The organism is Streptomyces sp. NPDC051183 (assembly GCF_040682455.1).
In the GTDB taxonomy this organism is placed as follows: domain Bacteria; phylum Actinomycetota; class Actinomycetes; order Streptomycetales; family Streptomycetaceae; genus Streptomyces.
Window position 1 is genome coordinate 1 of the sequence record NZ_JBFBBA010000046.1, and the last position, 55,559, is coordinate 55,559.

Consider the following 55,559-nt stretch of genomic DNA (forward strand, 5'->3'; position numbering starts at 1 on the left):
ACCCGGCTAGTGCTGATCTTGTAAGACCTGCCCGTCGCTGACGGTCAGGCGAAGTGAGCTAGGAATCCCCGTCCTTTAGGGCGGGGAGGAGTCAAGGTGCCAGCATGCCACTGCGGGGGCGGGCGGCGCGGGTGAATTACGGGGCGGCGACGGCCTCGTCGTAGCTGGCGCGGTGGGTGCTGACCTCGTCGAAGTGGTTCTCGGCCCACACCTTCACGGCGGAGAGCAGGCAGCCGAGGCTGCCGCCGAGTTCGGTGAGCCGGTAGTCGACGCGCACGGGCACGGTGGGGGTGACGGTGCGCGTGACGAGGCCGTCGCGTTCCAGGGAGCGCAGGGTCTGGGTGAGCATCTTCTGGCTGACTCCGGGGATCTTGCGGCCGAGGTCGCTGTAGCGCATGGAGCCGCCGTCGGCCTGGCCGAGGGCGCTGACGACGAGGCCGACCCACTTGTCGCTGATGCGGGCCAGGAGCTGGCTGGTGGGGCACTCCTTGAGGAAGGCGTCGTACGCGGCGCGGGCCTCTTCGCGGCGGGCGGCGGCGGTGCGGGTGGCCATGGGGAGCCCACTTCCGGGTCGGGTACGCACCTCGAAGTGCGTACTTTCGAAACGACAGTACCTCTCTCTAGGTTAGTGCTCACGAAGAACGAGCGAACGGGGAGAAGGAAAATGAGCAACGACATGCGTGCGGCGGTCGTGAACGGCTTCGGCGGTCCCGAGCGGGTGGAGATCGTACGGGTGCCGGTCCCGCGCCCCGGCGCCGGACAGGTCCTGGTCCGGGTCCGGGCGGCCGGGATCAACCCGGTGGACGGCGCGGTGCGAGCCGGGGTCTTCGGCGGGGAGGGGCAGCGGATCGGCTTCGGCTGGGACGTGGCCGGCGAGGTCGACGAGCTCGGCGCGGACGTCACCGGCTGGGCGGTCGGCGACCGGGTGGTCGGGCTGCACTACGGGCCCGTGAAGCCGCTCGGCACGCACGCCGAGTACGCGGTGCTCGACGCCTCGGCGCTGGCGGCGGCCCCGGCGGGCGTGGACGACGTGACCGCGGCCGGACTCCCGCTGAGCGGGCTGACCGCCGCCCGCGCGGTGGACCAGCTCGGGCTCGCTCCCGGCTCCACGGTGCTGGTCACGGGCGCGGCGGGCATGGTGGGCGGACTCGCGGTGCAGCTCGCGGCGCGGGCCGGGCTGGTGGTGACGGCGCTGGCCGGTGCCGAGGACGAGGCGTTCGTACGGGGGCTGGGCGCGGCCGGCTTCGTCCCGCGAGGTTCGGCTCCCGCCGGGCCGGTGGACGGGGTGCTCGACGCGGCGGTGCTGGGGGAGCCCGCGCTGGGCTTCGTCCGCGACGGCGGGGTCTACGTCGGGCTGCGCCCGCACGCGGCGCCGGCCGCGGAGCGGGGGATCCGGGTGGTGGAGCAGGAGGTCGCCGCGGACGGCGCCCGCCTGGCGCGGCTGGCGTCCCTGGTCGACGCGGGGGCACTGACGCTCCGCGTCGCGGAGACCTACCCCCTGGCGGAAGCGGCCGGCGCCCACGCCCACCTCACCAAGTCCGGCACCCGCGGCCGCATCGTCCTGACCCTGCCCTGACCGCCGGGGGGCGGTGGCCGGCGGGCGCAGGCCGGCGGGGCGGTGGGCCCGCGGGCGGTGGGAAAACCCCTTGCTCCGTGGTCCGCCTGCCTGGTGGGACGCAGGGCTTCGACGGTTTGAGGGGACGACTTGGCGGTGTTCGGGTGTGCGGGCTGCGGTGCGGTCCTGACGGCAGCGGTGTCGCAGGTGGCGTTGCCGATCCACCTGGCCGACACCCACTGGGAGACGCTGCACCGGCCTCCTCGCGCCTGGCGACATGCGTGGCATGGCGGTCCTCGAACGGGCCGGGGGCTACTGCATGGGGATGGACGGGCCGAACCTTGCCTGCCCGGGCTGTGATCTGCCGGTCGGTACGAGGATGGACGGCTGCGGGTGCTGGCAGGTCGTCCGGCTCGACCCGCGGGCGGTGGTGCGGCTGCCGGGCTCGCCGCCGGAGCGGCCGGTCATGGACGGGGCGGAGCTGCTGGCCACCGGCGCGCTGTCGCATCGGCTCCTCGCGAGTCATCTCGGGCGGATCAATGCGCCAAGATTCTCCCTTGCCGGCTCTCCGAGCGATATGGCCGCGGCCTTCACAGACGACGGCACCGAGGTGCGAGGCGCAGCCGGGGCACATTCCTCAGCCGTGTGCCCTCAATGTGCCCTGGCGGCCTGACGGCCGACCTCTGAGCGAGGCCGGGCAGCCCTCGTAGAGGGCCGCCGGCGATGGGAGAAAGGCCGGGTCACGGCCAGACCAGGCAGTACGGCTGGTGGCCGGCCTCGTGGAGGCGGTGGGAGAAGTCCTGCCACTCGTGGAGCAGCTGGTAGACGTTGAAGGCGTCGCGGGGGCCGCCGCGGTCGGGGACCGTGGACCAGATGAAGGCCGCCGCGCCGACGGACTCCTCGCCGATGCCGCGCAGCGGGTCGACCACCGTCATCGGGAGTTTGACCACCGCGTAGTCGGGGTGCAGGACGACCAGTTCCAGCGGGGGCACCTTGTGCAGAGGTATGCCCTCGATGCCGGTCAGGACCATCGCGGCGACCGTCTCCGGCTTGATCTTGGTGAACAGGCCGCCCATGCCGAGCTCGTCGCCGCCCAGCTCCTCGGGCCGCATCGTCACCGGGACGCGGGCGGCGGTCGCGCCGTCGGGGGCGCCGAAGTACTTGTACGTCACGCCCATGCCGCGCCCCTTGGGGAGGCCGTCGGGGTCCTGCGCGGGTCCCGGGACGTGCTCGGCCGCGTCCGTGGCCCGGCGGCGGTGCTTGCCGCGGCGACGGGATTCACGGGCGCGCTGCGGGTCCAGGCCGTCCGTGCCCTCGCCCGGTCCACCACCGCGTTGCATATCTCCACCCGACTGGTCTTGCCTGCCCCGGCCCCGCAGCGTCCCCCGCCACGCAGCCTGATCATCATGGCAGTGACCTCCCCCGGGGCGGCGCGGTGAAACGCCCGTCCGCAAGTCAGTCGCGGCCTCTGAGACCATGGCTGGTGTGAGCTACCCGTACCCGTATGAAGCCAAAGTCTCGCAGACTCTCTTTGACCGCGCGTCCCTCGTGACGCCTGGCGGCGTGAACTCTCCCGTGCGCGCGTTCCGCGCCGTGGGCGGAACGCCCAGGTTCATGGTGTCCGGTACCGGTCCGTACCTGACCGATGCCGACGGGCGCGAGTACGTCGACCTGGTCTGCTCGTGGGGGCCGATGATCCTCGGCCACGCCCACCCGGCCGTGGTGGAGGCCATCCAGGCCGCCGTCGCCCGCGGCACCTCCTTCGGCACTCCCGGCGAGGGCGAGGTGGCGCTCGCCGAGGAGATCGTGGCGCGCATCGAGCCCGTCGAGCAGGTCCGCCTGGTGTCCTCCGGCACCGAGGCGACCATGTCGGCGATCCGGCTGGCCCGCGGGTTCACCGGCCGCGCCAAGGTCGTGAAGTTCGCCGGCTGCTACCACGGCCACGTGGACGCGCTGCTGGCCGCCGCCGGGTCCGGGCTCGCGACCTTCGCGCTGCCGGACACCCCCGGTGTGACCGGCGCCCAGGCCGGGGACACGATCGTGCTCCCCTACAACGACCTCGACGCGGTACGGGCGGCGTTCGCCGCGCACCCCGGCGAGATCGCCTGTGTGATCACCGAGGCCGCGCCCGGCAACATGGGCGTCGTCACGCCGGCCGAGGGCTTCAACCAGGGGCTCGCCGACCTGTGCCGCGCCGACGGCGCGCTCTACATCTCCGACGAGGTGATGACGGGCTTCCGTACCTCCCGCGCCGGCTGGTACGGGGTCGACGGGGTCAAGCCCGACCTGATGACCTTCGGCAAGGTCATGGGCGGCGGCTTCCCGGCCGCGGCGTTCGGCGGCCGCGCCGACGTCATGGGCCACCTCGCCCCCGTCGGGCCGGTGTACCAGGCCGGCACCCTGTCCGGTAACCCGATCGCGACCGCCGCCGGTCTCGCGCAGCTGCGGCTGCTGGACGGGGCGGCGTACGAGAAGGTCGACGCGGTCTCGAAGGAGATCCAGGGCCTGGTCACCGCGGCGCTGAGCAAGGAGGGCGTCGCGCACCGGCTGCAGACCGCGTCCAACATGTTCTCCGTCTTCTTCACCGAGGACGAGGTGCGCAACTACGACGACGCCAAGAAGCAGGAGGCCTTCCGCTTCAACGGCTTCTTCCACTCGATGCTGTCGCAGGGCGTGTACCTTCCGCCGTCGGCCTTCGAGTCCTGGTTCGTGTCCACCGCCCACGACGAGCGGGCGATCGAGCGCATCGCGGCCGCCCTGCCCGCCGCCGCCCGAGCCGCCGCGGAGGCGACCGCATGAGCGACATCACCGTCGTGCACCTGGTGCGCCACGGCGAGGTGCACAACCCGGAGGGCGTCCTCTACGGCCGCCGTTCCGGCTACCACCTCTCCGAGCTGGGCCGGCAGATGGCCGACCGGGTCGCCGAGCACCTCCAGGGCCGGGACATCACTTACGTCGTGTCCTCCCCGCTGGAGCGCGCGCAGGAGACCGCGGCGCCGGTCGCCAAGGTGCACGGCCTGGAGCTGGCGACCGACGCTCGCCTGATCGAGGCGGGCAACGTGTTCGAGGGCAAGACCTTCGGCGTCGGCGACGGCGCGCTGCGCCGGCCGGAGAACTGGAAGCACCTGACGAACCCGTTCAAGCCGTCCTGGGGCGAGCCGTACGTCGAGCAGGTCGTGCGGATGATGAGCGCGCTGGACACGGCGCGCGACGCGGCCCGCGGGCACGAGGCGGTGGCGGTCAGCCACCAGCTGCCGATCTGGATCGTGCGCAGCTTCGCGGAGAAGCGGCGGCTGTGGCACGACCCGCGGCGCCGGCAGTGCACGCTGGCCTCGCTGACGTCGTTCACGTACCAGGGGGACAAGCTGGTGTCGGTGGGCTACAGCGAGCCGGCGCGCGATCTCGTCCCGGCGCACCTGCTGGCGGGTGCCAAGCCGGTGAAGGGCAAGTCGAAGGCCTTCGGGGCCTGACTCTGTTACGAACCGTTACAGCTTTACCTAAATAAATATAAGTTGCGCCGGGAATCACCGTCTCAGTGCCGCAAGTCGCGCCGAATTGTCCGTTTATATGGACTGCGACGCGGCCTTGCGAGTGACGATGGGGACGGTGACATGCGCGACTTCAGCAGAAGGGGTGTGCTGGGGCTCGGACTTGGGGCGGCCGCCGCGATGGGCATCGCGGGCTGCGGCTCCCCGGACAGGTCCGAGCCCGGCAACCCCGGGCCGATCAAGAACCCCAAGCCCGGCGAGAAGCCGGCGGTCAGGCCGATCGGTGACGGCTCCACCGCGGACACCGGCCCGCAGCCCCGCCAGCCGGCCCCTCCCGTGCCGCTCCAGCCGGGCGAGACCCCGCCCCAGTTCGTGGTCTTCAGCTGGGACGGCGCGGGCGAGATCGGCAACGGCCTCTTCCCGCGCTTCCTCAAGCTGGCCAGGGACCACGGCGCGGCCATGACCTTCTTCCTCTCCGGCATCTACCTGCTGCCCGAGTCGAAGAGGGGCCTCTACCGCCCGCCGAACAACCCCGTCGGCGCCTCCGACATCGGGTACCTGAAGGACGAGAACGTCCGCAACACCCTCAAGTGCGTGCGCGAGGCATGGCTGGACGGGCACGAGATAGGAACCCACTTCAACGGTCACTTCTGCGACGGCTCCGGCTCGGTGGGCAGGTGGACCCCGCAGGACTGGCAGGACGAGATCGACCAGGCCGTGTCCTTCGTCACCAACTGGCGGACCAACACCGGCTTCACCGACCTCGAACCGCTGCCCTTCGACTACCGCAAGGAACTGGTCGGCGCCCGCACGCCCTGCCTGCTCGGCCAGGACAACCTGCTGCCGACCGCGCAGAAGCTCGGCTGGCGCTACGACGCCTCCTCGCCCGGCGGCCTCCAGCAGTGGCCGTCGCGCAAGTCCGGGATCTGGGACCTGCCGCTCCAGTCGCTGCCCTTCCCCGGGCACTCCTTCGAGGTGCTGTCGATGGACTACAACATCCTCGCCAACCAGTCGAAGAAGACCACCCGGGGCGTCCCCTCCAACTACCCGGCCTGGCGCACCCAGGCCACGGCCGCCTACCTCGGCGGCTTCAAGCGGGCGTACGAGACCAACCGCGCACCGCTCTTCATCGGCAACCACTTCGAGGAATGGAACGGCGGCATCTACATGGACGCCGTCGAGGAAGCCGTCAAGGGCATGTCGGACAAAAAGGATGTACGACTCGTATCCTTCCGGCAGTTCGCCGACTGGCTCGACGTCCAGGACGGCAGGATCCTGACCAAGCTGCGCGCGCTCGGGCCCGGCCGGTCGCCGACCGGTGGCTGGCACACGTATCTCGTGTAGCGCTCGCGGCACCTGACCAGGGGCTTAACACACCGTCGGGGGGCGCGGAAGATCCGCAAATCGCTCATGCGAAACTTTTCACATGAGCCTTAGCCCCAGCGGCCGCGCCACCCTGCTGACCGCGGTGACCCTCGTGAGCGCCCTGACCCTCACGGCGTGCAGCGACTCGAACGGCGGCAGCAAGTCCTCCGGCTCCGCCGGCGGCAACTACGTGACGGGCCCCGGCGGCATCTCCACCGTCGCCAAGGGCAGCCGCGACCAGGCGCCCAAGCTCGACGGCGAGACCGTCGACGGCAAGACCCTCGACACCACCACCCTCAAGGGCAAGGTCGTCGTCCTCAACGTCTGGGGCTCCTGGTGCCCGCCGTGCCGCGCCGAGGCCCCGTACTTCGCGAAGGTGTCGAAGGACCTCGCCGACGCGGGCAAGGACGTGGCCTTCGTCGGCCTCAACACCCGCGACAACAGCAAGCAGAACGCGGCGTCCTTCGAAGAGAACTTCGGGATCACCTACCCGAGCCTCTACGACCCCGACGGCAAGCTGATGCTCCGCTTCCCCAAGGGCACGCTCAACGCGCAGTCCATCCCCTCCACGATCGTCCTCGACAAGGAGGGCAAGATCGCCGCCCGCACCCTTGCCGCGCTCAACGAGGAGCAGCTGCGCAAGATGATCGACCCGCTCCTCGCGGAGCAGTGACCTCGTGGTCGGGTACGTCCTCGCCGCCGAGGCGACCGGTGTGAACGAGACCGTCCTCAATGGGGCACTGCTCATCTCGCTGCCGATCGCGCTGCTCGCCGGGCTGGTCTCGTTCTTCTCCCCGTGCGTGCTGCCGCTGGTCCCGGGATACATCTCGTACGTGACCGGCGTCGGCGGGGCCGACCTCGCCGAGGCGAAGCGCGGCCGGATGCTGGCCGGCGCGAGCCTGTTCGTCGCGGGATTCACGGCCGTCTTCGTCTCGACCGGGGCGCTGTTCGGGCAGTTCGGGAACACCCTCGCCGTGCACAAGGAGATCATCTCCCAGGTCATGGGCGGGCTGGTGATCCTGCTCGGCCTGTTCTTCATGGGCGCGATCCCCGGGCTGACGATGCGCGAGTTCCGCTTCCACCGGAAGCCGACGGCGGGCCTGATCGGCGCGCCGCTGCTCGGCGTGCTCTTCGGCGTCGGCTGGACCCCCTGCATGGGCCCGACCCTCGCCGCCGTCAACACGCTCTCCCTGGACCAGGCCAGCGCCGGCCGGGGCGCCCTGCTGATGCTCGTCTACTGCGCCGGGCTGGGCCTGCCCTTCATCCTCACCGCGATCGCCTTCCGCAAGGCGCTCGGCGCGTTCGGCTGGGTGAAGAGGCACTATGCGTGGGTCATGCGCATCGGTGGAGGCATGCTGATCCTGACCGGTCTGCTGCTCGTCACAGGTTGGTGGGGGACCCTCATCAGCGAGACGCAGAGCTGGACCCAGGACTTCACGGTGGGGATCTGAGGAATTGACGCAATGAGTACGACCGACAAGGCGTCCCCCGAGGCGCCGCACGACTCCGTCCAGGCGGACCCCGCCGACGCCTCGGCCGCCGCCGCTTCGGCCGGCGATGCCGCCGACGCCGCGGCCGGCGCGCAGCTGTCCACCGCCCCGCTGGACGACGGCCCCGCCGCGCCGGCCGTCGGGATCGGCGTGATCGGCTGGGCCCGCTGGTTCTGGCGCCAGCTCACCTCCATGCGGGTGGCGCTGATCCTGCTCTTCCTGCTGTCCCTGGCGTCCATCCCGGGTTCGCTGATCCCGCAGACCCAGGTCGACGCGATGAAGGTCGCCGTCTGGAAGAAGGACAACCCCTCCTGGGTGTCCCTCGCCGAGAAGCTCCAGCTCTTCGACGTCTACAGCTCGGTGTGGTTCTCCGCGATCTACCTGCTGCTGTTCATCTCCCTGATCGGCTGCATCCTGCCGCGCTCCTGGCAGTTCGTCGGCCAGCTCCGCGGCCGCCCGCCGGCCGCCCCCCGGCGCCTGGACCGGCTGCCCGCGTACACGACGTGGCGTACGGAGAAGTCCCCGGACGAGGTCCTCTCGTACGCGGGGACCCTGCTCGCCGGACGCCGCTTCCGCACCGCGGCGGGCGGCGGGAGCACGAACTCCGTCGCCGCCGAGAAGGGCTACCTGCGCGAGGCCGGGAACCTGGTCTTCCACGTGGCGCTGATCGTGATGCTGGTGGCCTTCGCCTGGGGCCAGTACTTCAAGTCCGAGGGCGGCAAGCTCGTCCTGCGCGGCAAGGGCTTCTCGAACACGCTCACCCAGTACGACGACTTCAAGTCCGGCGCCCTCTTCGACGCCGACGACCTGCCGCCCTTCTCCTTCACCCTGGACAAGTTCGACGCGTCGTACGAGACGAGCGGCCCGCAGAAGGGCACCCCGCGCGACTTCAAGGCGTACGTCACCTTCAGCAACGGCGCGCACGGCGAGCCGCAGAAGCGCGAGATCCAGGTCAACAAGCCCCTGGAAGTCGACGGCTCCAAGGTCTACCTGCTCGGCCACGGCTACGCGCCGGTCGTCTCGGTGACCGACTCCACCGGCAAGGTGATCTTCAAGGACGCCGTGCCGATGCTCCCGCAGGACGCCAACCTCACCTCCAGCGGGGCCGTCAAGGTCACCGACGGCTACAAGGACAAGGACGGCAAGAAGGAGCAGCTCGGCTTCAACGCCATGTTCGTGCCGACGTACGCCGGCGAGGGCAAGGGCATGATGTTCTCGCAGTTCCCCGAGCTGAACTATCCGGCGCTGATGCTCAGCGCCTACCACGGCAGCCTCGGCGTGGACGCGGGCCTGCCGCAGAACGTGTACCAGCTGAACACCTCCAAGATGGAGTCGTTCAAGGACGAGTCGGGCCAGCTCTTCAAGCAGAAGATGCTGCCCGGCGAATCGATGGTCCTGCCGAACGGCGCGGGCACCGTGAAGTTCGAGGGCATCGAGCGCTGGGCCACCTTCTCGATCACCCACCAGCCGGGCAGCGGTCTCGCGCTCGCGGGCGCCGTCGCCGCCATCGCGGGGCTGGCCGGCTCCCTCTTCATCCAGCGCCGCCGGATCTGGGTCCGGGCGGTGGCCGGCAAGGACGGCGTGACCGTCGTCGAGATGGCAGGCCTCGGCCGCAGCGAGTCCGCCAGTCTCCCGCAGGAGCTGACGGTGCTCGCCACCGAGCTGCACCGGCAGGCGCCGACGGCGCCCGCAGCCCCGTCCGCCCCATCCGAACCTGTCGAATCTGTAGAACCTGAAGGGGAGCGCGGATGATGTCGCTCGCGGCAGCCGCCAATGAGAATCTGGCGCACATCAGCAACAACCTGGTCTATTCGTCGATGGCGGTCTACACGCTCGCCTTCCTCGCGCACATCGCCGAGTGGATCTTCGGCAGCCGCAGCAAGGTGGGCCGGACGGCGGCCGCGCTGACCGGCGCCACGACCGCCGACGCCCCCGCCGTGCAGGTGCGGGCGAAGGGCGGGAGCACCGCCGTACTCGACAAGCCCAAGGTCGTCACCCGCTCCGCCTCCGGCACCCGCGACGTCCCGGACGGCCCCGGCGCGGCCGGCGGCACCGTCCAGGGCGACCTGTACGGGCGGATCGCGGTCTCGCTGACCGCGCTCGCCTTCATCATCGAGGCGGGCGGCGTCGTCGCCCGCGCGATGTCGGTGGAGCGGGCCCCCTGGGGCAACATGTACGAGTTCTCGCTCACCTTCTCCACGGTGGCCGTCGGCGCGTACCTGCTCCTGCTGGCGCTGAAGAAGAACGTCCGCTGGATGGGCCTGATCCTGGTCACCACCGTCCTGCTGGACCTCGGCATCGCCACCACCTGGCTCTACACCGACAGCGACCAGCTGGTGCCGGCCCTGCACTCGTACTGGCTGTGGATCCATGTCTCCACCGCGATCATCTGCGGCGCCGTCTTCTACATCGGGGCGACCGGCACGGTCCTGTACCTGTTCCGCGACTCCTACGAGTCCAAGCTCGCCCGCGGCGAGCAGCCCGGCCGCTTCTCGACCTCGGTCATGGAGCGGCTCCCGGCCGCGGCCACGCTGGACAAGTTCTCGTACCGGATCAACGCGGCCTTCTTCCCGCTGTGGACCTTCACGATCATCGCGGGCGCGATCTGGGCCGGCGACGCGTGGGGCCGCTACTGGGGCTGGGACCCCAAGGAGGTCTGGTCCTTCGTGACGTGGGTGGCGTACGCCGCCTACCTGCACGCGCGGGCCACCGCCGGCTGGAAGGGCCGCAAGGCCGCGTACCTCGCGCTCTTCGCCTTCGCCTGCTGGATCTGGAACTACTACGGCGTGAACATCCTGCTCAACGGCAAGCACTCGTACGCGGGCGTCTGACCGGCGGGAGTGGGACGCTGGTGTCATGCCTCCTGTGAGCCATGGCACCAGCGAGAGCCGCGTCGGCAGTCGCGGCGAGAGCCGCTGGCTGCTGCGTTTCGCGCTGCACGTGCCGTACGCCTACGAGGCCCTGTGGCCCGCCCTGTCCACGGCGGACGGGCTGCGCGGCTGGCTGGCGGCGGCCGACGTACTGCAACGGCGCCTCGGCGGGGCCGTCACGCTGCGCTGGCTGAACACCGGCACCTCGGTGAGCGGGCGCATCACGGCCTGGGACATCGAGCGGGTCGTGGAGTACACGGTGGCCGAGCACGGGCGGATCCGCTTCCACCTGGAGCCGGTGGGGACGGATTCGACGGTCCTGCGGTTCGTCAACGAGCGCGGCGGGACGGAGGCGGAGCGCCTCGACTGCCTCGCCGGCTGGCACCACCACTTCGAGCTGCTGGAATCCGCGCTGGCGGGCAGTCCGGCCGACTGGTCCGCCTGGACGGACGCCCGCTGGGCCGAGCTGCGCGGCTCCTACGCGGCGACCGCGGCGGCCGCGGCCCCTTAGTCCTTGTCCTTGCCCTTGTTGTCCTTGTCGTTCTCTTCCCGCAAGTACTTCAGGAACTCCGGGTTGTCGTCGGGCGCCACCCACTGGGTGCGGCGCGGGCGCCCGCCGCCACCGGTCGCCGCCCGCTTCTTGCCCGCGAACAGCCACACCACCGGGCCGACGATCGAGAAGAGCAGGATGATGATCACCCACACCACCTTGGGAAGGTGCTTGACCTCCTCCTCCGGCGTGTTCAGGCAGTCGATGAACGCGAAGATGGTCAGCGCGATGATCAGCAGGAACGGCAGATAGCGCAGCACGGTGTGGGACCGACCCCCAGTGGAAATGCGCGGCCCTGGACGGGCCGAGGATGACTCCTCCAGGGTAGAGGGGACCGGCCGCCGGTGACGATCCATCCGGCGCAGCGGGTCGGACCCCCGCAGCGGTCCGGCCCCGGAGCGGGGATGCCACAATTGCCCGCATGGCTTACGACGATCTCCGCTCGCTGCTCCGGGCCCTCGAACGGGAGGGCGACCTCAAGCGCATCAAGGCCGAGGTGGACCCGTACCTGGAGGTCGGGGAGATCGTCGACAGAGTGAACAAGGCGGGCGGCCCCGCGCTGCTCTTCGAGAACGTCAAGGGCTCGGCGATGCCGCTGGCCATGAACGTCTTCGGCACCGACCGCCGCCTGCTGAAGGCGCTGGGTCTGAAGTCCTACGCCGAGATCAGCGAGAAGATCGGCGGCCTGCTCAAGCCGGAGCTGCCGCAGGGCTTCATCGGCGTCCGCGAGGCCTTCGGCAAGCTCGGCTCGATGGTGCACGTGCCGCCGAAGAAGGTGAAGGGCGACGCCGCGCCCGTCCAGGAGGTCGTCCTCACCGGCGACGACGTGGACCTGGACCAGCTGCCGGCCCTCTTCACCTGGCCCAAGGACGGCGGATCCTTCTTCAACCTCGGCCTCACGCACACCAAGCACCCGGAGACGGGCGTGCGCAACCTCGGCCTGTACCGCCTCCAGCGCCACGACAAGCGCACCATCGGCATGCACTGGCAGATCCACAAGGACAGCCGCAACCACTACGCGGTCGCCGCCAAGCGCGGCGAGCGGCTGCCCGTCGCCATCGCCTTCGGCTGCCCGCCGGCCGTGACGTACGCGTCCACCGCGCCGCTGCCCGGTGACATCGACGAGTACCTGTTCGCCGGTTTCGTCGCCGGCAAGCGGATCGAGATGGTCGACTGCAAGACGGTCCCGCTCCAGGTCCCGGCCAATGCCGAGGTCGTCATCGAGGGCTGGCTGGAGCCGGGGGAGACGCTCCCGGAGGGGCCCTTCGGCGACCACACCGGCTTCTACACGCCGCAGGAGCCGTTCCCGGCGCTGAAGATCGACTGCGTGACGATGCGCAAGCGTCCGCTGATCCAGTCGATCGTGGTCGGCCGGCCGCCGACCGAGGACGGCCCGCTGGGGCGTGCGACGGAACGCTTCTTCCTCCCCCTGCTCAAGATCATCGTGCCGGACATCGTGGACTACCACCTCCCCGAATCGGGCGGCTTCCACAACTGCGCGATCGTCTCGATCGACAAGAAGTACCCGAAGCACGCGCAGAAGGTCATGCACGCCATCTGGGGCGCGCACATGATGTCGCTGACCAAGCTGATCATCGTGGTGGACTCCGACTGCGACGTCCACGACCTGCACGAGGTGTCCTGGCGGGCGCTCGGCAACACGGACTACGCCCGCGACCTCACGGTCGTAGAGGGCCCGGTCGACCACCTGGACCACGCCTCGTACCAGCAGTTCTGGGGTGGCAAGGCGGGCATCGACGCGACGAAGAAGCTCCCCGAGGAGGGCTACACCCGCGACGGCGGCTGGCCCGACATGGTCGAGTCCGACCCGGCGACCGCCGCGCTCGTGGACCGCCGCTGGAAGGAGTACGGGCTGTGAGCCCGATCGCAGTGGGAGGCCCCGAGCTCGTCCTCGGCGGCGAGACCTATGTGGCCCTGATGCGCCCGGAGATCGACCCGGCGGACCCGGGCGTCCGCGCGGCCGCCGAGGAGGCCGGCGTATCGCCGGAGGAGTTCGCCGGGCCAGGCAACATCTGGGCGCTGATGCTCGACGACGCGGACGGCGACGGCGACGGCTTCGAGCTGCCCGGCGCGCGGGACATCGAGGCCGACGACTTCGCGGAGCAGCTCCAGCGGGCGCTGGCGGCGGGCGAGCCGTTCACCGCCGAGGCGGGCAACTTCCTGCGCCTGGACGCGCGGCCGGTTGCCGACACCTGGCAGCTCACCGCGCACGTCACCCCGCCGGAGGGCCACGACGGCGCCCCCCGCACCCTGGAGCTCGGCCCGCTGCCCACCGCGGAGCTCCTGGCCGACCTCGAAGAGTTCCGCGGGAGCCTGGCGTGACCGGCACCGTTGCCCCGGGCGGCCGGACGGCCCGCCCCGAAGCCCCCGGAGGGACTGCGCATGATGACCACCGCCGATGAGGTCGTGGGGCGCGGGCCCGCGCCCGAGGCCAGCAACAAGGTCAAGGCCTTCCTGCGGCTCGTGATGATCGAGCACTCGGTCTTCGCGCTGCCCTTCGCCTACATCGCCGCCCTCACCGCCATGTTCCGGCTCGACGGGACCATGCACTGGGGCACGCTGCTGCTCGTCACCATCTGCATGGTGGGGCTGCGGACCTTCGCGATGGCCGCCAACCGGATCATCGACCGCGAGATCGACTCCCGGAACCCCCGCACCGCCACGCGCGAGCTCGTGACCGGCGCGGTCTCGGTGCGGTCCGCGTGGACCGGGGCCGGGGTCGCGCTCGTGGTGTTCCTGGGGTCGGCCGCGCTGCTGAACCCGCTGTGCCTGGCGCTGGCGCCGGTCGCCGTGGTGCCGATGGTGGTGTACCCGTACGGCAAGCGCTTCACGAACTTCCCGCACGCCATCCTGGGCCTGGCCCAGGCCATGGGCCCGGTCGGGGCCTGGCTCGCCGTCACCGGCGAGTGGTCCTGGGACGCGGTGATCCTCGGCCTCGCGGTGGGCGTGTGGATCGGCGGCTTCGACCTGATCTTCGGCTGCCAGGACGTCGCCGCGGACCGCGCGGAGGGCGTCAAGTCCGTCCCGGCCCGCTTCGGCATCCCGGCCGCCCTGTGGGGCGCCCGCGGCGCGCACGTCGTGACGACCGCCCTGCTGGCCTGGTACGCCGTCGCCACCGACGCCGGACCGCTGTTCTGGGCGGGCCTGGCCATCGTCGTCGGCGCCTTCCTCTACGAGCACACCATCGTCAAGCCGAACGACCTGTCCCGCCTGAACCGGGCCTTCTTCACGGTCAACGGCTTCATCGGGATCGCCCTCTTCGTGTGCGCCCTGCTGGACCTGGTGGTGCGCGGCCTGTCCCTGTAACTCGATCGTGTGTGCTCCGCCGGATCCGGCGGTTCGCGGTCTGCCCCGGTGGCTACCGTGCGGCATACCATCGAGTGCATGGACAGGGAGGCCGACGTGACCGTCTCGGAGAGCGACCGCCTGCACTCACAGCTCAGCCGGTTCGAGGACATGTTCCCCGGTTACCGGATGGAGATTGTCGAGGGCGCCATCGTGATGAGTGCGCTGAAGCCGCACCACAACGCCACCATCTGGGCTTTGTGGACCGCGCTCAGGGCCCAGTTGCCGGACGACTGGGGATTCCTCAGCGATGTCGCGGTCCCCTTCGACGGCGACAACGAGTTCTGCCCGGACCTCGCTGTCATTCCTCAGCCCGAGGTGGCCAAGAACCTCAGCGCCTACTCGCCCGACCTGATCGAGCTGGCCGTCGAGGTCGTCTCCCCGAGCAGCGTGCGCAACGACTACGAGGTCAAGGACCGGGCCTACGCCCGGCGCGGCATTCCGCACTACCTGATCTTCGACCCGTACAAGGCGCAGTGCACGACCCTCTGGAACCCCGGGCCGGACGGCTACCGGGGCCGGGACGTGATCCCGTACGGGGAGACGGTGACCGTGGAGACCGGTCTCGGCAAGTTGACGGTCGATACCGCCGGGCTGCCCGTGGACCCCTCGGTCGTCAGCTGAGTGCCGGGGCGGGACGGCGGAAGCAGAAGGCCGCGGCCGCGCCCGCCGCCAGGCCGAAGAGGTGGGCCTGCCAGCTGATGCCGGAGTCGGTCGGCAGGATGCCGAGGAAGACCGTGCCGCCCCAGACGGCGGCGATCGCCACGCCCACCGCCACGCCCAGGACCCTGCGCTCGACGAAGCCGCGGACCACCAGGTAGCCGAACAGCCCGAAGACCAGGCCCGAGGCGCCGATCGTGATGCTGTCCGACGGGGAGAGCAGCCAGACGCCGAGCCCGTCCGCGGCGATGATCATCGCGCAGACGGCCAGGAAGCGGCGGATGCCGCCGAGCGCGGCGGCGATGAACCCGAGGACCAGCAGCGGCGTGCCGTTGGCCGCGACGTGGTCGAAGCCGAAGTGCAGGAACGGCGCCAGGGGTATCCCGGTGAGGCCGTCCGCCTCGCGCGCGGCGATCCCGTACGAGTCCAGCGCGTGGCCCGTGGCGTAGTCGACGGCCTCGATCACCCACAGCAGGGCGACCCATCCCAGCATCAGCCCGGCCGCCGCCTTGGCGCGGTCGGCCGGTGTCCAGTTCTGGTCCGTCGTGCTCATGGTGTCCCCGTGCTCCCGGCGCTGACCGTCCCACCCCCTGGAACGTCCGGTCACCTTACCGAGTGCCCGTGCCCCGTGGCCGGATAGTCTCGGAGGTATGACTGAGCGCAAGCGCACCCCGTGGGTGGTCGGGGTTTCCGGGGCGTCCGGGACGCCGTACGCGGCGGCGGTGCTCCGCGGACTGCTGGCTGCGGGCGAGAGTGTGGACCTGGTGGTGAGCCGGGCCTCGCGGCTGACCCTGCTGGACGAGACCGGGATCGCCTTCCGGGACGCGCACTGGCGGGAGGACCTCGGCGAGTGGCTGGAGCGCGGGGCCGACGGGAAGCCCGCGACCTTCGCGCGCCCGGAGCTGGGGGACGTCCGCCACTGGGGCGCCGGGGACCTGGCCGCCGGACCGAGCTCGGGCTCGTACCCCGTCAAGGGGATGCTGATCGTGCCGGCGTCCACGGCCTGCGTGGCCGGGGTGGCGCTCGGGCTGTCGAAGGACCTGCTCCAGCGCGTCGCGAGCGTGACGCTCAAGGAGCGGCGCCGACTGGTGGTCGCGGTGCGGGAGACCCCGCTGAACGGGCAGACGCTGAAGCATCTGGTGGCGCTGGACGAGGCGGGCGCGGTCGTGCTGCCCGCCTCTCCGGCGTTCTACGCGGGCGCGACGCACATCCAGGATCTGGTGGACTTCGTCGCGGGGCGGGTGCTGGACGCGGCAGGGGTGCCGCACCGGCTGTACCGCCGTTGGGAGGGGGAGCTGGGAGGCTCCCGCCCCCGTGACTAGGGCAGCGAGCGCGACTAGCGCTTCTTCGCGGTGCGCGGCTTGCGGGTCTTGTCGACGCGGTGCGCGGCGGCGGGCTGGTGGGCACGGGATCGGTTGGCCAGCTCCTGGAGCTGTCGCATGTGCGCGTAGGCCATCTCGATCGTGTACACGGTGAACCACTCCTGAAGATCGTCATTGATCTGTTGAAAGATTCACAGGGTGTTGACCCTGTGTGCCTTTGATTCTATACGTAAACTTGCGGGATCGCCGAATAATGGAAGGCTCCAGGTATATGGACGCGGTGGACAGGCAGCTCATCCAGGCACTCCGGGAAAACGGACGTGCCTCGTACGCGGAGCTGGGCCGGCTCGTGGGCCTCTCCGGCCCCAGCGTCACCGACCGGATCAACCGGCTGGAGACCGCCGGCGTGATCACCGGCTACCGCGCGACGGTGGCCGCGGCCGAGCTCGGCCTCGGCGTCACGGCGCTCATCGGCATCTCCCTCTCGGACGCTGCCGACCACGAGGACGTGGCCCGGCGGCTGCGCGACCTCGCCGAGATCGAGGACTGCTGGTTCATCGCCGGCGACGACTCCTTCATGCTGAAGGTGCGGGCCAGCGACGTGGACGGTCTGGAGAAGATCATCCGCAAGCTCTCCGGCACCAAGGGCGTCTCCCGCACGCGCACCACCATCGTGCTCTCCACGAAGTGGGAGAACCGGGTCGGGGATCTGCCCGAGGAGCGCTGAGAGTACGGTTGGTGGCGGTTGCAGGCAGGGCAGGACGGCACAGAGGAGAAGACCGCGCATGGATGCTGGGCTCAAGCGCGAGCTGGAGGAGAAGGTCCGCTCCGGCGAGCGGCTGACGCGTGAGGACGGCATCGCCCTCTACGGGTCGGACGACCTGGCCTGGCTCGGTGGCCTCGCCCACGAGGTGCGCACGCGCAAGAACGGCGACGTCGTGCACTTCAACGTCAACCGCCACCTCAACATGACGAACGTGTGCACCGCGTCGTGCGCGTACTGCTCGTTCCAGCGCAAGCCGGGCGAGAAGGACGCGTACACGATGCGCATCGAAGAGGCCGTGCGCCTGGCCCAGGCCATGGAGAACGAGAACCTCACCGAGCTGCACATCGTCAACGGTCTGCACCCGAGCCTGCCGTGGCGCTACTACCCGCGCTCGCTCTCCGCGCTCAAGGAGGTCCTGCCGAACGTCTCGCTGAAGGCGTTCACGGCGACCGAGATCCACCACTTCGAGACGATCTCCGGGCTGTCGGCCTCCGAGATCCTCGACGAGCTGATCGAGGCGGGCCTGGAGTCGCTCACCGGCGGCGGCGCGGAGATCTTCGACTGGGAGGTCCGCCAGCACATCGTCGACCACCGCACCCACTGGGAGGACTGGTCGCGCATCCACCGGCTCGCGCACGAGAAGGGTCTCAAGACCCCCTCGACGATGCTCTACGGGCACATCGAGGAGCCGCGCCACCGCGTGGACCACGTGCTGCGGCTGCGCGAGCTCCAGGACGAGACCGGCGGCTTCCAGGTCTTCATCCCGCTGCGCTACCAGCACGACTTCGTGGACATGAAGGACGGCAAGATCCGCAACAAGCTCCAGGCGCGGACGACGATGGCGACGGGCGCCGAGGCGCTGAAGACCTTCGCGGTCTCGCGCCTGCTCTTCGACAACGTGCCGCACGTCAAGGTCTTCTGGGTGATGCACGGCGTCCAGACCGCCCAGCTCGCGCTCCAGCACGGCGCGGACGACATGGACGGGTCGGTCGTCGAGTACAAGATCACGCACGACGCGGACAACTACGGCACCCCGAACAAGCTGGGCCGCGAGGACCTGCTGGAGCTGATCCGGGAGGCCGGCTTCCGCCCGGTCGAGCGCAACACGCGCTACGAGATCATCCGCGAGTACCCGGGACCGGACGCGGGGCTGCGCGAGACCCCGCAGGCGATGCGCGTCTGAGGTTTCCAGCGTTTGTCGCGGCGTTGAGCCCCGGTCCCCTAGAGGACCGGGGCTTTTCCGTTGCCCGAGGGTCTCGGTAATGACTAGGATTCGGTAATGACCCTTACTTTCACCCTCGATCCGGTCGTCGACCCCGCCCTGCGCGACGGGATCACCGAGCTCTGGGCCGAGGTGTCCAACGCCGGCGGCGCGGTCGGTTTCGTACCGCCCGTCACCGTGGACGACATCCGCCCCGAACTGGTCAAGCACCTCGCGGCGATGGCCGAGGGCCGCCACCGCCTGGTCGTCGGGCGCGACGCGGACGGGCGGGTCCTGGGCACCGCCTTCATCGCGCTCAACACGCACCGGCTCCAGACGCACTGGGTCTGGGTCTACACGGTCATGGTCAGCCCCGCCCTCCAGGGCCGCGGCGCGGGACGCGAGCTGATGGCCGCCGTCGCCGACGCCGCCCGCACGATCGACGGCATCGAGGCCGTCCGCCTCAGCTGCCGCGGCGGGCTGGGCCTGGAGCACTTCTACGCGGCCTGCGGCTACAAGGAGGTCGGCCGCGTCCCCGAAGCCATCCGCGTGGCCCCCGGCGACGACCGCGACGACATCACGATGCTCCTGCCCCTGCACTAGCTTTCGGGGGCCCACCCGGGCCGTACCCCGTCCCGGCCCCTGCGCTGTGGTCCACACTGGGGGTGAAAGCTGCTACAGCCTCAGCAACGGCGGTACGTCGAGACGCTGATCGCCCTGCCCGGGGCCACCACCCGTGTCGAGGCGCCGTTCCCGTTCGAGATCGACCCGGCCGGGCTCGCGCGGGCCGGCCGGGCGGGCTGAGGGCCGGGGGCGGGGCTCGGGCCCGCCGGTGACCCCGGGGGGCTTGCGCAGGGGCCCGGCGTGCTTCACTGGACGGGCACAAACCGACGTAGGACGACGAGAGAGAAGGGGTCACCGTGTCCCTCAAGCCGAGCGCGACGATCCGTTACACCGCGATGCGCCTGGGCATCTTCGTCGGATGCCTCGTCGCCGTCGCCGCGCTGGTGCGCGTGGGCTGGGTGCCCTCCGGACTGGGCGACGCCAACCCCGCCTGGGTCGTGCTGCTCGCCCTCGTTCTGTCCGCGCCGCTCTCCTTCGTCCTGCTGCGCAAGCAGCGCGACGAGATGTCCGTGCAGATCTCCGGACGCGTCGAGGGTGCCAAGGAGAAGCTCGCCGCGAACCGCAGCCAGGAGGACGCGGTGGACGACGCGTCGCGCGCGGCGTAGCGCGGGCCCTCGCACGCGCAGTTGGTTTCATCACACACCGAACCGCCCCAGCAACGGGATCACCGCCCGTAGCGCTGGGGCGTTCCGCGTTTTCGGGGCGCCCTCAACCCAAAGCCTCCCTTTGGGGTTCTCAAAGGTGAAGTGTTAGCGTGTTCAACATGTTGACCGCAGCCGCTGCGCCTTCCGCGCACCCGATGACCCCGAGCGTCCCGCTCGTGGCGCGCCTGCACGTCGACCTCTGCCGCCGCGTGTCCGCGGCCTGTTGCTGTCCGTCGAGCTGAATCGATACAGCAGCGGTCCCGCCCGCCCGGCTCCCTCCGGGTGCTGCCGCACCGCACCACCACCCCACCGCAGAACACCCGGAGAGTGTCCGTGTCCGCGTCACCGCAGGCCCCTGCCGCCAAGGCCAAGGCCTCGTTCAAATTCCCCTTCTGGGCCCAGATAGTCACCGGCCTCGTGCTCGGCGTCCTGCTCGGCTGGCTGTCGCGCAGCCAGGACGTCAGCTGGCTCAAGACCACGCTGGAGCAGATCGGCGACATCTTCGTCCAGCTGCTGAAGCTGGCCGTCGCCCCGCTCGTCTTCTTCGCGATCCTGGTGTCGATCACCAACCTGCGGAAGGTGAACAACGCCGCGCGCCTCGCCTCGCGCACCCTGCTCTGGTTCATGATCACGTCGCTCATCGCGGTCGGCATCGGCCTCGCGATCGGCCTGCTCACCAACCCGGGCTCCGGCACCGGCCTCACCCCGCAGGACGGCAAGCTCCCCAAGCGCACCGGGTCCTGGCTGGACTTCCTGACCGGCATCGTGCCGAAGGACATCATCACGCCCTTCACCGAGCTGAACGTCCTCCAGATCGTCTTCCTCGCCGCCGTCGCCGGCATCGCCGCCCTCCAGCTCGGCGCCAAGGCGCAGCCGGTGCTGAGCCTGGCCGAGTCCGTCCTGGAGCTGCTCCAGAAGGCCCTGTGGTGGGTCATCCGCCTGGCCCCGCTCGGCACCGTCGGCCTCATCGGCACCGCCATCGCCTCGTACGGCTGGGACCTGATCGGCAAGTACGCCACCTTCACCGCGGACGTGTACATCGGCTCCGCGCTCGTGATGTTCGGCGTCTACCCGCTGCTGCTCGCCACGGTCGCCAAGGTCAACCCGGTGCAGTTCTTCAAGGGCGCCTGGCCGGCCATCCAGCTGGCCTTCGTGTCCCGCTCCTCGGTCGGCACCATGCCGGTCACCCAGAAGGTCACCGAGCGCCTGGGCGTTCCGAAGGAGTACGCCTCCTTCGCCGTCCCGTTCGGCGCGACGACCAAGATGGACGGCTGCGCCGCGATCTACCCGGCGCTCGCCGCGATCTTCATCGCGCAGATCTTCGACGTGCAGCTCGGCCTCACAGACTACCTGTTGATCGCCTTCGTCTCCGTCGTGGGCTCCGCCGCGACGGCCGGTCTGACCGGCGCCACGGTCATGCTGACGCTGACCCTCTCCACGCTGGGCCTGCCCCTGGAGGGCGTCGGCCTGCTGATGGCGATCGACCCGATCCTGGACATGATGCGCACCGCGACGAACGTCGCGGGCCAGGCGCTGGTCCCGGTCGTGGTCGCGGCCCGAGAGGGGATCCTGGACAAGGAGGCCTACGCCGCCGCCTCGTCCTCCCCGCTGGACGAGCAGCCCGTCGCCGTCGAGGTCACGCCGGAACCGGTGAAGGTCCCGGTCGGCGTCTGACCGTTCCACGCTCGCCGCAGCCCCTGCCCCCGTCCGGGCGGGGGCTGTGACGTGTCATCCCGCCGTGCGCGCCACGAAGTCGGCCCAGGCGTGGGGGCCGACGGCCAGGTGGGGCCGCCGGATGTCCTTGGAGTCCCGGACCAGGACGGAGGTCGGCGTGTTCGCCACCTCGATGCAGTCTTCGCCATCGCTGCTGTCGCTGTAGCTGCTCTTGAACCAGGCGACCTCTACGCAGGAGTCGCCCTCGCTACCGCTGCTGTAGCTGCTCTTGAACCATGTCGGCTCGGTGTCGTGGATCATGTTTCTCCCAGCACTTGCTCGATGAAAGCCAGCGATTCCTGTGGCGTGAGGGCTTGGGCCCGGATCATGCCATAGCGCAGTTCGAGGATCTGGAGCTGCCTGGGATCGGAGACTGTGCGTCCCCCGTAGGCTCCCTCGGAGCGCCCTACTGCCGTGCCGTCGGCGAACTTGAGGAACTCGATGCCGCCGTCCATCCCGGCATGAGCTTCGCGGTTGTTCGGCATCACCTGGAGGGACGCGTTACGCAACTGGCCCACCTCCAGGAGACGTTCTAGCTGGGCTCGCCACACCATTGTGCCTCCGACAGGACGGCGCAGCGGAGCCTCTTCCTGGACGAAGGTGAGCGCTGGGCCGGGCTCCCGTTCGAAAATGGATCGTCGGGCCATGCGGGCGGCCACGTACTGCTCTACCTGATCCGCTGAGTACGCCGGCTGCCGCATCTCGAACAGTGCCCGCGCGTGCTCTGGGGTTTGCAGGAGGCCGTGTATGGCATGGGTGGCATACACGCCGATCTCGACGGCCTTCGCCTCCATCTTGGCCAGAGCCCGGATCTTCTTCGGGTAGCGGACCTGTTCCAGGTCCACCTTCATTGCCGAGATCCGGCCGCCCGCGTTCAGGACGTCGTCCGCCTTGTCCAGGTACTCGGGGCGGGGGATCCGCTTGCCCGCCTCGACTTTGCGGACCTGGTCCTCGCCGTACTGGATGGCCGCGCCGAACTCGGCCGTCCGCATGCCCGCGGCCTCGCGCCAGGCTTTGAGCTGGCGGCCCAGCGCGGCCACCACCGCAACGCCCTGTTCGTCCTCCGGGTCCACGTCCCAGCCGGGCTCTTCCGTACCGTCACTGTCCACGCTCATGCGCGCCCACCTCCGACGAGCCGATGTCCTCCGCGCCCCGTACCCGTCAGGCCGTTCCGGACAGCCGGGACAGTGCCGGACAACCTCCGGACAAACACGGGACGTACGGGCGGTTCTGCTTCTCACGGTAGGCAGCGACGGCCACGCTCAGTGACGTGAATACTGAAATCCGTGACTCCGGGGGCCGGTTCACGGCCCGGCTCGCCGCCACGCCCCTCGGGGCCCGCCAGGCCCGGCGGCTCGCCGTCGAGAAGCTCGATTCGTGGGGGCTGTCCTCCGAGGACCCCGCGCTCATCGTGGCCGAGCTGGCCGCGAACGCCGTGACCCACGGCCGCGTGCCCGGGCGGGACTTCCGGATGGAACTGGCCCTCGCCGACGGGGTCCTGCGCATCGAGGTGGCGGACACGCGGCGCGACCGTGACCCCGGTATCCGCGACCCGGACGCGGGGGAGGAGGTGGGGCGGGGGCTGCTGCTGGTGAACGCGCTCGCCGACCGCTGGGGCGTGGACCGGGGGCTGCCTCCGTGCAAGGTGGTGTGGGCGGAGGTGGCTCTCGCGGCCGGGTCGCGGGGGGCCGGGATCCGGCGTGCCCAGACGTAAAAAGACCAAAGAACCAGGGGAAAAAACCTACCCACCCAACCCGACCGGCCCTCGTCGCTCGGTTGGGTGAACCGTGCCAACTCGGCTGGATTTCGGACTGATTGGCAGGCATATGCTCGCCCCGACAGCAACAGACATGAGACGGCCCCCGGCGGGACTGGCATCCCGGTCGAGGGCCTGACCAAGCAGGAAGTTCACCCTTCCCCATGGCTCTTGAGCACCCTAGCGCGCCCTCGTGCGCCACGCCCGGAGTTCGATCCGGGACCCCTCGATCCGGTGTCATCCACGTCAACACGTGGCACACGAGTCACTACACCGTGGTCGGCAACCACCTCCTCCAGCACCGGGAGCTGTCGGCGACGGCGATCGGGGTCGCGGCCTACATCCAGTCGCTGCCCGACGGCGCTCCCGTCGGCATCAAGGCGCTCGCCGACCGGTTCCCGGAGGGGGAGATCCGGCTCGGGTCGGCCCTGCGGGAGCTGGAGCGGTACGGCTACCTGGAGCGGCGGCGCGAGCGGCTGGAGGGCGGGCGGGTGGTGACGCGGACGTACTCGTACAACAAGCCTGGGGCCACCCCTGGCGGCCCGCCCCCGCCCCCACCGCCTCCGACGCCTCCTCCTGCACCGCCGCCACGGGACGAGGAACCCCCGCCGCTGCCGCCGGAGCCGGAGCCGCCGACGGAGCCCGCGCCCGTGTCGCAGCGGGTGCACCCCCGGGCCGTCGAGGTGCTCACCGGGCTGCGGCGGTACGATCCGCGGCTGCTGCTGTCCGAGCGGGACGTGGCGCGGCTCGCGCCCGCGATGTCGGCCTGGCTGGAGCGCGGGGTCGATGCGGAGGCCGTCGGGCAGGTGCTGTCGGCCAACCTGCCCGAGCCACTGCGCAGCGCGGCCTCCGTCCTCGGCTACCGGCTCACCGCACTGCTCCCGCCGCCGCTGCCACCGGTCCGGGCAGTCGCTGAGCCGATCAGACGGCGGCCGGACCCGTTCCAGACCTGCGACGGCTGCGAACGGGCCTTCCGCGCCCCGCAGCCGGGAGGCCGCTGTGGCGACTGCCCGCCCGTGGCGTCCGAGGCGGCCTGAGGTGGCGTCAGGGGAGCTTCCACAGGCGGACGGCCTTGTCCATGCCGCCACTGGCGAGGGTGGTGCCGTCCGGGCTGAACGCCACCGAGCGCACGGCGGCGGTGTGGGCGCTGAGAGTGGCGGTGCAGGCGTGGTCGGCGACCCTCCACAGGCGGACGGTGTTGTCGTTGCCGCCGCTGGCGACGGTCCTGCCGTCGGGGCTGAACGCCACCGAGGACAGGGCGCCCGTATGGCCGGGGAGGGTGACGCCGGTGCCGTCGGCGAGGTTCCACAGGCGGACGGTGGAGTCGTTGCCGCCGGTCGCGACGGACTTGCCGTCCGGGCCGAACGCCACCGCGACCACGCCGCCGCTGTGGCCGGTGAGGGTGGTGACGCCGCCGCTCACGATGTTCCACAGCCGGACGGTGCCGTCGTCGCCCGCGCCGGCGACCGTGTCGCCATCGGGGCTGAACGCCACCGACCAGACGCTGGCGGTGTGGCCGGTGAGCGTGTTGACGATGGCGCCGTCGGAGACCCGCCACAGGCGGACCGTGTGGTCCCAGCTGCCGCTGGCGACGCTCTTGCCGTCGGGGCTGAACGCGACCGACCACACGCTGCTGGTGTGGCCTCTGAGGGTGGTGACGCGGGTGGGGTCGGCGAAGGCGACCAGCTGGACGGTGTTGTCCAGGCTGCCGCTGGCGAGGGTCTTGCCGTCGGGACTGAAGGCCACCGAGGAGACGGTGTTGGCGTGCCCGGGGATCGGGAAGACGGCGGACGCGGCGGCGGCCGTCTGCCACAAGGGGAGGGTGCCGTTGCTGGTGCCGCCGGCGAGCATCCTGCCGTCCGGGGCGAACGCCACCGACTCCACCGAGCCGGTGATGTCGGTGAACGAGACCAGGGGGGTGACGCCGCCCGCGCTGCTCCCGCCGCCCGATTCCCGGGCCTTGCCGTCGTCCTTGTCCCCGGCGAAGTGCAGCGCCGCGTACGTGCCGCCCGAGGCCAGGGCCAGCGTGCCCAGACCGGCGAGCAGGATGCTGCGGCGGTTCGGCCCGGGAGCCGAGGGCAGTGCGTCCGGCCGAGTCGAGGGGACGGGCGGGACCTCGGCCGGTGCGGCGGGCGGCGTGGCGGGCGGAGGTGTACGGGGCGCGGCGGCGGGCGGCGTGGCGGGCGGAGGTGTACGGGGCGCGGCGGCGGGTGGCGTGGCGGGCGGAGGAGTCCCCGGCGCGGTCGGGGGCGGCGGCGGGGTCGGCCTTGGCGGCAGGGCGGTCGCGGTGGGCAGGTCGGGCAGCTCGGGCAAGTCGGGCAGGTCCGCGGCCGCCGGAGCGCGCAGCGCGAGCAAGCGCCGGGCAGTGGTCGCCGCATCCGGACGCTCGGCGGGGTCCTTGGCCAGCAGCGCGGAGACGAGCTCCTCGACGCCGGCCGGTACGTCGGCCCGTACCGAGCGCAGCGGCGGCGGGACCTCGTCCAGGTGCCGGCGCATCAGCACCCACGGCTGCTCGGTGGCGGGGAACGGCGCGTCGCCGGTCAGCAGTGCGTGCAGCACGCACCCCAGGGCGTACAGATCGCACCGCGCGTCGACGTGCTCGCCGCGCCACTGCTCGGGGGCCATGTAGGGCGGGGTTCCGAACGGGCGGCCGGTGACCGTCAGCCCGCCCGTGGCGTCGGCGGTGCGGGCGATGCCGAAGTCGCAGATCTTCAGGCGGCCTTCGGTCAGCAGGAAGAGGTTGGCGGGCTTGAGGTCCCGGTGCACCACCTGCTGGGCGTGCGCCGCGGCCAGCGCCTCCGCTGCCTGCACCGCGAGGTCCACCGCCTCGGGCACCGGCAGACCGCCGGGCGAGCGGCGCAGCACCTGCGCGAGGTCCCGGCCCTCCAGCAGCTCCATCACGATGAACAGCCGGTTCTCGTGCTGCCCGATGTCGTGGACGACCGTGATCCCGGGGTGCCGCAGCCGTGCGCCGATCGCCGCCTCGCGCCGGAAGCGCCGCAGCAGTTCCTCCGCCGCGTCGAACTCCAGCAGCACCTTCAGGGCTACGGGGCGTTCGAGCTCGGTGTCGTACGCCTCCCACACCTCGCCGATGCCGCCGTGACCCAGCCGGACGACCAGCCGGTACCTGCCGGAGAACCGCTCTCCCGTCCGCATCCCCGCCCCCTGACGTGCGCCCTACGGCCCGTGGAGGGGCGTCGTGGCGGGCGTGATCCTAACGTGCCCCCGGGCGACCCGTACCACCATCGAGCGGAACCGCCCGGTCCGGGTGCGCGCGACGGATGTCCGCTGCCCGAACAGTGGACCAGCGCCTAGGAGTTGCCGCGGATACGGCGGTAGCGTCCTACAGTGCACTGCATGCCGGTCGCGCTACCCGCGCCGGCGGGCGAGCGCGCTGTGTGGGGGTGCATGGATGGACGGTACGACGCTGGCGGGCCGCTACCGGCTCGGTGGGCGCATCGGCGCGGGCGGCATGGGCGAGGTCTGGCGCGGCCGGGACCTGGAACTGGCGAGAGAGGTGGCCATCAAGGTCATCGCGCAGCCCGGGGACGACAAACTCGCCCAGCGGCTGCGCGCCGAGGCCCGGGCGGCCGCGGCGCTGTCGGACCCGCACGTGGTCTCCGTACACGACGTCGGCGAGACCGTCATCGACAGCCGGACGGTCGTCTACCTGGTCATGGAGCTGGTCGACGGCGCGCCGCTCGGCACCGCCCGCGGCCCGGCGGCCGTCGAGGACGTCGTGCGGTGGGCCGTCCAGATCTGCGAGGGGCTGGCGGCCGCGCACGCCGCGGGCGTGATCCACCGCGACATCAAGCCCGGCAACGTCCTGCTCACCCGGGCGGGCCGCATCAAGATCTGCGACTTCGGGATCGCCCGGCAGAGCGGTTTCCAGGGCCTGACCACGACCGGCTCGGTCACCGGAACGCCCGCGTACATGTCCCCCGAGCAGGCGCGCGGCGAGACGATCGATGCGCGCAGCGACCTGTACGGGCTGGGCTGCCTGCTGTACGAACTGCTCACCGGGACCCCGCCGTTCGTCGGTACGGGCTGGGAGATCCTCGCCCAGCACGCCAACAAGAGCCCGGTGCCCGTGCGGGACCGCCGGCCCGAGGTGCCCGTCGACCTCGACTCGCTGGTCCTGCAGCTGCTGAGCAAGGAGGCCCGCCGGCGGCCCGTCGGCGCGGCCGAGGTCGCCGACCGGCTCCGGGACATCGAGCGGGTGCTGGAGGGGCCGCCGCCCGTCCGAACGGGCCGACCGGTACAGCCCGTTCAGCCCGCCGGGCCGGTGCCCGCGACCCTGACCGCGCCCGTCCCGGAACCCCGCCCGGAGCCCCGGCCGGTGCCGCCCCGTCCCGAGCCGGTCGTACAGCCGCCGTCGGACGGCAGGGCGCCGGCGCTGATCCCCGCGCGGGGTGCGGTCTGGACGGGCTCCGTGGCCGTCGGGGGTGCGTTCGGCGGGGAGTTGGCCTTCTTCACGGTCATCGCCCCCGGTTGGGCCGTCGTGTCGGGCGTCGTCGCCGCACTGCTGTTCTTCGCCTTCGAGGCCGCCGAGGCGAAGAGTCCGCCCGCTGCGAACGAGCTGTCGAACTTCGCGGGTGTGTTCTCGATCGCCGCCGCCGTGGCGATGGGGACGACCCTGATCCTCTACGACGCCCTCCCGTGGTGGGGCGCCGTCCCGATCGCCGTGGCCGCGGCGCCGAGCCTCATGTTCCTCGCCGCCCTCGCCCCGGAGTGGATCACCGGAGGGTCCGGCGCCCATGAGGCCGCCTTCATCGCGGGCAACGCGGCCCTGGTCGGCGGAGTCCTCACCGGGTGGATGCTGCTCGCCACCACCAGGGCCTCGATCTGGATGGCGCTCGGCTGCGGCTTCCTCGTCTGGCTCCTCGGCGGGATCGGCCTGGGCAGGCTGATGCCCCGCCGCCGGCCGGCCGCGCAGGACTTCGGTGACATGATCTAAGGCGGCGGGGGCCGCTGGTTGCCCGCCGCCTTCGTCGCGGCCGCCACCTGCTTCATGTCGTCGGCGTCGCTGCGGTGCAGCGCGAAGATCTTCACCAGGGCGAGCAGGGTCGGCCCGAAGAAGGTGACGGCGAGCACCGGGTGGTCGTTCATGCCGAAGTGCACGGACGCGCCGAGCGTGGCCAGCGCCACCGTCAGGGCGGCGGAAATGCCCAGGACGTGCCTGCGGTGGGCCCGCTGCTGTTCGGCCTGCTCGTTGCGGACGCGTTCCATCTCGGCCCGACCGTTGGCCCGCTCGGCCAGCATCCGCAGCTCGTGCTCGCGCGCCGGCTGCGGGTCCAGCGCGCTCAGCGCGATCGTCAGGTGCTCCGCCGGCAACTGTGCCCACTGCGCGGCGATGTCCAGCGCGCTCGGCCGGTGGGCCGGCTCCGTGCCGATTTCCTCAGCCATCGCTGGCGCCTCCGTCTCCCTGGGGCGTGGGGCCCGCCTCGGCGAGCCGGAGCGACTCGGGGGGCGGGCCGAGTGCGCGGAACAGTGCGTCGAGGCCGGTGGCCATGGTTTCCACGGCGGCCGGGGTGTCGGGTGACTCGGCCACGGCCAGCAGGTCGGGGTGGGCCGGGGGATCCGGTTCGGGTGCGGCCCGGAGCAGCAGCTCCAACTCCTCGGTGCGGCTGTCCCCGTCCCAGCCGCCGGAGATCCGCAGCAGGTCGGTCCGGACGAAGTACGCGGCGCTCGGCGTGAGGTGGAAACGCTTGGTCACGCGCACCGGCCGGCTGCCCCGGACGCACACCATGCCGTCCATCAGCCAGTACAGGTGCGGGGCGGTGGAATCGTCGGCGACGTCCATGGCGACCCTGACGATGTCGGCGCCGGATGCCCGGTAGGCGCCGTCGACCCGGTCCAGGAGGCTTGCGCGCACTGTGTCCCCGCCCTCGATGACTCCGACCACGTCGCCGTTGCAGTACCGGATCGCCGTGTTGAGGGCGGCGGCCATGGTCGGGGCCGTGTTCTCCACGACGCGCACCCGGTCGGGGAACGCCTGGGCCAGATGTGCGCACGTGTCTCCGGTGTTCGGGTCGTCCACGCCCACGAGCAGCAGGATCTCGAAATCCCGCCGCGGGGAGACGAGCAGGTCCCTGAGCGTTACGTCGACGTCCGGTTCGTACCGCAATGGCACGAGCAGCGAGAACTTCACCGGGACCGGACCGGTGCCCGGCGGGTCCGGGACCGGGTCCGGGAGGTCGTACTCCTTGTGCGCCTTGACGAACCTCGGGTGCGGCAGCAGGAGTTGGATGAGCAGTGCGGCGGCGACGAGCGTGATCACGACGGAAATGTCCATGCGCCCCCCTCGGCCACCGCTATGGCGCAGCATCCGCAGGCTCGGGGGAGATTCGGTGTGAAGGGGCTCCGGAGGGGTGTTCAGGTCGGTTACCCGTACGTACATTACCGGCGGTAACCCCTTCGACCCGAGGAGCGCACCCCGTGGATGCCGAGCCCAAGCTCGTGGAGCCCGTCCGGACCGTGGTCGACGGCGTGGTGCGGGAGGTGGCCGTGCCCGCGCTCGCCGCGGCGCCCGCGAGCGGGTCGCTCGGCGACATCCCCTTCCACAACGCCCGCGAGGCGCCCGGCGAAGCCGTGCTCGCCCGCAAGCAGCGCGACGGGAGCTGGCGGGACGTCACCGCCGCCGAGTTCGCGGCCGAGGTCCTCGCCGTCGCCAAGGGGCTGATCGCCGAGGGGCTGCGGGAGGGCGACCGGCTGGCCATCATGGCGCGGACCACCTACGAGTGGACCCTGCTGGACTTCGCCGCCTGGGCCGCCGGGCTCGTCACCGTGCCGATCTACCCCACCTCCTCGGCGCTCCAGGCGCGCTGGATCATCCACGACTCGGGCGCGGTCGCCTGCGCCGTCGAGGACACCGCCCAGGCCCGGATCATCAGCGCCGAGCGCGCCAACCTGCCCTGGCTGACCCACCTCTGGGAGTTCGACACCGGAGCCGTGGACCGGCTGGTCAAGGCCGGGGAGCAGGTGCCCGACGCCGTCGTGCAGGCGCGCAGGGCCGCCCGTACGCCGGACTCCGTCGCCACGCTCGTCTATACCTCCGGGACCACCGGGCAGCCCAAGGGGTGCGTGCTGACCCACGCCAACTTCTTCGCCGAGGTGGACAACGCGGTGGAACTGCTCCACCCCGTCTTCCGGGCGGCGAGCAAGGACGAGGCCTCGACGCTGCTGTTCCTGCCGCTGTCGCACGTGTTCGGGCGGATGGTCGCCGTCGGCTGCCTGCGGGCCCGCGTCAAGCTCGGGCACGCGCCGAGCATCAGTACGCAGGACCTGCTCGCGGACCTGGCGGGCTTCCGGCCGACGTTCCTGCTGGCGATCCCGTACGTGCTGGAGAAGGTCTACAACACCGCCCGGGCGACCGCCGAGAAGATGGGCCGGGCCTCCTCCTTCGACCGGGCGTCCCGGATCGCGCAGAGCTACGGCGAGATCGTCGAGGGCAAGCGCCCCGGGCTGGGCCTGCGGGCGGCGCGAGCGGTGTACGACCCGCTCGTCTACCGGCGGATCCGCGCCGCGCTCGGCGGCCGCGTGCGGTACGTACTGAGCGGCGGATCCCCCCTGGGCCGACGCCTCGCCGCCTTCTACACGGGCGCGGGCATCGACGTCTTCGAGGGCTACGGCCTGACGGAGACGACCGCCGCCTCGACCGTCACCCCGCCGCTGAGGCCCCGGCTCGGCACCGTCGGCTGGCCGCTGCCGGGGACCGCCGTACGCATCGCCGACGACGGGGAGGTGCTGCTGCGCGGGGCGCACGTCTTCGCCGGCTACTGGAACAGCCCCGCGCAGAGCGGCGGCGGCGCGGGCTGGCTGGCGACCGGGGACATCGGCGAGCTCGACGCCGACGGCTACCTCACCATCACCGGCCGCAAGAAGGACCTGATCATCACCTCCGGGGGCAAGAACGTCGCCCCCGCCCCGCTGGAGGACTGGCTGCGGGCGCATCCCCTGGTCGGCCAGTGCATGGTGGTCGGCGACAACCGGCCGTACATCACCGCGCTGGTCACCCTGGAGCCGGAGGGCCTCGCCCACTGGCGCCAGATGCACAAGAAGCGGGACGTTCCCATAGCCCAGCTGGCCCGGGACGAGGAACTGCGGGCAGACCTCCAGCGGGCGGTGGACGAGGCGAACCGGCTGGTCTCGCGCGCGGAGTCGATCCGCCGCTTCGTCGTCCTGCCGGGGGACTTCACCGAGGAGCGGGGCCACCTGACCCCGTCCCTGAAGCTCAAGCGCGGCGCCATCGCCCGCGACTACGACCGGGAGATCCAGGAGCTGTACCGCCAGGAGCGCTGACTGGGCAGGCGGGGGCGCGGGAGCCCGCTTATGGTGGGCTGACCGGTTCGGGGGGCCACCCGAGGAGGGTGCAGTGCACCGTTCCCGTTCCCGCACCCCTTCCCGGACCCCTTCCCGCGCCCGGGCGGCCGGCGCGCGTGCCCGTACGGCCGGCTCCCGTGCCCGTGCCCGTACGGTCGGGGCCGCTGCCTGCGTGCTCCTGGCCGCCTCGCTCGGCGGAGCCCCGGCCCCCGGCCCCACCCCGTCTCCGACGCCCCCCGCCGGCGGCCAGCGCATCCGGTGGGGGGAGTGCCCCGAGCAGCCCGTACCCGCCGGGATGCGGTGCGGCACCGTCAGCGTGCCGCTCGACCACGCCGCCCCCGCCAAGGGCACCGTCAAGGTGGCCCTGGCCCGGCTCCCGGCCACCGGCGGCGGCAAGCGCCTCGGCTCGCTGCTGCTGAACTACGGCGGGCCCGGCGGCCCCGGGATCTCCTCCCTCGCGGGCGATCCGGGCCTCTTCGCGGAGCTGAACAAGCGCTACGACCTGATCGCCTTCGACCCCCGCGGGGTCGGCCTCAGCGAGCCCGTCAGCTGCGGCGGATCCCAGGCGGTGGAAGAGCAGGTGCCCGACGACGCGGCCTCGCAGCTCGCCGCCCTGCGCGCGGTGGCCAAACGATGCGAGCTGGCCTCGGGCCCGGTCCTCCCGTACATAGGCACCGTGAACGTCGCCCGCGACATGGACGTCATGCGCCGGGCCCTCGGCGACAAGAAGCTGAACTACCTCGGCTTCTCCTACGGCACCCGGCTCGGCGCGGTCTACGCGGCGCTGTTCCCGCGCACGACCGGCCGCATGGTCCTCGACGGCGTCGACACCCTCACCGAACCGCTGGCCGAGCAGGCGCTCGTCTCCGCGCGCGGCCAGCAGCGGGCGCTGGACAACTTCCTCGCCTGGTGCACCCACCGCAAGGACTGCGTCTACGGCACGAACACCCGCAGCGCCAAGGAGAAGGTCAAGGCCCTCGTGGAGCGGCTCGACCAGGAGCCGCTGACCGGCGAGGACGGCTCGTACTTCACCGGGCAGGACGTGGCCGCGACCATCGGGACCGCGCTGTACTCCAAGCGCCTGTGGCCCCACCTCGCACAGGCGCTGGCGATGGTCGAGCGGGACCGCGACCCGGCGGGACTGCTTGAGCTCGGCGGCCTCTCGGAGCCGCCGGAGCCGGCCGACGACGGGGAGCCCAGCAAGGTGCCCGCGGACAACGCCGATGCCGCGCTGGTGGCGGTGAACTGCGCCGACGACCCGGACCGCGGCAACGACAAGGCCACCCCGGCGGCCGTCCAGCGGGAGATCGAGGCCCTGGAGCCGCAGTTCCTGGCGGCGTCCCCGATCTTCGGGCCGGGGCAGCTGATGACGGTGCTGTCCTGCTACGGGCGCCCCGCCGGCACCGACTTCATCCGGAAGATCGACCGCCCGGCCGGCGCCCCGCGGATGCTGCTCGTCGGCACCCGGGGGGACCCGGCGACCCCGTACGAGTGGACGGAGGAGACGGCCGGCCGGCTCGGCTCGGCGGTGGTCCTGGACTACAAGGGCGACGGCCACACCGGCTACGGGTCCTCGGCGTGCGTGCGCGGGTACGTGGACCACTTCCTGGTCGACGGACGGCTGCCCGGCGGGACGCGGTCCTGCCCCGCCGGAGAGTGAACGCACCGGCGGGGCGGGGTGTTGGGTGGCGCTGGGCGCTGCCTAGCAGTTGGGGCGCGCGGAGCGGCCGGCGAAGCGGTCCGCGAGCCAGTTCCCGGCCGCCAGGGACTGGGTGATCACGCCGCTGACGTGCTCACCGATCCAGATGGTGTCGAACTCGACGTTCGCGCCCCTCGCGCACCAGTCGGAGCGCAGCTGGCGGCCGACGGCGTACGGGATGAGCTCGTCGCCGAGCGCGTGGTACTGGAACACCGGCGCGGCCGGGGCGGTGCGCCCGAGCCTGCTCTGGTTCAGGCGGGCCTGCCAGTCCGGCTGGGCGAGCGGATCGCGCGTCGTCAGGTCGGAGATCCGCTTGAAGGAGCCGGCGATGGCGTCGATGGCGACGCAGTTGTCCTTCATGCCGTCGACCAGGGCCTTGCCGGCCGGGTTGAGGTAGGAGTCGAGCTTCAGCTCGGGGAAGGCCGCGTCCTGCCCGGCGGCCGCCATGAAGATGAGGCCGGAGCCGTAGGAGCCGTTGTTGAACTCGGCCACCTTCAGCAGGTCGGCCGGGACGCCGCCCGTCGCGGTGCCCTTGACCTGCAACTCCGGTGCGTACGAGCCCTGCAGCTCGGCCGCCCAGCTGCTGGCCTGGCCGCCCTGGGAGTAGCCCATGATGCCGACCGGGGTGTTCGCGGAGAGCCCGGTCTCCGGGAGGCGGGTCGCGGCGCGGGCCGCGTCGAGCACGGCGTGGCCGGCGGAGGGGCCGACGGTGTAGGTGTGCACGCCCGGGGTGCCGAGGCCCTCGTAGTCGGTGACGACGACGGCCCAGCCGCGCAGGGTGAGCTGCTGGATGAGATTGGCCTCCATGGCGGTGCCGTACGGGAGGTTGTTGCTCGGCGCGCAGGAGTCGCCCATGCCGACGGTGCCGACGGCGTACGTGATGAGCGGGCGCGGGCCGGTGCGGCCGTCCTGCGGGACGACGACGGTGCCGGAGACGACGTTCGGGGCGCCGTCGGCGGTGGTCGAGCGGTAGTGGATCTTCCAGGCCTTGGTGTTGGTGGGCTGGCCGGGCAACGGGTGGAAGGCGGACGGGGCGCTGCTGACGATGTCGCCGGGGCGGGCGGCGCCCGTGGTGGATGCGGCGTCGGTGGCTGCGGCGTCGGTGGCGTGGGCGGTGGCGGCGGGGATCCAGGCCGAGAGGGCCAGGGCGGCCATGGCGGCGAGGGCGGTGCTTCGGAAACGCATGGGCGGCTCTCCCAAGGGTCCGTGCGGGGGTAGTGAGGAGAAAGTAGTGACCGACCGGTAGGAAGGTCGCTGACCGTGCAGCTCACCTTTCCTGACCCGGGATCCCATACGGGGCGTGCGACCGCGTCGTGCGAACCGCGTCGTGCGAACCGCGTCGTGCGACCGCGTAGTGCCGTCAGCGCTCCGACGCGATGTGGTCGATGCGGTACGCGCCCGGGGTCGTGCCCGTCCAGCGGCGGAAGGCGCGGTGGAAGGCCGTGTCCTCCGAGAAGCCGAGCCGGGCCGCCAGCTCCGCGATCGGCTCGCCGCTCTCCGCCAGGCCCGCGATCGCCGCGTCCCGCCGGACGTGGTCCTTGAGCTCCTGGAAGGACGTGCCCTCCTGCCGGAGCCGGCGCCGCAGCGTCGCCGGGGACACCGCGAGGCGCGCCGCGACCTCCCCCAGCTCGGGCAGCCGCGGCGAACTGCGCAGGTGCCGCGTCAGGGTCCGGCGTACCTGCTCCGCCACGGTGGTCCCGTACTCCGGCCGCGACAGCAGGTCGAAGGGGGCCCGGCGCAGCATCGCGTCGAGCGCGGGCTCGTCCCGTACGAGCGGCGCGGTCAGCCAGTGCGCGTCGAAGGCGGCGCCCGTCAGGTCCTCCCCGAAGCGGACCGGGCAGTCGAACAGGACCTCGTACTCGTCCTTGTGCGGCGGCGGGGGATAGGCGAAGGCCGCGTACGCGAGGGGGATGCGCCGCCCGACCAGCCAGCTGCTCAGCCGGTGCCAGATCGCCACCACGCACTCGGCCAGGAAGCGCTCCTCGTCGCGCGCGAAGTCGTTGCGTACGGTGAACCGCGCCCGGTCGCCCGACACTTCGAGCGAGAGCTCGGGCCCGCCGGGGAAGAGCCCGTAGAACGCGGCCGCGCGCTGGGTGGCCGCGCCGAGGTCGCGGCAGCCGAGCGCGGCGTAACACATCATCGCGAAGGTCCCGGGCCTGCTCGGGACGGACGACAGCCCCAGGAACTCGTCCTGGGTGGTCCGGTACAGCGCCCGGAACAGGCGGGCGAACTGCGCGGGCGTGATCCGCGCCCGGTCGTCGCCGAGCAGCAGCGGCGGTATCTGCGCCTCCTGGAGCAGCGGCACGGTGTCGATGCCGCCGCCGCTCGCACCCGCGAGCACGGCGCGCACGTGGTGCACGGTGATCGTCCGCCTCCCCATGGCTCCGACGGTAGCCGCAATGAGCGCTGGGGTCAGCGGGGGTGACGCTTCCGGTCATGCCGGATGCCGTACGGGGGTGCCTAGCGTCAGTGGGGACGACGATCCCGTTCCTACGACCGGTACCACCCCAGGGAGGCGAAGCCGATGGACGCTGTGCGACCGCAGACACTGGCGGTGTTCACGGAGTGGACGGGCGAACGGTACGGCGGGGAGACAGCCCTGCGCTTCCGGGAGGGCGAGGGCTGGAGCACCCTCACGTACGGGGAACTGCGCGCCCGGGTACGGGAGGTCGGGCGCGCGCTGCTCGGCCTCGGCGTCGCCGCGGGGGAGCGTGTCGCGGTGCTGGCGGAGACCCGCCCGGCGTGGACCTGGACCCACTTCGGGGTGATGGCGGCGGGCGCGGTCCTGGTGCCGGTCTACCCGACGGCGGGGGACGAGGAACTGGCCTGGGTGCTGTCGGACTCCGAGGCGGCGGTGGTCGTCTGCGACGACGCGGCGCAGGCGGCCCGGGTGGAGGCGCTGCGGGGGCAACTGCCGAAGCTGCGGCGGGTGGTGGGGATGGACGGGTTGGGGGACCGGGACGGGTTGGGGGGTCGGGACGGGGACCTGGACCTGGACCGGGACCCGGTATTCGCGTCCGAGGCCGAACTCCTCGCCCGGGCCCGCTCGGTGAGCGCCTCCGCCGACGCCTCGATCGTCTACACCTCCGGCACGACGGGCCTGCCCAAGGGGTGCCGCCTCACGCACGGCAACCTGGGCGCGATCCAGGACGCGACGCTCCCGCTGATAGCGGGAGGGCCGGGGGACTCCACGTACCTCTATCTGCCCCTGGCCCACCTGCTGGCGCAGCTGATCCAGTTCACCACGCTGCTGGAGGGCGGGGAGCTCTGCTACTTCGGGGGGCGGATCGAGGACGTCATCGCGGAGCTGGCGGTCGCCCGGCCCACGCACCTGCCGTCGGTGCCGAGGCTGTTCGAGAAGCTCCACTCGGTGGTGCTGTCGCTGGCGGAGTCCCGGGAGGGCGGCCGGGAACGCTTCGAGGAGGCGGTGCGCCTGGGGGTCCTGGCGGCGGAGGGCCGCCTGCCGGCCGCCGACCGCGAGGCGCACGAGGCGGCGGAGGAGTCGCTGTACTCCCTCGTACGGGCGGCGTTCGGAGGTCGCCTGAAATGGGCGCTGACCGGCGGCGCCCCGATCGCCCCGGCGACGCTCGACTTCCTGCGGGCGTGCGGGATCTCGGTCTTCGAGGGGTACGGGATGACGGAGTCGGCCGGCGTCATCAGCCTCAACCACCCGGCCGGGGTCCGCTACGGCACGGTGGGGCGCCCGATCGCGGGCTGCGAGGTCCGCATCGCGCAGGACGGGGAGATCCTGGCCCGGGGCCCGATGATCTTCCCGGGCTATCACGGCAACGAGGAGGCGACGGCGCAGACGCTGGACCCCGAGGGCTGGCTCCGCACGGGGGACCTGGGCGAACTGGACGCCGACGGCTACCTCACCATCACCGGGCGCAAGAAGGAGCTGATCATCACCTCGGCCGGCAAGAACATCACCCCCACCGAGGTCGAGTTCGCGATCCAGCGCTCCCGCTACGTGTCCCGGGCGGTCATGATCGGCGACAACCGCCCCCACCCGGTGGCCCTGATCACCCTGGACGCGGAGGAGATCGCCGCCTGGGCCACCCGCGAGGGCCTCGCCCTCACCCCCGCCGAGGCCCCGACCCACCCGGCGGTCCGAGCCCTCATCGAGGAGGCGGTCACGACGGCCAACGCCACGGTCTCGCGCCCGGCCCGCATCCGAGCCTTCGCGATCCTCCGGGAGGACTTCACCATCGAGGCGGGCACCCTGACCCCGACGCTGAAACTCCGCCGCGCGGCGGTGGCGAAGCGGTACGCGGGGGAGATCGCGGGGTTGTACGGGGGTGGCGGGTCGGGGGTGTGAGGGCCGGGGCGGGAGCGGGGTTTTGCGGTGCTGCTCCTGAGCGGGGGCGTTGACGGGTTTGGGGGGTTCCCGTCAGTCCCAGCGTCTCTCCGCGTCGGTCCACCCTGTCAAGGGCGCTCCTTCGTCGCGTCGCTGCGCGATGTCGCTGCGCTCCACCCTTGACAGGCCGGCCCGCCACGGAAAGACAGGACTGACGGGAACCCCCCAAACCCGTCAACGCCCCTACACACCCCCCGCCCCCCTCAGTTCTTCAGCTTGTCCGCGATCAGCTTGTCGAAGGCGTCCGGGGTGATCGAGTCGATGCCCACCCCCGAGTTCAGGGTGATCTTCGTGCCGTTGATCAGGACGTTGGGGGTGCCGTTGATGTTCTCGTCGTAGAACGCCTTGCCGACCTTTTCGACCCAGGGCATGTACGTGAGCTCCTTGACCGCCTGGTTGAAGGCGGGCGTCCGCAGGCCGGGGACCTGGTCGGCCAGTTCCAACAGGGTCGCGGTCGAGCCGAACTTGTCGTCCGACTCCTTCGCCGGGTGGTTCTTGTAGAGCACCTGGAGGTACTCCATGAACTTCTCCGGGCTCTCGTTCACCGCCGCGCCCAGGGCGTTCACGGCGCGCTTGGAGCCCTTGCCGCCCAGGGAGCCGTCGAGGAACGTCGCGAGGTGGTACTCGACGCGGTACTTGCCCGCGTCCGCCTGTTCCTTGAAGGTCTTGCCGAGGCCGGTCTCCACGCCCGCGCAGTACGGGCAGCGCGGGTCCAGCCAGACCGTCAGTACGTTCTTCGCGTCGGCCTTGCCGTACGGGACGACGATGCCGTCCTTGCCGGTGGTGTTGGCAGGCCGGACGAACGGCTTGCCGGTCGCCTCGTCGGATCCGGAGGACCGGTTCGACGCGTAGAGGCCGGCGCCGACCGCGATGGCGAGCACGGCGACCAGCGCACCCCCGACCATCAGGCGTCCGCGCAGCTTCGCACGCCTGACCTCGGCCTCCCGCTCCGCGCGCAGCCGCTCGCGGGCTTCGCGCCGCTGGTCGTTCTTCTTGCTCGTAGCCATAACGACCAGGGTAAGGAGGTGAAATCGGAGAAACCGGGGGTCATTGGGGTGTTTCGGGCAGGGACTTAGGGCCTGAACCCCTCCGGACTTCCGTCCCGGACCGGAAGGAGGGTGAAGTCGAGACGAATGGTGCGTCACAACTGCCGGGGGGACGGCGAGTCGCTTCCGAATACCTGATAGACAGGGAATATGAGCGGCCCGATCGGCCGCTCAAGTTTGCGTTTGTACGCATGACGGCAGCCTTGGGGGGATCGCCGCACTGTGAAGCCTCTTCACCGTCACCTCGTCAACACCTCGCGCAAGGTCCTGTGCACCGCCGCGCTCGCGGCCAGCCTGACCACCGCCGCGGTCGTGACCAACACACCGACCGCCGATGCCGGGGAGGCCGAGCCGACTCCGGACAGCCCGCAGGCCACCGACCGCGGTGACGCCCGGCTGGAACTGCCCGACCTGGTGGCGGACCCGCCGCTGCCGCCGGGTGCCACGACCCCCGAGGGGGCGGCCAGCGGCATACCCGCGACCGCCCTCGACGCCTACCGCAGAGCCGAGATCTCGGTGGCCGCTGCCCTTCCCGGCTGCAAGCTGCCCTGGCAACTCCTCGCGGGCATAGGCAGGGTCGAGTCCGTTCACGCTTCCGGTTACGGGCTCAAGGCCGACGGGTACACCGAGAAGCCGATCCGCGGACCGCGCCTGGACGGCAACGGGTTCGCCGAGATCCGGGACACCGACAAGGGCGAGTGGGACGCGGACGCGGTGTACGACCGCGCGGTCGGCCCGATGCAGTTCATCCCCTCCACCTGGCTCACCTGGAAGGCGGACGGGAACGGGGACGGGCAGCGCGACCCGAACAACATCTACGACGCCGCGCTCGGCGCCGGCCTCTACCTCTGCGCGGGAGGCCGCAACCTCTCGGACGCGAGCCAGCTCGACCGCGCGGTCCTGAGCTACAACTACTCCCGCGAGTACGTGAACACCGTGCTCGGGTACATGCGCCAGTACCAGGCCGGGGCGGCTCAGGTGCCGAACCCGCCCGCGGGCAACTACCCGACCCCGACGCCGCCGGGCACCCTGCCGACCCCGCTGCCGCCGATCTCCAAGCAGCCTGTCACGCCCCCGGTCACCCCGCCCGTGACGCCTCCGGTGACGCCGCCGACCGTACCGCCGGAGAAGCCGACCCCGGCCGCGCACCTGGACAAGCTGGAGCTGTTCGACGCCGCCGAGCTCAAGGCCGAGGCCGAGTCCGCCTTCGCGCAGGCCCCGAAGGCCAGGGCGCTGCTGAGCGACGGCAAGCCGGCCGTCGGCCAGACCGTCGTGTTCGCCGTCGAGGAGGACACCACCGGCGGCACCGTCTTCACGGCCGACGGCAAGGACTTCGCGGTGGTCACCACCGACGCCCAGGGCGTCGCCGCGGTCCCCGCGCTGAAGGCGGGCTTCAAGGCGGGCGGCTTCACCCTGCGGGCCACGGCGTACGACGCCTCGCGCCAGCTCACCACGAAGCTCACCGGCTCCGTCACGCCGAAGCCGGTCCCGGTCGCGGACCTGCTGGCCCGTACCGACGACGGTCCGAAGGTGCCGGAGGCGGAGACCGGCAAGAGCTTCACGGGCCTGCAGTTCCTGGCCACGGCCAAGGGCGAGCCGGTCCCGCTGGCGAAGGCCACCGCGGGCCTGGTCGAGAAGAACGCGGCCGAGGAGTGGGTCCCGGTGGACCCGGCGACCGCGAAGGGCCCGTTCTTCAAGGGCAAGGACGGCGAGAAGCTGACCACCCTGGAGCTGCCCGCGACCGGCGACGACGGCAGGATCGCCCTGCCGGAGCTGTTCACCACGGACGTGGCCCCGGGCACGTACACGCTCCGCGTGAGCATCTCGGACAAGGTCTTCGCGATCGTGGAGCTCAAGGTCACGGCCAAGCCGGAGACGACCCCGACGCCGAGCCCGTCGCCGAGCGCGAGCCCGTCGCCGAGCGCGAGCGCGACGGCGAGCGCCTCGAAGGCCGCCCAGTAGTCCTGTCGGCAACGGCCGAGGGCCCCCGCACCGTCTGCACGGTGCGGGGGCCCTCGCCGTTCGTCCCGCCCCCTCCCGGGAGTCCCGGGAGGGGGCGGGAGGGGGAATGGCAGGAGCCCCGTCTCTCCGCTCGCACGGAGGAGACAGGGCTCCTTGGGTACTGCTTATCCAACCGCGATTAGGTTGGCCCAGGCGACTAGGCCGGGGTGACGTTCTCCGCCTGCGGGCCCTTCGGACCCTGCGTGACGTCGAAGTTCACCGTCTGGTTCTCCTCCAGGGAGCGGAAGCCAGAGGCGTTGATCGCGGAGTAGTGGACGAAGACATCCGGGCCGCCGCCGTCCTGGGCGATGAAGCCGAAGCCCTTTTCAGCGTTGAACCACTTCACGGTTCCGGTAGCCATGAGCCCTCCTATGGGCCAAAGGGTCGCCCTGCTCCAGAACCTGCTAAGAAGTCTGAAAACTACAAAAGCCTGCGGGTCACATGCTCCGCAGGCCTCGTACTGCAAGGGAAACCAAACTGCAACTTGCGTCGAGCCTAGCACGCACCCAGCGGGCTCGACCAGAGGGAAAGATCACGTCACTCGGACGTTTGAGACCCGGCAGAGGGCTGACGTGGATGCGGGGGCTAGTCTCGCGATGTGGACGTCTCTCACAGCCGGCCCCGCGTCGGCCACATTCAGTTCCTGAACTGCCTGCCCCTTTACTGGGGACTGGCCAGAACCGGCACGCTGCTGGACCTGGAGCTGACCAAGGACACCCCCGAGAAGCTCAGCGAGCGGCTGGTCGCGGGGGAGCTCGACATCGCCCCCATCACGCTCGTGGAGTTCCTCCGCAACGCGGACGAGCTCGTCGCCTTCCCCGACCTCGCGGTCGGCTGCGACGGCCCCGTCATGTCCTGCGTGATCGTCTCCCAGGTCCCGCTGGAGCAGCTCGACGGGGCCCGGGTGGCCCTCGGCTCGACCTCCCGTACGTCCGTACGCCTCGCCCAGCTGCTGCTCGCCGAGCAGTACGGGGTGCGGCCCGACTACTACACGTGCCCCCCTGACCTGGGGCTGATGATGCAGGAGGCGGATGCGGCGGTGCTGATCGGCGACGCCGCGCTGCGGGCCTCGCTGCACGACGCGCCCCGGCTCGGCCTCGCCGTGCACGACCTCGGGCACATGTGGAAGCAGTGGACCGGGCTGCCCTTCGTCTTCGCCGTCTGGGCGACCCGCAAGGACTACCTGGCCCGTGAGCCGCAGGTCGTGGAGAAGGTCCACGAGGCCTTCCTCGCCTCCCGTGACGTGTCCCTGGAGGAGGTCGCCAAGGTCGCCGAGCAGGCGGCCCGCTGGGAGGCCTTCGACGCCGAACTGCTGGAGCGGTACTTCACCACGCTCGACTTCCGCTTCGGTCCCGATCAGCTGGCCGGCGTACGGGAATTCGCGCGACGTACCGGTCCTACGACGGGATACCCGGCGGACGTCTCCGTGGAGCTCCTGAAGGCACCCCGCCCGAGCCATTAACGCGGCTTATGCCCAGGCGTCCCCGCGGTCACTCCCGCCCCGTTCCCTGATCGATTTCCGCATCCCGGAAATCGGAATGTTCCGGTTACCGGGAATTCGTTCCCTTTCGCATTCCGGGGCCGTCCGCGGGGGAATACCGGCATTCCCGTGCGCGCGTGCGGCGGGGCCCGGGCGGGGCCACGATGGAGCGAGGGACGGCAGTCCCGGCGGCCGCGAGCGTGCCCACCCAGGGGGCCTTGGGAGTCCGCCATGCCCACTCGCAGAGTCAGCCGGGACGTCAGCGTCCTGGGCGACGCGCTCGAAGTGCCCGGCGTCGGCTTCATCCCGGTCAACGCGTTCGTCCTGTACGCCCGTGAGCCAGTCGTCGTCGACACCGGGCTGGGCCTGCCCGACCGGGACTTCCTCAGGACGCTGGCCGAGGCCATCGACCCCGCCGACGTGCGGTGGATCTGGCTGACCCACCCCGACCGCGACCACACCGGCGGGATCTTCGCCCTGCTGGAGGCCGCCCCGCAGGCCCGCGTGGTGACCACCTTCCTCGGCGCGGGCGAGATGTCCACGGAGCGGCCGCTGCCGATGGACCGCGTCCACCTGCTCAACCCGGGCCAGGCCCTGGACGTGGGAGACCGCTCGCTGACCGCCTTCCGGCCGCCGCTCTTCGACAACCCCGCGACCGTGGGCTTCTACGACGACCGCGCGCGGGCCTGTTTCAGCTCCGACTGCTTCGGCTCACCGCTGCCGGACGCGGAACTCGCGGCCGACGGGGAGGCCGGCGCGGTCGGCCCCGAGGAACTGCGTGCCGGGCAGCTGTTCTGGGCGTCGGTGGACAGCCCCTGGGCGTGCATCGTCGACCGGGAGAAGTTCCTGGCGACCGTCCGGCCGATCAAGGAGATGGATCCCGAGTACGTCTTCTCCACGCACCTGCCGCCGGCCTCCGGGCTCGGGCTCATCGCCCGGATGCTCGACACGGTGGGCCTCGCCCCGGGACTCGAACCGTTCGTCGGCCCGGACCAGCAGGCACTGGAGCAGATGCTCGCCGGCTTCGAGCCCGCCGGAGCGGCTGCCGCCGGCCGCTGACCGTCACACGGGGTGCGCGGCGGATCACGCCCCGGACGCGCCCGGCGGCGCCGGGACGACCCGGCGCCGGGCGGCGGTTCCCGCCGCTCCGTGCAGGCACTAGCCTCGGTTGATCAGCGAGAACCGAGTGGGTGGGCGGCGCAGCACGCGCTGACGGTGAGGGGACGGGGCATGCGAGTCCGGGTGACGGTCGTAGAGGGGGGAATACCCCCGCAGGACGTCGTGGTCGATGCGGACGAGTCGGCGACGGCCGGCGATGTGGCGCAGACGCTGGCCTCGGCCTTCGGTGGCGCCCGGTTCGCTCCGGGCGCCGGGGTGCGCGAGGTGGTGGTGCCGCTGCACGGCGGTCATGCGCGGCAGGCGCCCGCCGGGCCGACCCTGTGGGCCGACGGGCGGCGCTTCGAGCCGGGGACCCCGGCCGCGGGGATCCTGCGCGACGGCATGCGGGTCTCCGTGGACGACGCGATCGGGCCGCTGCTGCGCCGGGGCGAGCCCGCCGGCCGCTACGAGCTGCGGATCGCCGCCGGCCCGGCGGCCGGCCGGGTGGTCCGCCTCGGCGTGGGCACGGCCACCATCGGCTCCGCCCCCACCTGCACGGTGCCGGTGGCGGACGGGGCGCTGGCCCCGCTCGCCGCGCGCGTGACGATCGACGTCAAGGGCAACGCGACCCTCCAGGCCCAGGAGGGCGCGGGGATCCTGCTGGACGGGGAAGAGGCCGAGGGCACCCAGGCCTGGCCGCCGGGGGCCTTCGTACGGGCCGGGGACTCGCTGCTCGTGCTCGACGCCGTCAGCGAGCCGGACGCGCACCTGTCCGCGACGGGCGAGGGCGGGCTCGCCTACAACCGTCCGCCCCGGCTGTCGCCGCTGCGGCCGCGGCCCCGGGTGGTCGTGCCCGTACTGCCGTCCAAGTCGGAGAAGGCCCGCTTCCAGATGATCGCGGCCTTCACCCCGATGATCTTCGGCCTGGTCATGTTCGCCGTCACCAAGCAGATCTACATGCTGCTCTTCTGCGCGATGACCCCGATCATGATGCTCGGGCAGTGGATCAGCGAGAACCGCGAGGGCAAGAAGAAGAACAAGACCTCGCTCAAGCAGTACAAGAAGGACGTCGCCGCCTACGAGGCGGAGCTGGACCGGCTCGGCAAGCAGGACCAGGCCCACCGGCGGGCCGACAGTCCCGACCCCGCCGAGGTGCTGCTGTTCGCGACCGGACCCCGCCGCCGCCTGTGGGAGCGCCGGATCACCGACGTGGACGCCCTCCAGCTGCGGATCGGCGTCGGGGCCCTCCCGGCCGCGGTCGACCTGGCCATGGCCCGCGGCGGGTACGACGAGGACAAGCCGGCGCTGCCGCTGCTGGCCGACGTACCGGTCACGCTTCCGCTCGCCGAACTGCGCGTCGTCGGCGTCGCGGGCGACCGCACCCGCGCCCTCGCCAGCGTGCGCTGGCTGGCCGTACAGGCCGCGGTGCTGCACAGCCCGCGCGATCTGTCGCTGGTCGTGCTGTCCTCCGTACGCGAGTCCGGCGCCGACTGGGCCTGGGCCCACTGGCTCCCGCACACCTCGCCCCAGCTGGGGCAGGACTGCGTCGCCCTGGTCGGATCCGACTCCGAGGCCATCACCCGCCGCGTGAACGAGCTGCTGAACGAGCTGGCCCGGCGCAAGGCCGCCCGCGAGGACCACAGCTCGATGAGCGGTGGCATGGTCCCGGACCCGTTCGTACTGCTGGTGCTCGACGGGGCGCGGCTCCTGCGCCGGGTCCCCGGAGTGCCGCAACTGCTCCAGGAGGGACCGGAGTACGGGATCTTCGCGCTCTGCCTGGACGAGGACGAGCGGGTGCTCCCCGAGGAGTGCGCGGCGGTCGTCGCGTGGACGTACGAGTCGCCGACCCGGGTGCGGCTGCGCGGCAGCGGACTGGAGGCCGTCGGCGAGGTGCTGGCCGACCAGGTCGGGCCCGAGTGGTGCGAGCTGCTCGCCCGCTCCCTGGCGCCGGTGCGCGACGTCAGCCGTGACGACGCGGGAGGCGCCCTTCCGACGGCGGCCCGGCTGCTGAACCTACTCGGCATGCCCGATCCGACGGGCAACGACATCGAGAGGATCTGGCGGGCCGGCGGTTCGACGACCTCGGCACCCATCGGCATCGCGGCCGACGGAACGTTCACCCTGGACATCCGGCGGGACGGGCCGCACGCCCTCATCGCCGGTACGACCGGCGCGGGCAAGTCCGAGCTGCTCCAGACGATCATCGCGTCGCTGGCCGTGGCCAACCGGCCGGACGCCCTCAACTTCGTCCTCATCGACTACAAGGGCGGCAGTGCCTTCATGGACTGCGCCCGCCTCCCGCACACCGTCGGCATGGTCAGCGACCTCGACGCCCACCTGACCGAGCGGGCCCTGGCCTCGCTCGCCGCCGAACTCCACCACCGCGAGACGATCCTGTTCAACGCGGGCACGAAGGACATCGAGGACTACAACGACACCAGGAAGCTGCGCCCCGAACTGGAGCCGATGCCCCGGCTGGTGCTGGTCATCGACGAGTTCGCCTCGCTGGTCGCCGAGCTCCCCGACTTCATCGCCGGTCTCGTCGACATCGCGCGCCGAGGCCGTTCGCTGGGCGTGCACCTGATCCTCGCGACGCAGCGCCCGGCCGGTGTGGTCAGCGCGGACATCCGGGCCAACACCAACCTCCGCATCGCGCTGCGCGTCACCGACGGCACCGAGTCCCAGGACGTCATCGACGCCCCCGACTCCGGCGCCATCGCCAAGTCGACCCCGGGACGCGCCTTCGTCCGCTCCGGCGCGCAGTCCCTGGTGGGCGTGCAGTCCGCCCGTATCGGTGGCCGGCGCCCGGCGACCGGGAACAGCGGCCCGAAGGCGAACCTGGTCCCGCTCACCTGGGACTCGTACAGCCGTCCGCTGCCGAGGGCGGCCGACGCGAGCGACGACGGCACGATGGTCACCGACCTCGCCGTCCTCGTCGACGCCGTCCGGTCGGGCTCGGATGCGATGGGCTTCCCGGCGCCGCGCAGCCCGTGGCTGGACCCGCTGCCCGAGCACGTGACGCTGGAGGACCTGCCCCAGCCGTCCGCCGCGCCCGCGCACGGGGACGTACCGCCGATCGGCTACGCCCTCACCGACCTTCCGGCGCAGCAGGCGCGGGCGGCGTTCGGGCTCGACTTCGTGAGCGGCGAGCACACGATGCTGGCCGGCGGCGCGCGTTCGGGCCGCTCCACGGCCCTGCGCACGCTGGCCGGTGCGCTGGCGCGGGCCACCGACCCGGGCGACGTCCACGTGTACGGGATCGACTGCGGGTCGAACGCGCTGCTGCCCCTCGTACGGCTGCCGCACGTCGGCGCGGTGGTCAACCGTGACGAGCCGGACCGGGTGCGGCGGCTCATCGACCGGCTGCTGACGGAGATCAGCCGGCGTCAGCAACTGCTCGCCATGGAAGGGGCGTCGAGCGCCGCCGAACAGCGGGCGGCGGCCGCTCCGGAGGACCGTCTTCCGTGGATGGTCCTGCTGCTGGACAGCTGGGAGGGCTTCGTCTCGTCCTTCGAGAGCTACAACTACGGCCAGCTGATCGAGATGGTCCAGCGGATCTTCCGCGAGGGTTCGGCGGTGGGCCTCAAGGTGGTCATGACGGCCGACCGGAGCGGCCTGAGCGGCATGGTGGCCTCCGCGTTCGTGGACCGGCTGATCCTGCGCTTCGCCGACCCCAACGACTACTCCGTGGCCGGCATCCACCCCCGCGAGGTCCCGAAGAACATGGGTCCGGGGCGTGCGCTGCGCATCACCGACACCGGCATCGACGAGACGCAGATCGCCCTGCTCGACCCGGACCCGTCGGGCCAGGCCCAGGTGCGGATGCTGCGGGAGATCACCGAGGCCGTGCAGGCCCGGTACGGCCGCGTCCCGGTGCGCCGGCGCCCGATGCGGGTCGACGCGCTGCCCGCGCGGATCACGGCCCGGCAGGCGCTGGACCTGGACCCGGAGTTCACCGCGCCGTCGCCGCTGTGGGCGCTGCTCGCGGTGGGCGGGGACGAGCTGACTCCCCTCGGCATCGACCTGGAGGAGTCCGGCCCCGGCTTCGTGATCGCCGGTCCCCCGAAGTCCGGCCGCTCCACGGCCCTGGTGTGCGCGGCGGAGTCGCTGCTGGCGTCGGGTACCCCGCTGGTGCTCATCACCCCGCGGCGCTCGCCGCTGCGGGATCTGGAGGGGCGCCCGGGCGTGCTGGGCGTGCTGAACGCGGAGAGCCGCGAGGAGGACCTGTCCGAGCTGGTGGAGTCGGCCGAGGGGCGCCCGTACGTGGTGGTCGCCGACGACGCCGAACTGCTCTACGACACCCGGCTGGACGAGCCGCTGGAGGCCCTGCTGCGCAAGGGGGCGGACGGCGGGCTGGGTCTGCTGACGGCCGGCACGACGGACGCGCTGAACTCGCAGTACCGGGGCTTCGTGACGGCGGCGCGCAAGTCGCGCAACGGTCTGCTGCTGACCCCGCAGAGCTCGCAGGACGGCGAACTGTTCGGCCTGCGCCTCCCGTCGAACACCGGCGGCGGCGCGGCGGGCAGCGGTCTGCTGGCGTCGGGCGGCTCGTTCGTACCGGTCCAGGGCGTCATGCGGGACTGACCGACGGCCCGGGCGCCCACCTCCCGGGGCGGGCGCCCGGGCCGACGCCCTCCGGCCGCGGTCGGTTCGTATGCTGGTCCTGTCATCGACTTCCGGAAGCGAGCCGCCAGATGCCTTCGTACGACAGTTCCCGTGCCCGCTTCCGGCTGGCCGACCGGCACATAGGGGTCTTCGCCCACCTGGTGGACGGTGAGACTCCGCCCGACGAGCTGTGGGACTCCCTCGTGGAGCTCCAGCGGGTCGGCCTGGTCGGCAAGGAGGGCGAGCTGGCTCCGATGCTGCGGGACCTCCTCGGCACGCTGGCGGCGCCGGCGCTCATGGTCCAGGTCGAGGTCACCGGCGAGCACGGCGCGGTCAACCACGGCATCCTCGTGGGCGCCGACGCGGTCATCTCGCACGACGGCTGGCCGGGTGAGGAGGAGTCCGAGTACGTCTCCATCGAGCCCACCACCCTCGTGTGGGAGCTGGCCCGCAAGATCAACCTGCACCGCGGTGCAGCGGACCAGAAGGCGCCGGAGACCGCCCGGATCGAGACCACGATGGCCACGCTGGACGCGGTGTTCGTGGCGATCGAGGAGGCGGCGGGCGACGAGGCGGCCGCACGCGAGCTGACCCGCCGGGCGGCCACGGAGGCGGACCCGGACCTGACCGGCGGCGCCCTGGACCAGTTCCTGGAGCTCGTCCTCGCGCTGAACGCCACCTGGCGGGTCACGACGGCCTGGGACGGCACGTACGAGGGCGAGCGCACGGCCATGGTCCGCGCCCTGGCCACCTGGGACTGCGGCCCGCTGGGCTACTGGGTCCGTGAGCAGCCCGAAGAGCCGATCATGCCGGGCCAGGTGACGCCGGCGAGCCCGCTGGTGGTGGCCTGGACCCCTCCGGGCGACATCTGGGACAAGCTCACGGACCTGCTGCCGGACCAGGAGGAACTGGTGGACGAGGCAGCGGGGATCTGAGCGGCGGGGGCCGCCTGCGGGCTGCGGCGGCCACCCGCCTCACCAGTTGAACGGGTTGAGTTTCTTTGCGGCGGACTTGGCCTTGTCCCCGACCCAGTCCTTCGCCTTGCTCAGGCCCTCCCCGATGGCCTTGCGGTGCTCGTAGATCTTCAGGCCGCCGTAGATGGCGCCGGTGACGACCGCCGCGCCGATGGTGATCGGGGTGGGGGCCACCATCGCCGCCGTCAGGGAGGCGTTGAAGCCGACCTCCGCGATGTCCGCGATGTAGCCGGCGCCCTTCTTCTTGAAGGCCTCGTCCGGCCAGCCCTGGGAGGCGACGTTCGCGATGCTGAGGCCCGTCGAGGCGACGCCGCCGACGACGCCGGCCCCGCGCAGGAAGCCGCCCGTCTTGGCGGCCGCACCCATGCCGGCACGGAAGGCCGAGGCGGACTCCACGCCCTCGACGGCGTTCACGCCCTGCTGGAGGCCGCGGGCGTTCTTGAACACCGTCAGCAGGTTGGCCTGACCCGCCCTGGCCACGGGTGTGCCGGCGTGGGTCAACCCGCCGTAGACCTTCGCCATCTCGTCCGAGCCGACGATGAACTCGATGACTCCGTTGGCCTTGAGGCTCTGCATCACGGGGGTCGCCCGGAAGGTGTCCCAGGCCCTGCCGAAGAGGTCACCGCGGACGCCGGCCGTGCCCGGGACCCCGCTGGCCTCCGTGTAGATGGCGCTCGAATTGAAGGCGTTGCCGAGTTGACCCGGCAGCCAGCTGCCCGGCGCGCTGACGGAGCGGATCTTCGGCGCCCAGTTGATCATCTTGTTGCCGCCCTTGCGGAGCAGCTCGTTGCCGCTGCTGCGCAGCACCGTGCCGACCCGGATCTTCCAGGCGCGGGCGGCGCCCGTCTGGAAGGTGTTCCCGACCACGACCTTCGTCAGCGAGCTGCCGCTGACGGTGACCACGGCGGTGGCGGCCGTGATGGCCGTCCAGTCACCGAAGATCTTGACGAGGTTGACGAGCGTCTCCTCGTGCTCCTTCAACCCCGGCAGCTTCGACAGGGCGTGGCCTTCGAGCCGCGCGATCCAGTCGTTCAGGGATTCGTCTGGCTTGCGCTTGAACTCGTACGCCGCCGGATCCTCGCTCGCCGCCACCGAGTTGGCCAGCAGCAGCATCTCAGGGGTCATCGATTCGCCCTGGTAGTTCTTCAGATCCTCGGGGGAGAAACCGGCCCAGCGCAGTCCCGCCTCCGGGTCGCCGTCCTCCAGCCGGGCAATGGTGCCCCGCCTTCGCAGATCCGGGGCGGTGTCGTGGACCCAGGACCGCAGCGGCCGCAGCGAACCGAGCTTGCTGCTCACCGCCAGCCGGGACGCCCGTGTGAACGCTTCGTCGACCTTGTCCTGTACCCCGCCGCGGCCGTCGAGGAGCTTGGCCAGCTGGTCGAGGTCGTCCGGATTGACCGATCTCATTCCTGTATCCCCCCGTAATTCCCTCGGTGTTCGCCCCGTGCGCTGCGGCCTTCCCTCAGCGGTCCCCGATGAGGGCGAACGCGAATGCCAGGCGGCGGTCGATCCAGTCCGCCTTGACCGTGACCTTGTTGCTGCTCTCCGAGACCATCACGACCTTGTCGTCGGCCCGCCACTCCAGGGTGCGCGGCTTGGTCCGGGTGTCGCCGCCCTCCGCCCCCAGGCTGGTGATCGAGTTGAGGGCCTCGGTGAAGCCCTTGTCGACCATGCGGTACGTGAAGGCCTTCGCGTCCCCGCTCGCCCACTCGTTGCGCCCCACGACCGTGGTGTGGCCGGGCTGGTCGATGCGCCAGGTGTGCTTGAACGGCCGGCTGCTGGGCGGCACGCGCCGCAGCGTGCCGATGAGCCCGCCCTGCCCGTCGTGGACGTCGTGGTGGCGCTCGCCGTCGACCTCCCGGCCGCCCCGGTCGATGAGGCAGAGCAGGACCGTGCTGTCGGCGTCGGCATACAGGGCGTAGTCCTCCTCCACGTGGCCGACGTAGGCGCAGGGGGCGAAGACCCGGTAGTCCTTACCGTTCTTGGGCACGCGCACGGCAAGCGGTCCGAAGGACGCCTTCTTGCGCTTGGTCGTCACGGGCCGTTCGGTGTTGCCGACGACGAAGTCCCGTACGCGTTCCCAGGCGACGGGGAGGACAGGGGCTTCCTCGACGGGCTCTTTCCTACCGAACACCACACCGACTCCCGGGGTTACAGAACGGACCATTCGATTATGCCGGTCACGCTTGGGGCCGGTCACGGCCCCCGCCGGGTCAGTAGGCGACGCCGGTGGCGCGGGCCAGGGCGGTCAGGAAGGCCGTACGGTCGTGCGTGGCGATGGTGAGGGCCTTGCCCTCGCGGGTGGTGAGGATCACCGAGTCCATGCCCATGGGGACGGCCCAGCCGCCGCCGACCAGGCGCGGTGCGTTCCACTCCGTCTCCCGCAGGCCGGGGATGCCGTCGATGGCCGACGCCGACGTCGCGTAGCGCATGGCCATCCCCGGCACCGCCTGCTGGAGGGCCACCTGGACGGAGCCCGGGTGGATGGAGGCGAGGGGGAAGCGCTCGCGGCCGACGCGCAGGGTGCCCTGCGCGGGGTCGATGCGGATGCGGTTGTAGATCCGCTTCGAGATCGGCACGCCGAGGCAGGGCAGCAGGACCACCAGGAAGATGGCGGAGACGGCGAGCCAGGGCCCCGTGTCCTCGGGGATCGAGTCGACTCCCATGGCCGCTACGCCGGCCAGGTAGAGGCCGATGCATATCGCGGACCAGGTCCTGGGAAGCTTTTCGACGTACACGGGGTCCCTCTCGGTTCGTCTCGCGGCGGTCGGCGGGCGGCGGTCGGCGGGCGACTACCGGTTGATGGACTGGATCTCCTGGACGGTGACGTCCTGGGAGGTGCCGAAGGTTCCGTTGGGCAGGGCGCCGTCCTGTCCGGTGCTGCTGCGCCACTCGACCTTCCAGGTCACCGTCGCCCGCAGCTTGTGCGGCCCGGAGCCGGTGGTGGCGCGCAGGTACGTGACGCCGCAGGGCGGGGTCTGGTTCGCCTTGTCCGGGCTGAACGGGGCTCCGATGCTGCCGTCCGCGGCGATGGCGCACACACCGCTCGCCGGGTGGAGCCGGGCGTCGGCCGTGCCGGCGTCGAGCTTGAGCGACACCGGCGTGGCGGTGGTGGTCGCCGACAGGCCGGAGTTCGGGATGCTCGCCGTCACGGAGACGGGCTTGAACGTCGACTTGTCGAGCCAGGTCCAGGTGGGCAGGTTCACCGTGGACCGGTCGCCCGGCTTCATGGTGATGGTGGTGTCGGGCAGGCGCAGTTCGTCGTAGGCGTACCCGGCGAGGACCTGGGGGCTGACGGCGAGCGGTTCGCTCGGCGTGGCGCCGTTTGCGACCCAGAACGGCAGCTTGTCGCAGGAAGTGGCGGCGGGGTCGTCCTTGCGCTTGGGGTTCACCACGGACGCCCAGAACATGCCCTGGCCCTGCTTGTCCAGGTTGTAGTCCTTGTAGGGCGTGCCGTCCTTGTAGTACGCGTTGAGGATTCCGGCGAACATGTCGCCGACCAGGGGGAGGCCGTCGATGGCCTTGACCCGGGCCTCGATCTCCTTGGGGGAGAAGGCGGGCTCGTACCAGCAGGCGGGGGGCGTCCAGTTGCCGTCGTCGGCGCTGAGCGTGCCGGTTCTGGCGGAGCCGGGACTGCCCGGGGTGCTGACCTGGATCTTGGTGGTGGCGGTGATGTTCTGGCCGTCCTGCCCGCCGCTGGCGCTACCGCCCTTGGACCCGCCGGGTCCGGCTGCATGGGAGGCCGACGGGACGGCTGCCAGGAAGAGCGCCGTGGCCACTGCGACGGTGGCTGCCGCCTTCCTGCGCTTTGCTACCGGACGCACGAGGCGGCACCCCGTTCCGAGAAGCCCTTCACGCTCTGCCAGACACCGCCGGCGTCCTTGACCAGACGGTAGTTGTAGAGGACGTAGTGCTCCTTGCCCTTCGACTGGACCGCGTGGGTCTGTCCCGTCTTGCGGTCCGTGTTGACGGCCTTGGTCTCGTCGGCGCAGTAGACCAGCGTGGCGGTCTTGTCGTCGACGAGGTTCACACGGCGGTCGAAGTACCGCGTCGTGCCCGTGAAGCTCATCCCGGCGTCCACGAAGCTCTGGACCCACTTGGCCGTGCCCAGGAGAACCTCGTCCTTCTCGTAGACACGAAGTGCCGGGGCGTTCGGATCGCCCTTCAGGATGGCTTCGCTGACGGCGTCGATCCGCCGCTGGTCGTCGGCCAGGACCTCGTCCTTCTTCGGGTCGCCGGTCGGGGTGCCCTCGAAGACGTTCTTCACGTCCGCCGGCAGCGTCACCTTCGGGCGCCCGGCGCCGTCGCCGGCCGAGGGGTTCGGCGAGGGCGAAGCGGAGGCGGAGGGGGCGTTGTCCACGCCCGCGATCTTTTCGGCCGGGGGCTTCGAACCGCCGCCGCAGGCCGTCACCGTCAGGGAGAGCGAGGCGACTAGGGCGGCGAGGGCGGTGAGACCGGCCCGGTTTCGCGCGATCATGGTCAACTTCCGTAACGTTTGCATCAGCTAGGTAAGGATCTCATCAGATCATGGCACGAGGTGGACGGCCGCCGTGCCCACCGCGTCGATATGCTGGCTCCGTTGTCGAGACAGCGGGGGAGCTGCCATGGGTAACCCGGACATTCAAGAACTCAACCAGCGGGCCGGAGCTCTGAGGTCGCTCGCCGACCACATCGAGAAGATGATGGATCAGCCGCGCAACTTCAGTACGGGGCAGATGAAGACCTGGGAGGGTCCGAACGCCACCGACGTACGGGGCAAGCTCAACACCTGGCACACGACGTGCGGCAATGTCGCGAGGTCGCTCCGCGAGGAGGCCCAGCAGAGCTCGGATGCGGCCAAGGAGCTGCAGAAGCAGCCCAAGACGTGAACCACGACGGCGGGGCGCCCACCTTGTAGAGGTGGACGCCCCGCCGTTCGTGAGTCTTCCGATCCGTGGGACGGATCAGGTGGCGCGCTCGATGTTGTCGGCGCTGGTGGACGCCGACTTGCTGGCGTCGTTGAGGGTGTCGACCCACTTCGTGAAGGTTCCGCGAGCGGTCTCCCACTCCTGGCGGAACTGGTCCGACTTCGGACCCTTCCAGTAGCCGGTGCTGCCGGAGGTCGAAGAGTTCAGGTTGTTGATCAGCGTCTGCAGATCCCCGGCCTTGTTGTGAAACAGCTTGGCCAGGTCCCTGAGCTGCTTGATATCTGCGCCACGATCCATGGCGGCCCTCCCCGTTATCGCTCTGGTGTCACTGATGGTGCGTCTGCACCTGGGGACGCTATCGCACCTTCTGCCGTTCCAGAGAGTCCTGTTCGATTCTTGAGGCCGATCTGAGGTCAAATCAGGGGATTGACGGGGGAGCGCGGGGTGGGGCCGGGCGCCCCGGCGGCGGCGGGCGGCCGCTCTTCCGAACGGGCGTCCGTGACTATGCTGAGCCGGCAGGGACCACAGTGGCGGCCCCGCACCGCCTTGCACCGGGTGTGGGTGGCCGACGGAAACAGGGCGGTGACGAACAGTTGCGTACCGGGACCATTCGGAAGATCTCGTGCGCCGTTCTCGTGGTGGCGGCGGTCTCCAGTTGCTCGATGTCGCCCGGTTCCGGGTCGGGATCTCCGAAGAAGGGCGACGAGGGCGGGCGGACGTACCAGGAGGCGATGGATGCCATGCATCCGGCCGTCCTGGAGGCGATGAGGCCCGCGATGCCCGGGATCGAGCCGCAGGAGCGCTCGAACGGCAACTCGGAGTGCGGAGGTCCGGACCTGCTCGACGGCAAGGACGGCAGCAAGCTCGTCTCGTCACACATCGTCTCGCTGATCGGACCGGCGACGGACCAGCGGTCGCCGGAGGAGCTGACGAGCGGTGTCGTGAGCCGGCTCACGAGTCAGGAAGGGTGGCAGCTGGAGCAGCGCAGCGACTCCACCCTGGACGGTCACCCCGGCGGAGTGCTCAAGTACGTGAAGAAGGCCGGGGCCGGAACCGTCATGATCTCGGCATACCAGTTCAAGACGACGTCGGGCGAGGCCATCCCGAAGCTCTACGCCAACATCGTGACGGACTGCCTCCGGAACCCGAACTGGCAGAAGAAGTGACGGCGCGGGGCGAGCGGGCGGGCGCGCGACAGCCGTAGTCGCGGCCGTGGTCGCAGGCGCGGGTGCGGCTCAGTTGGGCTGGTTCCCGGTGGGCTTGTCCTTGTCCTTCCGGTTCGCGGCCTCTTTGTCGAGCTCTCCCGCCATCGTTCCCAGCCGGGTCTTGCGGATGGCGAGCTCCCCGCGGACGTGTTCCGCCGTGGGGCCCTGCCACTGCTCGTCCCGCTTGGCGCCCCGGTCCGCCGCGATCTCGATGGGCTCGTTGAGCAGGGCCCTGAGGTCGTCGGCCAGTCTCCGCAAATCGGCCGCATCGGTCGCCGCCATGGCAAATCCCCCGTATCCGTGCTCTGTTGATCGTCCGGCTGGTCATCGAACAGTTGGCGGTACTACGATACGCCGTTATGGCCATGGTCTTTGCGGATCCCGAGATGCTCGACCGACTGGCGAAATCGCTGGACAGTAAAGCCGGAGCGATTCCCCAGTTGAAGAGCAGGGCGTCCGCACTGGACGCCGGCGACCACGTCTCCGGGTTGCCCG

At 71.4% G+C, this 55,559-nt stretch carries 55 protein-coding genes (1 of these 55 running past the window's edge); 34 read left to right on the forward strand and 21 right to left on the reverse strand.

The window, feature by feature from the left end; translation table 11 throughout:
• Positions 1–136: 136 nt before the first annotated feature.
• Positions 137–553, reverse strand: a complete 417-nt coding sequence (locus tag AB0M99_RS31145; protein WP_365926354.1) for a helix-turn-helix domain-containing protein — start codon at positions 551–553, stop codon at positions 137–139.
• Between the two features lie 123 nt (positions 554–676).
• Here AB0M99_RS31145 and AB0M99_RS31150 point away from each other — a divergent pair, with 123 nt between their 5' ends.
• Both AB0M99_RS31150 and AB0M99_RS31155 read left to right on the forward strand, forming a co-directional pair.
• On the forward strand, positions 677–1,576 hold the full coding sequence (locus AB0M99_RS31150; RefSeq protein WP_365926465.1) for an NADP-dependent oxidoreductase: 900 nt from the start codon (positions 677–679) through the stop codon (positions 1,574–1,576).
• 265 nt (positions 1,577–1,841) lie between these two features.
• A complete protein-coding gene (locus AB0M99_RS31155) occupies positions 1,842–2,228 on the forward strand; it encodes a hypothetical protein (RefSeq protein ID WP_365926356.1) in 387 nt (128 codons plus the stop codon).
• A 67-nt stretch (positions 2,229–2,295) separates the two neighbouring features.
• On the opposite strand, the gene AB0M99_RS31160 is transcribed toward AB0M99_RS31155, so the two are convergent.
• Entirely contained in the window at positions 2,296–2,733 is a 438-nt protein-coding gene (locus tag AB0M99_RS31160; RefSeq protein ID WP_030161262.1) for a hypothetical protein, read from the reverse strand.
• A gap of 298 nt (positions 2,734–3,031) precedes the next feature.
• Here AB0M99_RS31160 and hemL point away from each other — a divergent pair, with 298 nt between their 5' ends.
• The 8 genes from hemL to AB0M99_RS31200 all read left to right on the forward strand — a co-directional run bounded on the left by hemL (position 3,032) and on the right by AB0M99_RS31200 (position 11,279).
• On the forward strand, positions 3,032–4,354 hold the full coding sequence (gene hemL, locus AB0M99_RS31165) for a glutamate-1-semialdehyde 2,1-aminomutase (protein ID WP_365926358.1): 1,323 nt from the start codon (positions 3,032–3,034) through the stop codon (positions 4,352–4,354).
• Complete coding sequence (locus AB0M99_RS31170) at positions 4,351–5,025, forward strand: histidine phosphatase family protein (protein WP_365926360.1); 675 nt, start codon at positions 4,351–4,353, stop codon at positions 5,023–5,025. Before hemL ends, AB0M99_RS31170 begins: the two co-directional genes overlap by 4 nt.
• A 141-nt stretch (positions 5,026–5,166) precedes the next feature.
• A complete protein-coding gene (locus AB0M99_RS31175) occupies positions 5,167–6,387 on the forward strand; it encodes a hypothetical protein (RefSeq protein WP_365926362.1) in 1,221 nt (406 codons plus the stop codon).
• 82 nt (positions 6,388–6,469) lie between these two features.
• Positions 6,470–7,081: a TlpA disulfide reductase family protein gene (locus tag AB0M99_RS31180; RefSeq protein ID WP_365926364.1), complete on the forward strand. Its 612-nt coding sequence runs from the start codon at positions 6,470–6,472 to the stop codon at positions 7,079–7,081.
• A 4-nt stretch (positions 7,082–7,085) separates the two neighbouring features.
• Positions 7,086–7,859, forward strand: a complete 774-nt coding sequence (locus AB0M99_RS31185; RefSeq protein ID WP_365926366.1) for a cytochrome c biogenesis protein CcdA — start codon at positions 7,086–7,088, stop codon at positions 7,857–7,859.
• A gap of 12 nt (positions 7,860–7,871) precedes the next feature.
• A complete protein-coding gene (locus AB0M99_RS31190; protein ID WP_365926368.1) occupies positions 7,872–9,650 on the forward strand; it encodes a cytochrome c biogenesis protein ResB in 1,779 nt (592 codons plus the stop codon).
• Entirely contained in the window at positions 9,650–10,729 is a 1,080-nt protein-coding gene (gene ccsB, locus AB0M99_RS31195) for a c-type cytochrome biogenesis protein CcsB (RefSeq protein ID WP_365926467.1), read from the forward strand. The genes AB0M99_RS31190 and ccsB overlap by 1 nt, the downstream gene beginning before the upstream one ends.
• A 25-nt stretch (positions 10,730–10,754) precedes the next feature.
• Entirely contained in the window at positions 10,755–11,279 is a 525-nt protein-coding gene (locus AB0M99_RS31200; protein ID WP_365926370.1) for an SRPBCC domain-containing protein, read from the forward strand.
• On the opposite strand, the gene AB0M99_RS31205 is transcribed toward AB0M99_RS31200, so the two are convergent.
• On the reverse strand, positions 11,276–11,578 hold the full coding sequence (locus AB0M99_RS31205) for a PLD nuclease N-terminal domain-containing protein (RefSeq protein ID WP_365926372.1): 303 nt from the start codon (positions 11,576–11,578) through the stop codon (positions 11,276–11,278). The two genes, AB0M99_RS31200 and AB0M99_RS31205, sit on opposite strands and share 4 nt — an antisense overlap.
• Before the next feature lie 161 nt (positions 11,579–11,739).
• Between AB0M99_RS31205 and AB0M99_RS31210 the strand changes: the two genes are divergently transcribed.
• The 4 genes from AB0M99_RS31210 to AB0M99_RS31225 all read left to right on the forward strand — a co-directional run bounded on the left by AB0M99_RS31210 (position 11,740) and on the right by AB0M99_RS31225 (position 15,308).
• Entirely contained in the window at positions 11,740–13,197 is a 1,458-nt protein-coding gene (locus AB0M99_RS31210) for a menaquinone biosynthesis decarboxylase (protein ID WP_365926374.1), read from the forward strand.
• Positions 13,194–13,661 carry a hypothetical protein gene (locus AB0M99_RS31215; RefSeq protein ID WP_365926376.1) on the forward strand — a complete coding sequence of 156 codons (468 nt, stop codon included), beginning with the start codon at positions 13,194–13,196 and terminating at the stop codon, positions 13,659–13,661. The genes AB0M99_RS31210 and AB0M99_RS31215 overlap by 4 nt, the downstream gene beginning before the upstream one ends.
• 60 nt (positions 13,662–13,721) lie before the next feature.
• Positions 13,722–14,645 carry a menaquinone biosynthesis prenyltransferase MqnP gene (gene mqnP / locus AB0M99_RS31220; protein ID WP_365926378.1) on the forward strand — a complete coding sequence of 308 codons (924 nt, stop codon included), beginning with the start codon at positions 13,722–13,724 and terminating at the stop codon, positions 14,643–14,645.
• Positions 14,646–14,723: 78 nt separating this feature from the next.
• Complete coding sequence (locus AB0M99_RS31225; RefSeq protein ID WP_365926380.1) at positions 14,724–15,308, forward strand: Uma2 family endonuclease; 585 nt, start codon at positions 14,724–14,726, stop codon at positions 15,306–15,308.
• On the opposite strand, the gene AB0M99_RS31230 is transcribed toward AB0M99_RS31225, so the two are convergent.
• A complete protein-coding gene (locus AB0M99_RS31230; RefSeq protein ID WP_365926382.1) occupies positions 15,301–15,897 on the reverse strand; it encodes a rhomboid family intramembrane serine protease in 597 nt (198 codons plus the stop codon). The genes AB0M99_RS31225 and AB0M99_RS31230 overlap by 8 nt on opposite strands.
• 97 nt (positions 15,898–15,994) lie before the next feature.
• Between AB0M99_RS31230 and AB0M99_RS31235 the strand changes: the two genes are divergently transcribed.
• A complete protein-coding gene (locus AB0M99_RS31235) occupies positions 15,995–16,666 on the forward strand; it encodes a UbiX family flavin prenyltransferase (RefSeq protein WP_365926384.1) in 672 nt (223 codons plus the stop codon).
• A 14-nt stretch (positions 16,667–16,680) separates the two neighbouring features.
• On the opposite strand, the gene AB0M99_RS31240 is transcribed toward AB0M99_RS31235, so the two are convergent.
• Positions 16,681–16,815, reverse strand: coding sequence for a hypothetical protein (locus AB0M99_RS31240; RefSeq protein WP_365926469.1), 135 nt, complete (start codon positions 16,813–16,815; stop codon positions 16,681–16,683).
• Positions 16,816–16,937: 122 nt separating this feature from the next.
• Here AB0M99_RS31240 and AB0M99_RS31245 point away from each other — a divergent pair, with 122 nt between their 5' ends.
• From AB0M99_RS31245 to AB0M99_RS31265, 5 genes are all read left to right on the forward strand, one after another.
• The gene (locus tag AB0M99_RS31245) at positions 16,938–17,393 is read left to right on the forward strand and encodes an Lrp/AsnC family transcriptional regulator (protein WP_365926386.1); all 456 of its coding nucleotides are present in this window, start codon (positions 16,938–16,940) and stop codon (positions 17,391–17,393) included.
• Between the two features lie 58 nt (positions 17,394–17,451).
• Positions 17,452–18,615, forward strand: coding sequence for an aminofutalosine synthase MqnE (gene mqnE, locus AB0M99_RS31250; protein WP_365926388.1), 1,164 nt, complete (start codon positions 17,452–17,454; stop codon positions 18,613–18,615).
• 96 nt (positions 18,616–18,711) lie between these two features.
• A complete protein-coding gene (locus AB0M99_RS31255) occupies positions 18,712–19,236 on the forward strand; it encodes a GNAT family N-acetyltransferase (protein WP_365926390.1) in 525 nt (174 codons plus the stop codon).
• 317 nt (positions 19,237–19,553) lie between these two features.
• Complete coding sequence (locus AB0M99_RS31260; protein ID WP_365926392.1) at positions 19,554–19,862, forward strand: DUF4229 domain-containing protein; 309 nt, start codon at positions 19,554–19,556, stop codon at positions 19,860–19,862.
• A 372-nt stretch (positions 19,863–20,234) separates the two neighbouring features.
• A complete protein-coding gene (locus AB0M99_RS31265; protein WP_365926394.1) occupies positions 20,235–21,575 on the forward strand; it encodes a dicarboxylate/amino acid:cation symporter in 1,341 nt (446 codons plus the stop codon).
• Positions 21,576–21,629: 54 nt separating this feature from the next.
• Here AB0M99_RS31265 and AB0M99_RS31270 read toward each other — a convergent pair whose 3' ends face one another.
• Complete coding sequence (locus tag AB0M99_RS31270) at positions 21,630–21,875, reverse strand: DUF397 domain-containing protein (protein ID WP_365926396.1); 246 nt, start codon at positions 21,873–21,875, stop codon at positions 21,630–21,632.
• Positions 21,872–22,729, reverse strand: coding sequence for a helix-turn-helix transcriptional regulator (locus AB0M99_RS31275; RefSeq protein ID WP_365926398.1), 858 nt, complete (start codon positions 22,727–22,729; stop codon positions 21,872–21,874). The genes AB0M99_RS31270 and AB0M99_RS31275 overlap by 4 nt, the downstream gene beginning before the upstream one ends.
• A 155-nt stretch (positions 22,730–22,884) precedes the next feature.
• Between AB0M99_RS31275 and AB0M99_RS31280 the strand changes: the two genes are divergently transcribed.
• Together AB0M99_RS31280 and AB0M99_RS31285 are read left to right on the forward strand one after the other, a co-directional pair.
• Entirely contained in the window at positions 22,885–23,328 is a 444-nt protein-coding gene (locus AB0M99_RS31280) for an ATP-binding protein (RefSeq protein ID WP_365926400.1), read from the forward strand.
• Positions 23,329–23,645: 317 nt separating this feature from the next.
• Positions 23,646–24,407, forward strand: coding sequence for a helix-turn-helix domain-containing protein (locus tag AB0M99_RS31285; protein WP_365926402.1), 762 nt, complete (start codon positions 23,646–23,648; stop codon positions 24,405–24,407).
• Between the two features lie 7 nt (positions 24,408–24,414).
• Here the strand turns inward: AB0M99_RS31285 and AB0M99_RS31290 are convergent, their stop codons facing one another.
• A complete protein-coding gene (locus tag AB0M99_RS31290) occupies positions 24,415–26,526 on the reverse strand; it encodes a serine/threonine-protein kinase (RefSeq protein ID WP_365926404.1) in 2,112 nt (703 codons plus the stop codon).
• Between the two features lie 256 nt (positions 26,527–26,782).
• Between AB0M99_RS31290 and AB0M99_RS31295 the strand changes: the two genes are divergently transcribed.
• Entirely contained in the window at positions 26,783–28,327 is a 1,545-nt protein-coding gene (locus tag AB0M99_RS31295) for a serine/threonine-protein kinase (protein ID WP_365926406.1), read from the forward strand.
• Here the strand turns inward: AB0M99_RS31295 and AB0M99_RS31300 are convergent.
• Positions 28,324–28,776, reverse strand: coding sequence for a hypothetical protein (locus AB0M99_RS31300; RefSeq protein ID WP_365926408.1), 453 nt, complete (start codon positions 28,774–28,776; stop codon positions 28,324–28,326). The genes AB0M99_RS31295 and AB0M99_RS31300 overlap by 4 nt on opposite strands.
• Positions 28,769–29,665: a glycosyltransferase gene (locus AB0M99_RS31305; protein WP_365926410.1), complete on the reverse strand. Its 897-nt coding sequence runs from the start codon at positions 29,663–29,665 to the stop codon at positions 28,769–28,771. Before AB0M99_RS31305 ends, AB0M99_RS31300 begins: the two co-directional genes overlap by 8 nt.
• A gap of 143 nt (positions 29,666–29,808) precedes the next feature.
• On the opposite strand from AB0M99_RS31305, the gene AB0M99_RS31310 reads away from it, so the two are divergent.
• Both AB0M99_RS31310 and AB0M99_RS31315 read left to right on the forward strand, forming a co-directional pair.
• Positions 29,809–31,671: an AMP-dependent synthetase/ligase gene (locus AB0M99_RS31310; RefSeq protein ID WP_365926411.1), complete on the forward strand. Its 1,863-nt coding sequence runs from the start codon at positions 29,809–29,811 to the stop codon at positions 31,669–31,671.
• 73 nt (positions 31,672–31,744) lie between these two features.
• Positions 31,745–33,352 carry an alpha/beta hydrolase gene (locus tag AB0M99_RS31315; RefSeq protein ID WP_365926413.1) on the forward strand — a complete coding sequence of 536 codons (1,608 nt, stop codon included), beginning with the start codon at positions 31,745–31,747 and terminating at the stop codon, positions 33,350–33,352.
• A 42-nt stretch (positions 33,353–33,394) separates the two neighbouring features.
• Here the strand turns inward: AB0M99_RS31315 and AB0M99_RS31320 are convergent, their stop codons facing one another.
• Both AB0M99_RS31320 and AB0M99_RS31325 read right to left on the reverse strand, forming a co-directional pair.
• On the reverse strand, positions 33,395–34,576 hold the full coding sequence (locus tag AB0M99_RS31320) for a lipase family protein (RefSeq protein ID WP_365926415.1): 1,182 nt from the start codon (positions 34,574–34,576) through the stop codon (positions 33,395–33,397).
• A 175-nt stretch (positions 34,577–34,751) separates the two neighbouring features.
• Positions 34,752–35,771, reverse strand: coding sequence for an AraC family transcriptional regulator (locus AB0M99_RS31325; protein ID WP_365926417.1), 1,020 nt, complete (start codon positions 35,769–35,771; stop codon positions 34,752–34,754).
• Between the two features lie 144 nt (positions 35,772–35,915).
• On the opposite strand from AB0M99_RS31325, the gene AB0M99_RS31330 reads away from it, so the two are divergent.
• Positions 35,916–37,709, forward strand: coding sequence for an AMP-dependent synthetase/ligase (locus AB0M99_RS31330; RefSeq protein WP_365926419.1), 1,794 nt, complete (start codon positions 35,916–35,918; stop codon positions 37,707–37,709).
• A gap of 242 nt (positions 37,710–37,951) precedes the next feature.
• On the opposite strand, the gene AB0M99_RS31335 is transcribed toward AB0M99_RS31330, so the two are convergent.
• Positions 37,952–38,755: a thioredoxin domain-containing protein gene (locus AB0M99_RS31335; RefSeq protein ID WP_365926421.1), complete on the reverse strand. Its 804-nt coding sequence runs from the start codon at positions 38,753–38,755 to the stop codon at positions 37,952–37,954.
• Between the two features lie 261 nt (positions 38,756–39,016).
• Between AB0M99_RS31335 and AB0M99_RS31340 the strand changes: the two genes are divergently transcribed.
• A complete protein-coding gene (locus AB0M99_RS31340) occupies positions 39,017–40,756 on the forward strand; it encodes a hypothetical protein (protein WP_365926423.1) in 1,740 nt (579 codons plus the stop codon).
• Between the two features lie 196 nt (positions 40,757–40,952).
• On the opposite strand, the gene AB0M99_RS31345 is transcribed toward AB0M99_RS31340, so the two are convergent.
• Positions 40,953–41,156: a cold-shock protein gene (locus tag AB0M99_RS31345; protein WP_030012116.1), complete on the reverse strand. Its 204-nt coding sequence runs from the start codon at positions 41,154–41,156 to the stop codon at positions 40,953–40,955.
• Positions 41,157–41,393: 237 nt separating this feature from the next.
• Between AB0M99_RS31345 and AB0M99_RS31350 the strand changes: the two genes are divergently transcribed.
• The 4 genes from AB0M99_RS31350 to AB0M99_RS31365 all read left to right on the forward strand — a co-directional run bounded on the left by AB0M99_RS31350 (position 41,394) and on the right by AB0M99_RS31365 (position 48,913).
• Positions 41,394–42,257, forward strand: coding sequence for a menaquinone biosynthesis protein (locus tag AB0M99_RS31350; RefSeq protein WP_365926426.1), 864 nt, complete (start codon positions 41,394–41,396; stop codon positions 42,255–42,257).
• A 249-nt stretch (positions 42,258–42,506) separates the two neighbouring features.
• Positions 42,507–43,334, forward strand: a complete 828-nt coding sequence (locus tag AB0M99_RS31355; protein ID WP_365926428.1) for an MBL fold metallo-hydrolase — start codon at positions 42,507–42,509, stop codon at positions 43,332–43,334.
• Positions 43,335–43,505: 171 nt separating this feature from the next.
• Positions 43,506–47,957, forward strand: a complete 4,452-nt coding sequence (locus AB0M99_RS31360) for an FtsK/SpoIIIE domain-containing protein (protein ID WP_365926430.1) — start codon at positions 43,506–43,508, stop codon at positions 47,955–47,957.
• A gap of 110 nt (positions 47,958–48,067) precedes the next feature.
• The gene (locus AB0M99_RS31365; protein ID WP_365926432.1) at positions 48,068–48,913 is read left to right on the forward strand and encodes a hypothetical protein; all 846 of its coding nucleotides are present in this window, start codon (positions 48,068–48,070) and stop codon (positions 48,911–48,913) included.
• Positions 48,914–48,952: 39 nt separating this feature from the next.
• On the opposite strand, the gene AB0M99_RS31370 is transcribed toward AB0M99_RS31365, so the two are convergent.
• From AB0M99_RS31370 to AB0M99_RS31390, 5 genes are all read right to left on the reverse strand, one after another.
• Positions 48,953–50,359, reverse strand: a complete 1,407-nt coding sequence (locus AB0M99_RS31370) for a PE-PGRS family protein (protein WP_365926434.1) — start codon at positions 50,357–50,359, stop codon at positions 48,953–48,955.
• Between the two features lie 55 nt (positions 50,360–50,414).
• Positions 50,415–51,086, reverse strand: coding sequence for a hypothetical protein (locus tag AB0M99_RS31375; RefSeq protein WP_365926436.1), 672 nt, complete (start codon positions 51,084–51,086; stop codon positions 50,415–50,417).
• 79 nt (positions 51,087–51,165) lie between these two features.
• Positions 51,166–51,690 (reverse strand): hypothetical protein, encoded by a 525-nt coding sequence (locus AB0M99_RS31380; RefSeq protein ID WP_365926437.1) that lies wholly within the window; start codon positions 51,688–51,690, stop codon positions 51,166–51,168.
• 54 nt (positions 51,691–51,744) lie between these two features.
• Positions 51,745–52,776: a hypothetical protein gene (locus AB0M99_RS31385; RefSeq protein ID WP_365926439.1), complete on the reverse strand. Its 1,032-nt coding sequence runs from the start codon at positions 52,774–52,776 to the stop codon at positions 51,745–51,747.
• Complete coding sequence (locus tag AB0M99_RS31390) at positions 52,764–53,429, reverse strand: hypothetical protein (RefSeq protein WP_365926441.1); 666 nt, start codon at positions 53,427–53,429, stop codon at positions 52,764–52,766. Before AB0M99_RS31390 ends, AB0M99_RS31385 begins: the two co-directional genes overlap by 13 nt.
• Before the next feature lie 127 nt (positions 53,430–53,556).
• On the opposite strand from AB0M99_RS31390, the gene AB0M99_RS31395 reads away from it, so the two are divergent.
• Positions 53,557–53,820, forward strand: a complete 264-nt coding sequence (locus AB0M99_RS31395; RefSeq protein ID WP_365926443.1) for a hypothetical protein — start codon at positions 53,557–53,559, stop codon at positions 53,818–53,820.
• 75 nt (positions 53,821–53,895) lie between these two features.
• Here the strand turns inward: AB0M99_RS31395 and AB0M99_RS31400 are convergent, their stop codons facing one another.
• On the reverse strand, positions 53,896–54,156 hold the full coding sequence (locus AB0M99_RS31400) for a WXG100 family type VII secretion target (RefSeq protein ID WP_365926445.1): 261 nt from the start codon (positions 54,154–54,156) through the stop codon (positions 53,896–53,898).
• A gap of 365 nt (positions 54,157–54,521) precedes the next feature.
• Between AB0M99_RS31400 and AB0M99_RS31405 the strand changes: the two genes are divergently transcribed.
• Positions 54,522–55,025 carry a hypothetical protein gene (locus AB0M99_RS31405; RefSeq protein ID WP_365926447.1) on the forward strand — a complete coding sequence of 168 codons (504 nt, stop codon included), beginning with the start codon at positions 54,522–54,524 and terminating at the stop codon, positions 55,023–55,025.
• Between the two features lie 69 nt (positions 55,026–55,094).
• On the opposite strand, the gene AB0M99_RS31410 is transcribed toward AB0M99_RS31405, so the two are convergent.
• The gene (locus AB0M99_RS31410; RefSeq protein WP_365926449.1) at positions 55,095–55,346 is read right to left on the reverse strand and encodes a hypothetical protein; all 252 of its coding nucleotides are present in this window, start codon (positions 55,344–55,346) and stop codon (positions 55,095–55,097) included.
• A 77-nt stretch (positions 55,347–55,423) separates the two neighbouring features.
• Between AB0M99_RS31410 and AB0M99_RS31415 the strand changes: the two genes are divergently transcribed.
• Positions 55,424–55,559: the 5' end (the start) of an alpha/beta hydrolase gene (locus AB0M99_RS31415; protein ID WP_365926451.1), read on the forward strand. It continues 2,057 nt past the right edge of the window; only the first 136 of its 2,193 coding nucleotides appear in the window; its start codon is at positions 55,424–55,426; its stop codon lies beyond the right edge, outside the window.

Coding starts and splice junctions, on each gene's coding strand:
- AB0M99_RS31395 (WP_365926443.1), top strand. CDS start 53,557: ATGGGTAACCCGGACATTCAAGAACTCAACCAGCGGGCCGGAGCTCTG.
- AB0M99_RS31245 (WP_365926386.1), top strand. CDS start 16,938: ATGGACGCGGTGGACAGGCAGCTCATCCAGGCACTCCGGGAAAACGGA.
- AB0M99_RS31255 (WP_365926390.1), top strand. CDS start 18,712: ATGACCCTTACTTTCACCCTCGATCCGGTCGTCGACCCCGCCCTGCGC.
- AB0M99_RS31145 (WP_365926354.1), bottom strand. CDS start 553: ATGGCCACCCGCACCGCCGCCGCCCGCCGCGAAGAGGCCCGCGCCGCG.
- AB0M99_RS31160 (WP_030161262.1), bottom strand. CDS start 2,733: ATGGGCGTGACGTACAAGTACTTCGGCGCCCCCGACGGCGCGACCGCC.
- AB0M99_RS31360 (WP_365926430.1), top strand. CDS start 43,506: ATGCGAGTCCGGGTGACGGTCGTAGAGGGGGGAATACCCCCGCAGGAC.
- ccsB (WP_365926467.1), top strand. CDS start 9,650: ATGTCGCTCGCGGCAGCCGCCAATGAGAATCTGGCGCACATCAGCAAC.
- AB0M99_RS31305 (WP_365926410.1), bottom strand. CDS start 29,665: ATGGACATTTCCGTCGTGATCACGCTCGTCGCCGCCGCACTGCTCATC.
- AB0M99_RS31175 (WP_365926362.1), top strand. CDS start 5,167: ATGCGCGACTTCAGCAGAAGGGGTGTGCTGGGGCTCGGACTTGGGGCG.
- AB0M99_RS31155 (WP_365926356.1), top strand. CDS start 1,842: ATGGCGGTCCTCGAACGGGCCGGGGGCTACTGCATGGGGATGGACGGG.
- AB0M99_RS31330 (WP_365926419.1), top strand. CDS start 35,916: ATGGACGCTGTGCGACCGCAGACACTGGCGGTGTTCACGGAGTGGACG.
- AB0M99_RS31170 (WP_365926360.1), top strand. CDS start 4,351: ATGAGCGACATCACCGTCGTGCACCTGGTGCGCCACGGCGAGGTGCAC.
- AB0M99_RS31290 (WP_365926404.1), bottom strand. CDS start 26,526: ATGCGGACGGGAGAGCGGTTCTCCGGCAGGTACCGGCTGGTCGTCCGG.
- AB0M99_RS31230 (WP_365926382.1), bottom strand. CDS start 15,897: ATGAGCACGACGGACCAGAACTGGACACCGGCCGACCGCGCCAAGGCG.
- AB0M99_RS31150 (WP_365926465.1), top strand. CDS start 677: ATGCGTGCGGCGGTCGTGAACGGCTTCGGCGGTCCCGAGCGGGTGGAG.
- AB0M99_RS31295 (WP_365926406.1), top strand. CDS start 26,783: ATGGACGGTACGACGCTGGCGGGCCGCTACCGGCTCGGTGGGCGCATC.
- AB0M99_RS31320 (WP_365926415.1), bottom strand. CDS start 34,576: ATGCGTTTCCGAAGCACCGCCCTCGCCGCCATGGCCGCCCTGGCCCTC.
- AB0M99_RS31180 (WP_365926364.1), top strand. CDS start 6,470: ATGAGCCTTAGCCCCAGCGGCCGCGCCACCCTGCTGACCGCGGTGACC.
- AB0M99_RS31345 (WP_030012116.1), bottom strand. CDS start 41,156: ATGGCTACCGGAACCGTGAAGTGGTTCAACGCTGAAAAGGGCTTCGGC.
- AB0M99_RS31370 (WP_365926434.1), bottom strand. CDS start 50,359: ATGAGATCGGTCAATCCGGACGACCTCGACCAGCTGGCCAAGCTCCTC.
- AB0M99_RS31400 (WP_365926445.1), bottom strand. CDS start 54,156: ATGGATCGTGGCGCAGATATCAAGCAGCTCAGGGACCTGGCCAAGCTG.
- AB0M99_RS31365 (WP_365926432.1), top strand. CDS start 48,068: ATGCCTTCGTACGACAGTTCCCGTGCCCGCTTCCGGCTGGCCGACCGG.
- mqnP (WP_365926378.1), top strand. CDS start 13,722: ATGATGACCACCGCCGATGAGGTCGTGGGGCGCGGGCCCGCGCCCGAG.
- AB0M99_RS31355 (WP_365926428.1), top strand. CDS start 42,507: ATGCCCACTCGCAGAGTCAGCCGGGACGTCAGCGTCCTGGGCGACGCG.
- AB0M99_RS31275 (WP_365926398.1), bottom strand. CDS start 22,729: ATGAGCGTGGACAGTGACGGTACGGAAGAGCCCGGCTGGGACGTGGAC.
- AB0M99_RS31390 (WP_365926441.1), bottom strand. CDS start 53,429: ATGATCGCGCGAAACCGGGCCGGTCTCACCGCCCTCGCCGCCCTAGTC.
- AB0M99_RS31325 (WP_365926417.1), bottom strand. CDS start 35,771: ATGGGGAGGCGGACGATCACCGTGCACCACGTGCGCGCCGTGCTCGCG.
- AB0M99_RS31335 (WP_365926421.1), bottom strand. CDS start 38,755: ATGGCTACGAGCAAGAAGAACGACCAGCGGCGCGAAGCCCGCGAGCGG.
- AB0M99_RS31270 (WP_365926396.1), bottom strand. CDS start 21,875: ATGATCCACGACACCGAGCCGACATGGTTCAAGAGCAGCTACAGCAGC.
- AB0M99_RS31410 (WP_365926449.1), bottom strand. CDS start 55,346: ATGGCGGCGACCGATGCGGCCGATTTGCGGAGACTGGCCGACGACCTC.
- AB0M99_RS31225 (WP_365926380.1), top strand. CDS start 14,724: ATGGACAGGGAGGCCGACGTGACCGTCTCGGAGAGCGACCGCCTGCAC.
- AB0M99_RS31405 (WP_365926447.1), top strand. CDS start 54,522: ATGTCGCCCGGTTCCGGGTCGGGATCTCCGAAGAAGGGCGACGAGGGC.
- AB0M99_RS31235 (WP_365926384.1), top strand. CDS start 15,995: ATGACTGAGCGCAAGCGCACCCCGTGGGTGGTCGGGGTTTCCGGGGCG.
- mqnE (WP_365926388.1), top strand. CDS start 17,452: ATGGATGCTGGGCTCAAGCGCGAGCTGGAGGAGAAGGTCCGCTCCGGC.
- AB0M99_RS31190 (WP_365926368.1), top strand. CDS start 7,872: ATGAGTACGACCGACAAGGCGTCCCCCGAGGCGCCGCACGACTCCGTC.
- AB0M99_RS31300 (WP_365926408.1), bottom strand. CDS start 28,776: ATGGCTGAGGAAATCGGCACGGAGCCGGCCCACCGGCCGAGCGCGCTG.
- AB0M99_RS31210 (WP_365926374.1), top strand. CDS start 11,740: ATGGCTTACGACGATCTCCGCTCGCTGCTCCGGGCCCTCGAACGGGAG.
- AB0M99_RS31200 (WP_365926370.1), top strand. CDS start 10,755: ATGCCTCCTGTGAGCCATGGCACCAGCGAGAGCCGCGTCGGCAGTCGC.
- hemL (WP_365926358.1), top strand. CDS start 3,032: ATGGCTGGTGTGAGCTACCCGTACCCGTATGAAGCCAAAGTCTCGCAG.